Origin of the sequence: Fructilactobacillus fructivorans, from assembly GCF_001434095.1 — a bacterium.
In the GTDB taxonomy this organism is placed as follows: domain Bacteria; phylum Bacillota; class Bacilli; order Lactobacillales; family Lactobacillaceae; genus Fructilactobacillus; species Fructilactobacillus fructivorans.
The window spans coordinates 1-56588 of the sequence record NZ_AZDS01000001.1 but is presented as its reverse complement, the minus strand read 5'-3'; the positions used below and the strand labels follow the sequence as shown (position 1 = coordinate 56588).

The window sequence follows — 56588 nt, the reverse complement described above, 5'->3', positions numbered from 1 at the left end:
GCGGAGTTGTATAGCTAGTTACATTTACATCTGTATCAGTTAATAAATCTGGCACATCCATTAAATTCTTATAACTTGTTTGTGGATAGATGGCATCCCCAGTATTTTTGTTTCTTAAAATGATATCTTGAATTGCCATTTAATTTCCTCCTTTTAAACTTTGTACCAGTTTGAAGCCGTACCATTTTTAATTGTCCGATAATTAGCAGTATCAGAATAATAACAGAATTGAATATCTTTGTTTCCGGCAACTAAACAATTAACTTTTGTGGCTTCTACTGTTGGTGCATTTGCTACATTTTTACTAGTAAACGCTAAATATGGATCATCTCTATTAACTAAATCATCCATATTTTTAATTGAAGGCAAAAACTGTAATGAACCAAGATTACTAATATTGCTAACCGTATAATCCTTAGCATTGTTTAAGGAACGATCTATTTGTTTTTTATCAACTAGATTTTTTAAATCGCTCTTATGAACAACTGTACTTAAACGATTTTCTCCTAAATTAGTACCCATGATACTTTCCAAAGCATTTTGAACATTTAATTGCCATTCTGGGAGACCTATTACAGCATCTGGATGGGTTTGTGGGAATACTTGCTTTCTCTGATTACTCCCATCGTTTTTAGGGACTGTCATTTGCCTAATTTCATATTTGTTCATTAACTATCACCTCCTACTGGTTCAATACCAACATCTTGAACCTTGATGGTTTCAACTCCGTATGGAATACCTGATTCCTCATTCGTCGAAACAATGTCATAAGAAAAAGGACTAGTAGCATTATCTAGTCCTTCAAGATATAATGATCCACCAGCAATCTCTCCAGTGGCAATTACGTTACTTAACTCTCCATTTTTAAGTTGCGTTTCATCTAAACGCTTTTTTAGCGTCTCATAAACAACACCCTCAACATCAACACGAGCATTTTTTACTTCAGCGTCTTGGGTTAATCCTGAAAGTGTAGATTGCAATTCATTTTTTAAAGTATTTATTTCATTAGAAGTTCGATTATTTTCTGCTTGATATTGATTCAAAATAACGCCAATACGTTCACCTAAGCGTGCAATTCCTTCACGAACATCCAAACCATATGCCTTCGTGCGTACCCACTTTGCAAACTCTAATAGTAAATCATCAACCAACGTCAAATCATTATTATCAGCATTTTCAATATGCATATAATCATATTTATTACTCATACATCCTCCTTTCTACACAAATGCACGATTATATGAATAACTAGCGTCAATGTGCTGATTTTTCCAACTGCTAGTAAACTGCCAAGCATTAGCACCATTAGGAGAATTTTTAACTCCATAACTAGCGATCCATTTGTACTTACCGGCTTGATTAAACCGATAATCAAACCAACTTCCAGACGAATAATCACACGTATTGGTATAACCGGCATTAATTAGTACTTGATAAAACTGCTTCATTTGATTAGTTAAAGTGTCTCTATTAGTAGACAATCCACCTGCCTCAACATCCAAGATAACTAAAGTATCTTTGGAAATATTTCTATCCCGTAATTGCTGAAGGAAGTAGTTTGCTTCATTCACTGGATCACCGCGATAGAAATGATAAGCACCGATAAACTTCATCCCAACTTTTTCAGCATTAGCCTTATGGCTATCAAAGATTGAATTAACATAACCAGTTCCTTCAGTTAACTTACTGATAATACCCTGAGAACCTTGCTTTTTTAGGTCTTTCATCGTATCAACAGAAATATTTCCATTATTAGATGAAGTATCAATAAAAGTACTTCCAGCATTCCAATTATCAGCATTAGAATTATCAGAGCTGTCTGAACTACCTGAGCTATCATTATTGGAACTATCAGATTGACTAGGATTACTTGATGGCTCATTAGAACTTGAACCATCATTTGTATTCTGTGAGGTACCATTTTCATTACTGTTATTAGCAATATGATTAAATACATCTGAGTATACTTTATTTTGTAAATTACGTTGGTAGTCAAAAATAGTCTTGGCAGTATTATTCAAAGTTATTTGCGTGGGTTGAGACCGGTCTTGTGGATAATATTGATAAGAGACTACTTCAAGCTTGGTGGCCGGATTATCTTTTCGCACTTCCATATGGACCATGTCTCCAGCTGTCGGTTCATCGTGAGTAGTCAAAGTTGCGTCAATAGTTAAAGATGGCTCTAATGTTAATTGGCTTAAAGCATATTGCTTCATGCTATTTGCATCAGTAAAACGGTCATCAGAAATGTCCGATAATTGATGAACACCCCACTTATCAATACTGCTTTGGTCACTAACCTGAAATGGTTCGAAATAGTATTCTGTAGATGTATTGTCATCCGCGTCATCTGGTTTATCTTTAGCTTTACCAGTACACCAAACTTGATTAGTTATCGTAGTACTGTCATATGTAGGTTTAATCTCGCTGGCATTGTATAAATATCCTAAGCGGTGGCCAAGGTCTTGAATGAAACTATCGTGCTGATAAATCTTGATATGCCGATTATCCGGAAAGATGATCGCATCTGACCATGTTTCAATGATTTTGCTTAAGGCATCTTGCCCACTCATATTACCTAGGTTTTCAATTTGGTTACTAGGAAATTTACCAATGATTTCGTAAGTGAACCCCTGACTATTACCATCAAAAACAAAACTCATAACATCTTGCGGCGTATAAGTTAAAACACCATTTCTGACGTTTCTTTGACGAAACCACTGACATTCACTATAAACGTGAGTGGCTACAACGTCCTTAGTACTAGCTCCAGAGTTATAATCTGGCGCAATTTGCTTAATAATGAATTCTTGTCCTCGAAAAAATAAACTAGCTTCGGGTGTTAGCAATGAGTAGCCACTACTCCCATCATCGAAAGCAGTAAATTGAAGCTGATATGAGGAATTCTTTTCCCATTGTATATAAAAAGAGTCACGCTTAACGCAACTCAATTTTGCTTCATATCCACGTTCAGTGCCTTGACCTTGAACAATTAATCGATTATCCATCAAATCACCTCTGTTCCTAAAGAAGTATCTTTTTTAATGGTTGGAAAATAATCTTCTTGATTGGGGGTTAAATCTGGTTCAATGATTTTTACTGAATCAGTAAAGTTCAGCTTTAATTTTGCACCATAAATATTAATAATATGAGATCCTGTGTTTTTAGGAGCCCAATAAACAACCTTCACTGATTTTGTATCGTTTGCATAAACAAATACATATAGGTCTTCCATATAATTATCAGTATCAGTAGTCTTAACTTTATCAATTAAGGTATATCCACTTAGCTGATTAACCATGTCCATAATTGGCCTACCAACTTGATTTAAACCAATACAATTCTCGTTAAATAAATGATAAGTATGAACAGCTAAATCACAAAATAGTCCAATAATTGCATAACCTAAATAATCTTGTAAGATAATTTCACGCTGAGTTAATTTTATTGCATCTTCATCATTCCAAAATCCTTGCCAGTCGTCTCCCGTCTCGCCATATCTGGAATAGCCAAATTCGTTAGAAGCTAAGGGAAGTCTAATGCCCGGAAATGTCCCTTGTTGCATTAATATTTCTGGGGCACCTTTATTCCACTGTTGGTCGATATAATCATGAACTAATATAGCATCAGCATTACTAAATAATCCTTTAATTTTTTCACGGTCAATGATGTTTCGATATTGTCCAGGAATGTTTGCCAAGCCACTTACTGTATTTATTGATTTATTATCAATATATTTATTTTCATTAACGATCCACCGTTGCATTTCAATCCAAGAATCCATGCCGGCTACATTATTACCAAATAAATCATTAACCCAAGTGACATTTGGCTCATTCCAGTTATTCCAGATTATTCCTTCATCGGCAAAATTTTCAAAAATGATCGTTATACACTTCTTAATAGACTTTAACTGTTTATAAGAATAATAGCTTCCAGTTTCAGAATGATAAGTTGGCGTTGTATCAACTCCAAAATTAATCATTGGCTTTAAATGATATTTTTTACACAAGTCTAGTGCTCTAGTAATTCTATCTAATTCATCATTTAAAATAGTATATCCATCATCATTTCTGCCAAGCCATGTACCAATATTTATATATTTAAATCCGGAATCACTAGCTGTTTTCATGGTATTTTCAAGCATCCAATCTGGATAATATTTCCATGTACTTATTGCTAGCTTTTCAGATAATGGTTTACGCGAATTAAGATCATCCTTTGTACTAAAAACCAAATAATCACCTCCTAAATATAAATAAATGGAAATTCAAATTTTACATCAAAATTAGTACATCCACTGACTTCAATCTGGTTGAATCCCGGTTCTAGTTTAATATTGCCAAAATCAGTCTGATTATTTACTTGATTTCCATGGAGAAAACTATCAACACCATCTAGAAGAATCTCATAATTATTATTATTGCTTCCATTATATGTATAAGAACTACCATTCGTTCGATTATTTAAAGTGATCTTTGATCCAACCCATTTTAAATGAATTTTTAAATCATGGTGCTCAAAGTAAGGATCAATGGCAACTCCACTTGGATTAAGTAAATTAAAACTAAATTCATCGATAAAATGAAAGTCCTCTTTATCCATAGCAGGCAAATTAAAACCCAACGGGAAATCGTCCCAAAGGTCCGCTTGATTGAGCGAATCAAAACGAGAAAATTTATAACCAGTAGGATTTTCGAATGCAAGTGTGAATTGAGAATCATTAGTTCCATCACCGATTAAATTAATCTCTGATGTAACTGGTCGTAAAAATTGGACGAACATTGGTTCCGCATCCGTTCGAATTCGATAGATCCTTTTTTGCATAAATAATTGCAAAATTTGTTGCTTAACCGCTTTAAAATCATAATAATCTCGAAAATGAACGAAGAAATTTAAATTAACGGTATTTTTGTTAATAGCTGCTAAATTAAATTGGCTCCCATCCATCCCCGTAACATCTTGATAGTTATTAGTTAGAGCTGGATTAGATTGTGCACCTAAAAATTGCAACTGAGGAATCTTGTCAGTGACATTAAATTCTGGATTGCCATCAATACTTATAAATAATTTTGGCTTACCTACCATTAATATGCACCTCCTAATAGATTACCGTAGTCGCTAATAGACTGGTTACGAGCGTCCATCTTGTATCGTTCCTTAGGCGACTGTGAAGTCTGATAGATAGCTTGAATTTGTTTTTCACTCAAACCATTAGTAACCGCAATCAGTTTCAACAACTTATCAAATTTATTATTCATTTCTTGAATAACATTTGCTGATTGATTATTAGTTGAATGATTGTCTTGGGCTAGATTTGGATCATCTTTAGCAAATTTCGAAACTACTTCGCTCATTAATTGCAAACCTCGTGGCCTCTTTTCAGCTGACATCGGAATAACCATTTCCGGCTTATTATTTTCAGCAATTTCAGCTACTTGGTGATTCTGAGCAATACCACCATTAGCGTAAGCATGATGCCGAGTCCAGAAATCGTAGGCACCTTTAGCACCGCCATAACGTTTTACATAGCCCTTCATCCATTTTAATTGTGTAATTGGATTAGTGCGGTAGTCTTTTCCAGCACTAGCCATTTTGCTAGCTGGCAAGGACTGTGGTAATCCATATGCACCACCATTTGGATTGGTAGCACGTGGATTCCAGTTAGATTCATGGTTAATAATATAGTTATAGTAACCAAAATCACTAGGACTAATTCCGGCTTCACCTAACCAATCTTTGTGGCTTCCACTAGGTTGCTTAGTATTTCCACCACTTAACACAGGTTCCAAGTATTTTTTCATCCAGTTAAAGAATCCGTTACCTACTTGATTTTTAATACCCTGATTAGATTGATTAGTATTTTTCTTATCACTAGACTTATTACTTAATCCGGGAATTTTAGCGAAACCAGCTAATGGTTCACCAAATCCATGAATTGGACTATAGCCAATGTTAGGGTGAGCACTTGGTGATTGAGCAGACCACATGCGATTCTTCCCAGAAACAATTCCAACGTGAGAACTTCCACCATGGCCAAAGTAAGCTAAGTCACCCGGTTGAGCGTTCTTTTCGCTAACGTGAGGCAATGAGGAATATTGTGAGCCGGAAAAATGTGGTAAAGATTTACCAAATTGTTTTGCCACGTATGTAATCAATCCAGAACAGTCAAACGTATTAGAACCAGTAGCACCCCAAACATAGTGCTTACCTTTGGAATCTTTAATGGCTTTATTTAAGAAGTCACTTGCTGAGCCACTTCCAGTTACCTTATCAACAGTATTCCAAAGCTGACTCCACCAACTTTTAGCGGCGCCACTCATCTTGTTATACATACCTTTGGCAAAATTACTAAAAATAGCACCATTGCCATTTGGTTTCTTAAGTAAACCAGTCAATGCTTTCCCAGGTGACTTTAGAATGTTTTTGGCCATACTAACTTTTTGCTTAATAGAACTAGCCACATTGCCAACAAAATGGCTTACGGATTTACCAACACCGCTTGCAACGCTACTAGCTTTATTTACTGCATTATGAATGCCCTTAAATAAGCCAGTACCACTAGCAAAATGAGTAAATTGTTCCATAAGATTTGTTTCTTCAGCGTTGAGAATTTCTGTTCCAGCTGGAAGTAAACCAGTCCAATTTTTCTCTTTGGGTTGAAAGGCATTCCCATTAGGTAAAATAGCCGTTTCTTTATTACTACCGTTGACATTTTTACCATCATTTAACATGGCATAGGTCTGTTTGTTAATGGGACGACGCTTTGAAACACCAGTACCAGTAGCGTATTTAATTGGCTTGATAGTCTTACTCTTGCCACCGAAGGCATGAATAACCCAATCAATACCATTAATACCAGCATTTAAGCTACCTATAATGCCCTTCATACCACTGTGAGCATATTTTTTAATGTCATTCCAAATCTTTTTGAAGAAGTCACCAATACCGTTCCAAAAACTATGCCAACCTTTTCCAATGGAATGCCATGTACTACTAAACTGACTAGTTAACTTACCTAGACGACCACCACTTAGATCATTTATAAAGTCAAAACCACCTTTAAAGATGTTTCTAACTTCTTTCCACATATCTCTAACAATTCTTTTGATATCGCCGCCTAAATTACTCCAACGGCCGTGAATAAAATCAGAACCTAATTTGTTCTGATCTTTTTGCGTCTTCATAGCGCTCTTAGTGAGATTGTCGGCATCATTCCACATATTCCGATACTGCTTAGGCGTATCTTTGCGCATTTTATTTACAGTATCTCTAGTGCTTTTCTGTAAGGATTTAGTAGAATCTTTTGCAAAAGTAGAACCGCTTTTGAAGACATCTTTAACTTCTTTCCAAAGATCTTTAGCAATATTTTTAACATCTTTACCAAGATTGCTCCAACGACCATGAATAAAATCAGAACCTAATTTGTTCTGATCCTTTTGCGTTTTCATAGCACTTTTAGTAAGGTTGTTGGCTTCGTTCCACATATTTTTAAACTGCTTTGGCGTATTTTTACGCATTTTTTCTACAGTGCCATTAGTACTCTTTTGCAAGGATTGCATGGTATTTCTGGTATTCTTTGAAGCAGTCTTGAAACCTTTGGCAATATTGTTGCCCATTTCGCCAGCTCGCTTTTTAACTAAATTAACTGAGCCAGAAAAATCTTTTTTAATTCCGTTAAGGTCTTTATTAATTCCTTTAGTATCAATTTTTACTGGCTTTTGTTTGGGTTTCTTACTATTGTGATCCATCCAGTGTCCAAATCGCTTAAACTGATCATTGACCCACTTAAATGAACTACTTAACGGCTTTAATATGTATTTATTTACAAAATCACGAAATGGTTTAACTTTTTTATAGAGCAAAGCAAGCCCGGTGATTATAGCAGTAATTGCTACCGGTATAGCCATCCATGGACTCGAAAGCGCATCGAGTGTTGCTGTAACACCTTTCATAACTGTTTCTGAAGCAGTTAACTTACGAACAGCAGAAGAAATTCCAAGGACTTGGCTAGCTATTTTCATTCCCATTAATGGCTTGGTTAACTTAGTAATAACAGTCAATCCAGCGATCATAGGAGCAAATACTTTCGCATGTTTTGCCATAAAGTTAAGAAATGGTAGAAACACCGCGGATAAGTCTTTAATAGTACCTAAAAATAATTTAAAGCTACTAGTACCAGTAGACCTAACACTTCTAAAAAATTGTGTAATTGGTTTAGCATTTTTCGCAATATTATTACTTAAACGGTCAACGGTTTTAGTAACGCCATTAACCATACTATCTAAACCACTACTGATTGATTTAGTAGTAAAAACTTTTGAAAATGCTTTTGTGATAACGTCAAAACCACGACTTAATGAACTGCCTAATTTCTTAAACTCGTTATCGGTACGTTTATCTGATACCCATTTAGAAGCCGCCAAAAATAGTGGGTTCTTCATGTTCTGGATTGGTTTTTCAATATCACCCATTAATCTTGGTACTTGGGCTTTAATAGCACGAGTAGAACCAATTGCGGTTGATAGCATTCGATCAGCAGCTTTACCGTATTTCTTATTACCTAAGTTACTGAAGACTTGCTCAATATCATTGGCGGAAATTTTACCTTGTTTTGCCATTTGGTTTAAGTCAGAAACCGAAACATTTTTAGTTTTGGCCAATTGTTCTCTAAACATTGGGAAATACTGTGAAATTTGATTCAACATACCTGCATTGGCTTTCCCACGTGATAGACCGTTAACCATATCATTAGTAACTGAATTAATTTGCTGACCATTTAAGCCAACAGCATCCGCCATATTTAGCATGGACTTAGTCATGTCATCTGATTCGCCTTTATTAGAGTGAAGATGATAAAATCCCTGCTCTAAGTCATTAACAGTGTCTACAGATTGACCAGTTGCTGTAGATAAATCATTAATAGTGCCAACCATAGCATGACTTTTCTTGACGGTTCCAGATAAAGTTTGCCAAGTAGCGCCCATTTGTTGTTGCTGATTATTAAACTTTTGACCAGCAGCCAAAGCACTACCAATATGGTTAGTTATGCCATTCCATGCGGATCTAATAGTACTAGTAGCCAAATTAGCCTTAACAATTGAATGGAAAATTGATTCTGTTTTCTTACCCGTGCTGTTGGTCTCTTTTAATGAAGCGTTCCAACGAGTAAATGGATTCTGGCTATTCTTTTTCACGGCATTAGATAACTCACTAGCTTGGGTTTTACTTTTGGCCATCGAAGTGCCAAGTTCGTTGACTTTAACACGTTGCTTAGCTATTTCAGAACTATCAGCACCACGACTACTTTTGAGTCTTTCTAAGTAGTCTTTTTCTTTCTGGTATAAACTACTTTGCTTTTCCAGAGTACTTTGCATAGAACTGTATCGTTTTTTCGTAGCTTCAACCGTTTTACCTTCCGCATTGAGCCGATCAATTTGAGATTTATGTACTTTAGTGTCGTCTTCTAGGGCTTTTTTGCTCTGCTCAATTCCAGCTTTATAATACTGCTCGTATTTACGATCTTTTTCTAAGTAATTGCTATGTTTAGAAATTTGAATATTTAATTTTCTAATTTCTTTTTCATAATCCTGTCGAGCTTTAACATCTTGTTTAGATGAACCAGTCGTATTTTTGAGCGCGGTTTTATTTTGGTCTAATTCTTTACGCAAAATAATTAAGGCATCTTTTTGCTTACCTACTTTGGCCGCGCTTTTTTCGGATTGATTACCTGCTAGTTTGGCACGGTCTTCTGTATTTTTCCATTCGGCATTAGTTCGACGTAGTTCATTACGTAAACTGTATAAATCTGAGTCATCCACATCTAACGAAATTTTAGACGCTAGTGTGTTCACAACGTCTTTACTTGCCATTCATATCCTCCTTTCCCTAATAATTTTGATTTGGCGTAATACCAAGTCGATCTAATAAGCCCTTTGGATCTTCTGCTCGATCGTCAGGACTCTTAGCCTTCATAATGGTTTGCATTAAGAAGAAATCTTGTTGTTCAAAATCATCTGGCAATATATGAAAATATTCAAATGCCATTTGTTCTTCGTAATTGATGTCTTCGATGGCATTTTTTAATTCATTAATTACCGCATTTAGGCTTTTTTTGAGTCATCTGATTTTTCGGGTTCTGTTCCCGTTACTTTACTGGTAATAAAACTTACCAAGTCTAATAGTTCAGTTTGAGTTAAATCATCTAGCTTAGCTCGATATTTATCTGACAATCGCAAAATATCTAAAACAAATTGTTCAGCATTCGTTAACATTTCATTCATAGAATTCATCATCGTAATTTGATCACCAAGCAATTTATCACGTTGTTCGTCAGTTAATTCATCATCAGTTTTATCGTTTAGTTTTTGATTTTGACTATCAATTTTAGAAGTAGTACGTTGCATTTTCATTAAACGTAAATTCATTTGATAAACACGTCTAGTATTTTTTACGCTTCCTTTGACTTTAATTGGTGTTTTTAGTCCTAAATATTTCTCAACATTAATAGATACTGCCATTTTATGTAAAAATCCTTTCTTAAAACCGCCGAACATGTGAGAGTCCAATTATGCTTTTCTAAGGCGATTTTACTTATTTATGAATAACTATTCAGAAGTTTGAGTTTTGTTGCTTAGATTGGATTGTGTGTTGCCGTTATTATCTGAGCTCGGAAAAATATCGCTCAAAAAACTTATTAATATCAAAACTAGTATCACCAGTCCAACCGATTTCCATTCCATCATCATCGTCACCACTATTAATTGGTGTGTATGTCATGGAATCAGCTTGACGACTTTGGTTTTCATTGCTGGTTTGTAAATTAACGTCTCCAGTCGTTAAATGTCCCTTTTTAAATCCAAAATGAACATCATTATTTCCAGAATCACTGGAAACAACATCTAAAGCAACCAGAGTAGATTGAGGGTCACCTTCTAATGACCATGCTCCGTTATCTTGCTTTTTTCGTCCTAACAAGCGATTTTTAATATCTTTGCTTAGAAAGTTACTTCCAAGTGAAATAGAAGGTTGTGCTTTGCCATAAGAAGTCTCAACATTTTGGTTATTACCCCAAACACGTTGAACACTTTGCCCTAAACCAGAAATATTAGCCGTTGTCATACCACCATCTTTATCAGAGGTAACGGTATAAACTCCGTTATCACCGAAGGTAGGATCAATAGTACCATCATCTCTTAAAAGTGCGAACTTGGCTGTTTTAATACCAACTGTTCCGCCATCTTTTCTTGCCATTATAAAAAATCTCCTTTACATCATAATTTTATGAATTTTAATCGTTACACTCTCTTGCTTAGTATCTGGATCAATAAAATTACTAAATCCATTTGAGCGCCAATCGTTTTGTACAAAAAAATGAAGCAATGTTTTAATTACTTCATCAAAATTAAATTGAAATTGTTTAGAAAAAAATATTTGAACTTGAATACTTTTATCAACGCTAGTAAACGTATCATTGGCCCAATTAGCTAGCTCACTATTAATATCACTGATCAACATCGTTGTTTTTAGCGTCTCGTTTTCTAATTCTGTTGGAATACTATTGATATAAATATTATCCAACCAGCTAAATTGTTGAGAGCTTAAAATATCTTTTTTTAATTGTACTTTGGTATCAATCATCAGTAACATCCTTATAAGCATCTTTCATAGCTTCGGCAACTTTATCACTGGAATTCATACGAGTATTATCCACGAAATGATCTCCCACCATTTTTTTCGTACCATCATTGATAAAACGAGCGATATAAGCATGATTAACATCAAAACCGACCATGCTGTTGCCAATACGCATACCCTTTTCATCTTTTTTAGAAGTACGTACACTATCTTTTAAGTGACGATGTTGATTGGTTTCTTTATGACTGGTCACGTGACCACGATCAATGATTGATGCTTTTAGACCTTTACGAAGAACTTTTGCACCTGCTCCCGTAATTTTATATTTTTGCGAAGTATCTAAGTGAGCTTTACTGGCAACTTGATCGTAGACCGAATTTAATAAATTATTCATATTACTAAACTTATCCGCCATTTTTAGCCTCCAAAGTTAAATAATCGTAGTTCATAAAGCCGTTACCTTCATCAGGACTGTAATCAACTAACTTATATAAAGTATCTCCGTACTTAATTAATAAGTTACCAGTAATACGTTCATCATGCTTAACAATCAATGTAATAGTGTCTTGCCACTCGGTTCCTAGTAAATTATAACGAGTGGGCATGCTACGACGATAAGGACAAGCCCAGAGTTGAAATTTAGATTCAAAGCTTTCATACGTATTGCCGTTATTTTCGTTAGTCACTGTTTTAGGCACACCAACAGTAATCTTTTTATTGAAACTACTATACAGTAACTTTTTAGCCATTATCATCGTCCTCATTTTGTTCAGACTCAAGAACGTCGTACTTACTCCGCATAAAACCAATTAAACTTTTATAAGTAAAACTAACATCATACGTTGGTGTATCGCTTAGAGCAATTCGATAAGTGTAAAACGCTCCCGCTAATGAATAGACACAAATGTTATAAGCGTCCCTAATTTCATCCCGCTCGAAAAAACCGGGAACATTACTTCCTACCGCATTTTGTACGTTAGCTTCCGCAACATTTAAATAACCTTGTAATAAACTATCTTCATCGTTACCTAAAACTTTGATCGTGTCTTTAAAATCGTTTAATTCCGGCATAATTATTAATCTGCCTTACTATTGCTAGTAGTATTCTTAGTTCCTTGGTCAGGCAAATCAGTGAATGAATCGACCGTAAAGGCATCAAAATCAGTTAATTCAACATCAAATCGGTCAATAACCTTAACTTTAGTTGTATCAGACTCAAATCCCCCTGCACCATCATTAGTTGAATTAAGAGTCATTTGTTGACGGTCAAATAAAGTAATACCTTGCTTTAGATCACCATAAATAAATGGATGAGCTCCACCATTGTCTTGTAACCAGCGGTCAGAAATTACACAAATGGGTTTGCCATCAATTTCCTTTTGAGCCGGATTAGTAACATTATTCTGAACTAAATAATTACCATTAGCATCTTTAACAGTAGCTAATGCAGTAAAGCCAGATTGATTAGTAAAGATGGTAGAAGTATTAACAATAGCAGGATCTACCGCGGTTTCAATGGTTCTCTTAACGTCATCGAAACTATTAATGCCACTCTTTTTAGGTGCTGTTCCAATAACTTTTAGAATTTCGTTATTTCGAGTAATAACGTCTTTTTTAGCGATCCAATTATTAATGTATTGCATTAAGTTATCAGCACTATCTGCCATTACAGTATTAGTGAGACTGGAAATACCACCAAAACGTTGAATAGTGTATTCAATGCGGTTAACCTCTGGATCATCCATGCTAGGAATTTTGATATTTTCTTGACTCAGATTATTAAGAGGCTTAATAGCTGACATCTTTTCGTAAATACGTGATCCCTTTGAAGTACCAACATTTTCCACATTTACATATTGATCCAAAGCGTCATATTGGCGAGTGAGTTGATTGATTTGCTTTTGATCATCGCTAGGAACTGTTAAGCCTAATGAGCTATTGTCTGGACTACTAGGGTCCGTAACCGAGGTAACTTCATCAACCACTTTTGGATCCCCTCGTAGCATTCCTTTAAACTTATCGACAAAGTTAACTTTGTTCTTATCGTTAACTTTATGAGGTTTGCCATCATCATTTGACTTGCCTTCAGTGTTGCCACTAGGCTTATCATTTTCTCTAGCTTCATCTAGTTGAGACTTTAAAGCATCACGCTGAGACTTGGCATTGTTTCTATTTTCAGTGGTTTTTTTGTAATCATCTTCATTAAAAGAATCATTCATAACCATTTTATTAAGCTTGTCGTTTAGGTCAGATACTTCTTGACCTTTTTTAATCCATTTATTATTTAAATCATTAATATGCATTATGTATATTTTCTCCTTTAAATGTTTTGCATAAAAATAGCCCGCTTCTTATCTGTAAGAGTTTCGGACTTTTTATGTTTTTCTCTGTTCGTCTGGATTTCATCGTACTGTTTAGCCTTTTTATAAATTTTATAAAACTTATCAACTGACTTATCACTAAAAATATCATTAAGGGAATTAGTAAGTTGTGGTGCTTTGTTATTTTCAAACATCACCTCATCAGCAAAATGATTTTCAACGGCTTCATCAGCATTAAATTGAGTAGTTTGTGTCATCATCTTTGCAATTGCGGTCTTATCTTGTCCCGTACGGTCCCGATAAATATTAGCAATCGCTGAATCAGTCGAACTTAGCATATTAACTAAGCCCTGTAAGTCATCAGAATTACCTTGAACGTCACTTACTGAGGCTTTATGTATGATAATTCTGGCAGTGGGCGCAATGTTAATTTTATCTCCAGCCATCGCAATGATACTAGCAGAGCTACCTGCCATGCCTAAAATATTTACCGTGACAGGTTGACTAGCATTTTTCAGCTCCGAATAAATTTCACTCGCAGCATCCACATCACCACCACCTGAATTAATGTTAACTTCAACACTATCGTTATCTTTAGCAGTATCTAAAATCTGATTAACTCCAGCCGGATAAGTGGCAGGAAAATCTAAAATACTAGCCATCTTACCGTCCTTATCATTAATAACATCACTCTTAATAGGTACTTGTATAGTTGTCATTATTGTTCACCTCCTTTCATTATTTTTGTCGAGCTGGTAAATCATCGGGCAAAAAGCCACGATGTTGTAATTCGCTCACAGTTTGATTAGCGGTCAAAGTACCATCTTTTGTCATTCCTGACAGGGTTGAAGCATATTGATCGCCTAACGGGTCTACAGCTTTACGGACATCCATATGAACGTCTGTATTGAGTTTATTTTTGAGTTCACTTACGATCGGGTTCACGTAGTTAGCTAATGATTTGATAATGGATATGTTTTCCATTTGAATAGACGACTGTTGGTCACCTTTCCCGTTGATCATGGAATCTGGAATACCATAAACTTTAGCGATTTGCGAACCAGTCCAATTAGCTTGGTCCAGTAAGTTAGCTATATTACTCCTCATTTCTAATGGCTGGTAGTCTTCTAAATCATCAAGCACCAGCACACCATTTCGCAATTCTTGTGTAGCTTTTCTAGACCGTGCTTGTTTTTCCTTGCTATTCAACAAGCCACTATTTTTAACTTTTAGAATTCCCGAACTGGTTACGGCTTGTGCCAATGCTTTGAGAGTTAATTTATTAGATGAATTTTTAATATTGAGTTCGCTAGAAAGGGCGCTCAAAGGACTCACACCCGTCATACCTCCGTTTTTAGAAAGTAATCGAAAATGGATCATGTCACTTTGTGGAATGGCTTCAATGGTTCCGATATCAGGTTCGTCAAAGTTCGCGTTATAGATTAATCCACTACCATCGCTTAAAAGATATGTGCTGACTTGTGAGGGACGTAAATACTCTAAACGGCTGTCGGTCCCGTTAGCATTTCGAAAGCGATAGGCAAACGACTCACCACCAATGAGCAATTGTGCAAACATGCTTTGCCAAAAGGCATGAGTAGAAGCCGTCGCACTTGGATTATCAAGAATATTCTGAGCTCGTTGATTGTTGGCAGTTATTTCACCGCTGGCAAGAGCACCTGATAATTGAAAAATAATACTATAAATATCGGAATTTTGTAGTGCTTGGGACGCGCTCACATAACTTAGTTGATTACTTGTAGGGCTACTAAAGCCGAATGAGTCGTCAGACGCGCCTATAGTGCTTCCTAGATTAGAAATCTTATTATTAAAATTAAAAACTGGCATTAGTTATCACCTCCCTTACTTTGAGAACTGATAACTTCACTTAAAAAGCCAGTAATTAATAACACAATTGCAATGGCTAAAATGCCAAATCGATTTCCAAAACTAAATGCAAAAATAATTAGCAAAATAGTTGCAACTAGATAGCAAACTACATCCAAATACTTCCAAAATAATGCCAATAAGTTCTTAAAAATCATCTAATCACCTCCAATTTAAGTTAAGCCAGCGTCTGGATCATCAAAACGAGCTTTAACTTGTTCTGGTGTCATTCGTTTAACCGCTTCAGTTTTATCGTTTTCAATACCGTAATCTTCAAAGTGATACATCCCTTGGTAAAGAGCGTCGACAATCGCATCAACCACATCAATTTTTAATGTGGCTTTAGTCTTGTCGACTTGAATGCCAATACGATCTTCTTTTAGAGTTGCATTTAAGAGTGCTTTTTCCATAATTCGATCATCAAGGCGAGTAGCACTGCCTTCCACAAATATTCGTTGTAAGAATTTCGTTGGGTCTTTGAGCTCACTAGTCCGTTGTCTCACCGCGTCCAGTGGGAAGCTTGTATTATTATCCATAGCTTTAATAAAACTAGTAACACCCATCGCGTCATAGCCAAAAAAAATAACCTTCAAATTATGATCTTCTACATAATCTAAAAGCCATCTATAAATTTGGTCATCATCAATGAGACCTTGCTCATGATTAGTTATCGTGCAATATCCTAGTTTAGCTAATTCACGGTAGTTAATGCCGTCTTGTTTTTCCTTAGCTTCAATAGAACCAGCAGCATGCCATGGTATAAAACTATGTTGCTCAATATGCCATTTATTGTTGCCATCATCATCTACATATGGATAAACGAAGGCAAAAGATGTGTTATCGCTACTCATTGAGTAGTCGAAGCCTACATAGACTGTTCGTCCGTCAATATCAAAATTTGGTACTATGGATTTTTCTACATCTGCCAAATTGATGAACGTATCTTTACTTTGCTGTAACCACATGTTGAGTGATTTATTTTGAAATCCAGCCACATCAGCCGTAATAAGACTGTTATCACGCTCATCTTTTAAACTATCCATGAGTTTAACATTACCGCCTTTTAAACCAAGTAGTGGATTAGATTTGATCCACGTATCAGGTTTATAGGTTTCGTTAACGTTATCTTGCGACCAATCTAATAAGAGATAACTATCGCCATCACGTTTATAATCTTCTTCCATAGCTTGATAGATTCGTTTTTCATCTTGTCGAAACGGTACACTTGGATCATCGTAAGCTGTGGAAATTTGAATAAATTGGTGATTATCTACATCACCTTGTCCAGATGTAATTGAATTTAATTTGGTTTGGTCTTTAACCGTGCTACTACCAAATTCATCTCCGATAGCCGTTTGGAAATGATGAGAATCATATGTACCACTATTAAAAGTAACTTGAATAATTTCGTTATCGGTAGAACTCATAGTAATATGTTGAGACAGCGAGGTAAGACCTTTCATACTAATACCAACCGACTCGTTATAGTCCTTAAACAAGCCATTACTAAAAAGCTCTACTAACGTTCGTTTTACATATTTCATCAACTGTCGTGACTGTTTGGCATCCACTGAAGAAATTAAAAACTCTTGACCATTTTGCTTAACGGCTTGAATTAAAAAGCTATAAACAGTGATGATTGCCATCAAATAAGTTTTACCATTGTGACGAGCCACCGAAATAATGGCCCAAGTAAACCTCTTATCGTTAGTGTGATTTCGCCAGCCTTGTAGCATAGCCAAAATAAACTTTTGCCATGGCATTAACTTAACCGGTTTATGGCTCTTGATTTCCGGACAAAGTGACGCAAAAAATAAAATGTTATGTACTTGCTTGGTTGAATAATAGTAAGGAAATTTGCCAGTTTCTTGACGTTGTAAGTCTCGTAAATGTCGAAAACAAGCTAATTGAATATGATAGCCAGTTGTTATTTTTTGATCCAAAATATCAAAGGCATATTGCGTGCCAGCGTCTGGGTATTTTTTCCGAATACTATCAAAGTTAGTTTTTTGATAAGCCTTAAACACGTCATGAGATTTGGTTAAATCGATTTTCTTCATTTCTTAGTGCTTCCATTATCGGAATCAAAGGCTTTTGCAATTTGTTCTCGCTGGTCTTTCTTCGTACCACTATCAGTCTTCAAACTAAGTAATTCGGAACGCGATTGCGGTGTAAGCCCTAACTCGTTACCCAGCTTTTGTAGCTTTCCCGTTGCTGAATCAAGAATCTGAGTAGAAGGATTACGTTTATAACCTGTAAATTCGGTTTCCATTTCTTCACCAGTAACTGGATTAGTAGGCGTGTGATAGACAGCTCGCGATTGATCATTTTGATTGATATCATCGTAAGCCGCTCTCATAAGTTGGTAATTAATGCAAAATGCTTCCACGATAGTACGGTCCATATTATTAACATTCGGGTCTTTTTGAATTAGTGGGACTAAACGCCGCCACATATATCGTGCTGTACCTTTTAAATAAGTTGGCGGTGATTTAGACAATTTCCGCTTGTCCGTGGTGCTCTTTTTGCTAGCTTTAGTTTCTTTCCTTTTTCTCGTCATCGTCTCACTTCCTTTTAAAATTAGGGTATAAATACGGGGTACGGTTTTAAGCATTTTTTTTAAGTAAAATTCCTTCATATCAAGCGTTAGAACCACTAGACCCCCCTATCAAAAAGTTCAAAATTTTTGTGCGAAAACACGTGATTGTAATGTGTGCGCTCTACCGCTTGTGCGGCAAGGGGCGGGGGCATTTTTGTTGTTTATAAATTTCATCAATCAATTTACTTTTGTTTTCACATTTTATAATTTGTTTTTTGAATTTTTATAATTTAGTTCTTATTTTTTCGCTCTCATCATTAATGAGATAGCTTTCAAGTCTGTCACTTCAGTAGCTGAGGTTGGTTTTTGGTTCAAACCTGTACCGTAATAATCTTGTTTCCATTTGGTTTTTAGCCTATGGCAATTTCGACAAATTGTAGCTAAATTATCTAGATTACTCTTTTTGGAATCATCGAATTCAATCGGCACAATATGATCAACCGTTTTAGCATTCGTTGTGAGCTTTTCAATTGCTTTGCAATACTGACATACATAATGATCACGTTCGAGTGTTTGCTGACGAAGGTGAACCCAGTTACGTGTGCGATAAAACTTATACTGATTGCTCTTGTCTTCGTTACGATTACGAGTTACTTGGTTGTATTTATGTTCGTACTGCTTTGGTTTGTGTCCCCACTTTTCTCTACTCTTTAAGTAGGCAGCTTCGTACTTACGATGTTGCTCACAATAATAATGAGGGAATTGAGTTAACGTGTGACAGTTTGGATAACGACATCTTCTAACTCGTGGCATTAGTCAAACCAAATCCAAGCTACTAAAATTATGCAAACACTCATAAAAAATAAATTAAAAAACATATGTACTCCTCCAAATAAAAAAGCAACCTCAATGGATTGCTCTGATTTAATTACTGTTAAAGGATTCGAACCTCTAGCAGTAGATGATAGATAGATGATTATAATAATTATCTGTGTTATTTAAGTATATTGTTTAAAGAAAGGAAGCATAGGTTTTGTCTACGTAAGTATCTCTATCTATCAAACGAACAGACGATCACAACTTTATTTCATTATTTATTTTGTCTAGCTGTTCGTAATAACACGTTCGGGAATTGAACCCGAATATATGTACCAAACCGTGTTGCCTTTTGAAGAGGTATAAAACATAGGAACATATGCAAAGTAATTACTCTAGGCGTGGACGCTTTCCCAATTCGTCCACTCTATCAATATAACGCGCTTAGCTGCCATTTAACTGACAGATTACTGATAAAAATGTGACTTCACGAATTAGCATAATCTAATTGAATCATCGGACAAATCTCAGCAAAACATAACAGAGCTTCATTCTTTATGCGATACATTTGTCTAACATCCATTAACATTTGCCCAGCAATCTCCACATTGCTATCTAGTGGCTTTATATAAGAATAAGTAAGTACATCACGATAATTTTCATTAGTCATGTTATTGATAACCTTAGAGACTAACTCACAGAATTCACCAGCATACACGTAACTATCATACTGTTCAGCTTCAGAGTTTTTACCGCCTTTCCCACTTGGCATGCCATCTTGTTTGGGTGATGACAAGTCTGCTAATTTTCCTTTTACGTGTTCGTTGTGATAATGTTGATAGCTTTCCAGCACCTTTTTAGCGTCATTCTTGGCTTCATCGTAATTATAATTATTAAAACTTAGTTGCATAGAATAGTGCTCCTTTTTATAATTATGATAAAATATAACTGTTTACATAGTTGAACTACTGCCTTCTGCCTAGGTTGTAGTTCCTTTTTTATACGATATTATGATGCATTAAAGTTTCCAAAAGCTCATTCAATCCATCCATATCCACTTCAATATAGTTATTGTCGTTATCTGTCTCAACCGTTTTATGATAGCTTTCATCGTCATTAATTTGATAGTTAATTACTGTGCCTTTTGCTAATTTAATTTTAATAGGTCTACCTACTTTCTTTATTCACGTTATTGCTTATCATCCTTGACTATTTTAAATACTGGATTATTTTCATCAAATTCTTGTAACCCTTTCTCTTCGAACTCTACCAAAATTAGTTAAGCCTTGTTTCTTAGTCAAATGTGTTTGCAAGTAAGCCGAATGAATTTTTACACCATTATCAACCAAATTCTCCGCAAGATTTCTAATCGTTATCCCAGAGGTAATCCTGCGGTCGTGATGGTCAAAAGCATAGTACATATATTGCTGTTTATGCTCGTGTGAGTGCTGACTACCAAATAGCTTATGCGCTTTAATAATTCGACTATCTTTTTCTGGACAGTGCATAATCGAACCGTAATCATCTTCAATACCATGAACTAACTTTAAAATTCGATGAGCCTTTTTATCTCTTTGCTTTCTAATTTTTTTATTGGGTTTCATATTATTGAATTGTAATTGTGCGACTTCACTTTTTTCGTAATCCGTTAAATTCATTTTTAGCCCTTTCTATTTAACTTTTTCTTGAAATTGCTTAGTTCGATAGTTATAACGTGCCAAAACAACGGGAACTTGATAAAGATATTCAAATTCGTTAATCCTTAAACTGGCATCAGCCGTGACTTTACCACCTTTTACATCAACCACTTTAATCATCTGGCCGTGAGTGTCGTATTCAATAAAATCTGGACTATAAACTCGTTTGCGATGTGTTTTACCATTTAATTTAAATCGAGGAGTAATCTCAAAACTCTTATGATCGTCGAAACTTATGTATCTATTTTTGATAAATCTAATGTAATACATATATTCGACCCTGCTATCAAAAGTAATCCCGTCTGCTTGGATCTTTTTGGCGTGGTATTTATTCTTTGGCTTAATAGCTCGATACTGACTAATCTTAGGCATTAAGCTCATCTCTAACTTGGAGAAACTTATTAATAAAGTATTTTTGCCCTTTTCCAGTTACTTTAGTCGTTTTGTTAATACTTGAATGTCCGTCGCTATGAATTACTGTACTTTCTTTGATTTTAAATAACTGTAATCGCATAGCTTTTTGTGTAGGTGTATTGTAGCTACTACCAAAGCGACGAATTAAATAACCGTTGTTACGTAGCCAACTAAATAACTTATTTTGCCCGATATCAATACCATTTTGTTTCATCATCTTAGCTAATTCACCAATTAGAATAGTGGTGTTGCTAGTAGTAACCGCATCAGAAAAACGTGCTTTAGGTTCCAACTGGTCTATTTTCTTTTGCTGATCAGTAGCTAGCTGTAATGCTTCTGCTTTAGTTTTAGGAATGTTAAATCCACCAGTGTGCTTAATTTCATCTTCCATTTGATTGAAAGCTTTAATATATTCAGCTTTAAAATTCATTGCTTTACTACCAGTGAATCCCATAGCTAAAAAAGTAAAGCCATCACGATTCATATAATAGATATTCCTAGACCTACCATAAGTATCTAATGCCGTACCCTTAATAAACATCTCCTCAAAATTGTGAAGATCTTTTTTTAAATTACCGATTGCACGCATAACATTATCATGTCTTTTATCAAATTTACTTGCTACTTTTAAACTAGTTGTAACTGCTTGCTTATTTTTCATAATTACTAAATTATTCAATTTTACTAAACTCCTCTCAATTCTGTAGTGCTTTTAATCTCTTATTTATTCGATCTTTTTCTTGTGCTGATAATTGGTGTTCACTATTACTCTCAGCGTCAAGACGTTCTTTTTGCTTTTGTGCTTGTTTTCTTTCTTCTTTTTCTTGCTTTTTCGCCCAATCTGGCAATTCTTCTTTAATTTTCCCTTTATGATCAGGCTTTAGATCAAACTCATCTTGCCAGCTCCGTTGATTAAAGAACGTTGAACCTTGTTTAATAAACTTCTGTTCGGTGCCCTTAACTTCAATTTGTTTTTTATAACTAACGATACCCTTTTGAATCTCTTCGTTAGTTACGCCATCTTTAATTGCTTTCTTGTAAGCTTTAAAAGCAGGCTCTTTACCTTGCTTTTTGGGGTAAAGTTGCCATAATTTATTGAAGTTATTTTCTAGTTCTTTTGATTTTGGTTGATTAGTTGCTTTAGCTTTTTTCTTGGGTTGTTCTTCTTGAATTGTTGGTTGTTTAATTCGATAGTTGTTCCCCTTAGCGTTGTCATCATCACATAGATTAATTAAACGGTAAGCAGTCGCTTTGTTTCCATTAGTTTTAAAGTCTAGAAAACCTTTTTGTTTGAGCGTATTACGATCCTTATTTATTGCTTGACGACTTAATTGAGTAAGATTTTGTAGTGTTTGATTTGCCACAGTAAACCAATCCATCCAACGGGTCTTATTATTTATAAACATTAATTGATACCATAGCATCATTTGCCCGGTTGAGAGGTCTAAATTTATCTGTAGCGAATCGTTAAACGCTAAAATTTCTTTAATATAATTAGTTGTTTTACGCATAGCTCTAATGCTCCTTTGTATTAAAACGGAAGATCATCATCAGAAATCTCAGGTTCACCAGTATTATTAGTAGGTGCACTTGGATTTTCAAATGGATTACTGTTATTAGATTGGTTGTTATTATTTTTGGAATCTAGCAACGTGAAATTGTTAACCACAATCTCAGTAACATAAACTCGATTACCATTTTTATCTTCATAATTGCGGGTTTGTAGTCTACCTTCAATTCCGACTAATGAACCTTTACTCGTATATTTGGCAAAGTTATCTGCCATCTTTCCCCAGAATTGCAACATCGGAAAGTCAGCATCGTAATTGCCGTCTTGATTTTTAAAATTACGATTAACGGCTAAATTTACACTGCCAACGCTTTTCCCATTGCTAGTTTGTCTAACTTCTAGAGCTTTAGTAACTCTTCCTGTAAAAACCGTAGTATTAATCATTGCTGACTCTCTCGACCTTTCTCAATTACAAATTTAATAATTTTATCGGCACTATTATTAGTCATCTTGTCCCAACTAGTGGCAAAACTATTTAACAAAGTGACTAGCACCTTATGTGGTTCTTGATTCAAGAAATCTGCATAGCTAGTAATTAAACTAGTAACTCGTTCTTTTTTCTCTCTACCGGCTTTTTGATTACCACTATTTTGTTGGTTGGTTGCTGTAGCTCGTGAGTTTCTTTGTGTGCCATTTTTATTGTTATTATGGCCACTTGAATTACTCGACAAGTCTTCGCCTTTATAAACATCTAAGCCTAATCCTTGTAAAGCACATGCTTTAACAAAACATCGTTGTTTCGTTTTATTAATTTGCATAATATCTGGATTCTTTTCAGCATTATTAAAATAGTCCATTACTGGCAAAGTTTCTGATTCGCTATGTCCTTTTATGGTTACAGTGCATTCGACATAGGTACCTTCTGGGGTTTTCATGTAATCCACATTACGTCCCGTTAATTTGCCATTTTGTCGATCATATTCTGGAAACTGGGTAAATTCTTTTGTGGCATCAATGTCGATACCCTTTAAAATCTGCCAAGCCCACATCCATGAGAGATAATCATACCGATACTCTTTGTTAGTTCTTTTGCTTTTAAACCTTTTAGTATCTAGATGATCACTAACATCAATCTTATTTAATTGTTCAAACGTGCTTTCTGCTTTATCTGCCATCTTCATCACTACTCAATTCTGGTACGCTCGTTATTTTGTAAATCCATACCCTTAATTTTGTTGCCGGCTTTTAGGTCTTGGTAAGCTTTCTTTTTATCGGCCTTCTTTTCTACTTTTTCCGTAATATATTCCTCTGGAATTTCGTTAATATTAGGAATGATTACTGATTGCCGATAATTGCGTAACGACAACCGTTTATCATCAAAGTTCAAATGCTTAACGCCTTTAGCTTTCATACCACCCGTTAAATAAGCATTTAAATTTTTATTCAAGTTCTTTAAATGCTTCTTACGTTCTTGTCGTTGTTTTATAAGCTTGTCTAAGCCATTTATTTCTTCGTCATTGTTTTCGATCCAACCCGCAATATTGTTAGCCTTCTCATTAAAAGAATCGTCTATGGCTTCTAAAGTGTCTCTTACGGTGTCTTCGTCTAGATCGTCTCTATTTTGTAACTCGTTGTATTTTCCTGATAATTTATATAAATTCATTTTTATTTCCTCATTTTATTCAAAATATTTTTTAGGGTGTTTTAAAATGTCTTTAATCAGTGGTCCAACGGCCGTTCCTACAATAAAGGCCAATAATAAAAACAATGCTTGCCCAGTACTAAAAACCATAAAATCTCACTTTCTAATTTACTTTTTTAAAATGAGTTGGTAATATTATTTTTGTTGAATATCAACTCATTGAGTTACCAAATTTTCTTGGTGGCTCTTTTTTTATTACATAATGTCTTCATACGTTTGAGTATGATCATCAATCCACTCATCAACTTTTTTGCGTGGATAAACTAACTTATCTCCTTGTTTAATAACGGGGAAATCAGGTTCATAAATATAATATTTCTTCAACGTATTAGTGTTGGTATCTAAATATTTAGCAAGTTCTCGCTGATCAAAGATAGCTTGCTTATTTTTTGTATTTTCTTCAACACTGTTAGCAACGTGCAAAATAGCTTTATTAATAGTGTCTTCAATCAATTTCGTTAATTCCCTTCGCTTTGATATTATTATCACTAGAAAGGTGGTGATAATAATGAATTTTAATGAAGTCCAAGCGCTTCAATACATGGTTGATCGATTAGTGAAAATTAATTTTAAAGGCAAGAGATATGCACAAATAATTTTCAAATACGATAATCGTTTTGTAACGTTTAATTCTTACGAATGTTCAGATAATGTTCCAATTGAAACTAAGTTCTTAAACAATGGGAAAAATATCAACAAATACCCAGTAAATGTGATGGATAATAAGGCTAATAACCTTTTCTATAGAGCTTATGAAGCATTAACTAATGCTTTCCCTAATGCGGGTGATCCATTATTAGGAGAGGAACAAATCACAAACATGAAAAATGATACACACATTCCTTATTTATTAATTAAGCTTATTGATTTAGTTAAGTCATTGAAATTAGATGCCCCAACATCAACTCAAGTGGCTTATGACTTTAATTACTTAAATAATAAGAACGACAAATTACCTTATTTTTTAATTGATAAAAATGCCAATTTTGAACCGGTTTATTTAACTACTCTGAATCAAAACGAGGAGTAAATTCTTTAATACATTTTAAGGTGTAATCAAGCTCAGCACTTTGTTGCTGGGCTCTTTTTATTAATTGAGTTAACTCATCTCCATTATTTAAAACAAACTTAAATCCCATTTTTCTTTCTCCTTTTGTGTCACGAAGATCCTTGTAATTTCCTGTACCAACAAAAAAGTTTTCTTTATTCATTGTCATTACTCCTTTAAATTCAATATTTTATAAATATCTTGTTTTTAGATAATCTAGCCAATAATCCAATCATCAGCAGTCAAATCATTTAACGTCGGATTCCATCTAATCGAAGGACCATCTATGTCATCAGATTTATATGGAATCATTAAACAGCAAAGACTTGTATTAGTTGGAATAATTGACATTCCTCCGGGTTGCCATTTTCTACGAGTTATGAGTAGTCCTTTACTCATGGCTTTTTTACTTGCTTCTTGAATATTCATTGCTATCACTCCTTTTTTCGATTTATTAGTTTTGATAACATTGCCACCCGAAAGGTGGTGAAAATGTTGGATGAGAATAATAAGTTAATTTATGACGCATTACTAAAGATATCTAACGATAATGCGCCAACTTCTGTTGGTATGCTTGGTTCAAAAGCTTTTAAAAAATTAAGTAAACTGACAAAGCTCCCACAGGAAGATATTGCAACTTCCCTATCTCAGTTAGAGAAGCTCAATGCTATCCACTTCATCAGTGGTAACAACCAAATTGTAGATATTTCTATTAACCAAGTAGATCTTTAAATTTGGGTTTACCAGACAGTTCATCATATGGTGTGCTGTCTTTTTTTAGTTCCCAATCTTTAGAAACAAAATCACTATACTTTGGATTCCATAAAGCTTTATTTACCACATGAGACTTGGAACAAACGAAAAACGAGCCAAATTCTGATTCTTTAAACCAAATATCAGGATAAGAATCATTATAAAATCCATCATTTTCTTCATGTGCTAGTCGAATTACTTTGCTGAGTTCCATTGCTATCACTCCTTTTGTTTAACTTGTTAGTTCTGCTATCATGCCACTATGAAAGGTGGTAATTAGAATACTTATATATAAATGCTTAACTATATTGTCCTTAATATTGAGTTTGATATTATCTTTTTTAAAATTGAAAGAATATTTTTCAAAAATAAAATATATACAAAGCAAAATATCGTATACTAAAGGGTTTCATTTAATGCTTTTAACTTTAAAAAATAATGCTTCAACAAATAATGCTGTTATTGGTTTAAAAATTAATGGTCATAAAATTTCAAAAAGTTAAAACAAATCTAAAAGTTGTGGGAAAAACATTAACACCACTAGAACTAAGTCAACAATTGTAATTGCACAGCTTAAAATAAGCTCTAAAAGTTCATTATCCAAATTATTTAATACTCCTTAATTATTTACTGTTTTTCCTGTAACAGGATTTGTAATCTTCTTGTCCTTGGTGTTACCAGCAATAACATCAAGGTCTTTTTTAATTCCTGCTAAATTCTTTCCGATTTCTGCTAATTGCAAACTACTTTGCATATTCATTGATATCACTCCTTAATTCCTAAATACTTGTCTATTTCTTTTCTGATTCGCTTAAACCTAGGTTCTTGGTAAAAACTAATTGCTTTGCTAATTTCTACATAATCTTCACCTAAAATCTTTGCTAATCTTCTTTGTGTAATGCCTCTTTTTAAAAGCTCAATTTTGACATTTCGTTGATAATTTTCTATTTGCTTCAAAACGTGCTTTACAGGCATTGCAATCACCTCCCTATCAACTAAAGTCGTCAATACGTTGACGAATATTACACGTTTGTATAAACTAGAAACGTATAAAAAGTTAGCACAATCATTAATTCTTCCCCAAGAATCTTATATATAATGCGATTTCTTTTTGCCAAACAACCAATTGACGATTTAAATACTACACGTAATGTATGTTATTTTCAATGGTTTTCAATACATTCGTATGTTTTGTTTTTAAAAAAATAGGGAGATATACCATCATGACAACGTATGAAAATATCAAAAGAATTTCAAAAAAACGTGGATATAGTTTGCCTGAAACTGCAAAGAAAGCTGGGCTAAGTATAAACGCACTTTATAGATATAATCAGGGAATCGAGCCAAAATATGAAACACTGGAAAAAATAGCCGATGCATTAAACGTTCAATTATCTGATTTGTCAGATAGATATAAACCAAGCAATAAAAAAAAGATAGCTAATCTAGACGATGAAAATACATTAATGATGTATGGAGGTAAGCCAATTCCTAAAGATGAAATGGATACAGTTAGGAAAATTTTACGTGGCTTAAGAAATTCCGACGATTCAAAAAAGTAATACATATCTAAAAATGAAGTAGAGGAGAAAAATATCATGACAATGAAATCAAACGATGAACAACGATTTTCAGATGCAATGGATAGGTTTAATAATTATCAATTGAAGAGCAAGCAAATGAATGTTGGTGAAATTATTTTATATCAAGTATTATTGCTGAACAATTATAAAAATGAATGGATGGAATGGTTTACTCTTAAAATTAAAATTATTCAAAAATCAACCAGACTTTCATTTACTGAAATTATTAAATCACGAGACAAATTAAAAAAACTTGGATTAATTGATTTTGAAAAGTCTGATACTCAACCAACTAAATATAAAATAATTAAATTAAATCAAGATAACGAAAATTAAATAACAGAATCACTAAAGAACTTAGTTCTTTTCTATTTCTTATTTTGTTTATGTTTTGTTTTGTTTACTTAATGTGCAAGCACTGCGAAACGGTGCTGTAAACATAGGCGAAACGATGATATAAAGCATACCGAAACTGTGATGTAAATTATTTTACATACACATGGAATAATTATATATATCTATTATTTTATAGAATTAATTAGAAAGTCATTAATGAATTCTGGATCATCTTATCAAATTCGCACAAAAGAATAACATCAAAGTGGTTCAGACTTATGAATTAAAAAATGATACTCAATCCTTTGCGTCTATTGACGCTAACGCTGTGATTGTTAATATGAACTGGTGGAATCATAAACAATTACCATTTATTTTTGCTCATGAACTCGGTCATATCATGAATTGCGATCATGATGACGCTATTTTAAGCCAATACTCTTGTTTAAATCGTCTTTATGAAAAACAAGCGGATAATTACGCCATTGACTTATTAATTCCTACTTATGTAAAAGACAAAGGATCTGAACAGACAAATGTCGATGAATTCATGCAAAAATTTCAAATTCCTAAATCATTAAAAGACTTATGCTATGAGGAATTAAAAATATTTAATTAATAAATTTAAATAGTCCAAATACTTACGACGGTAAAAGATGATTTTTAGGAGGTATTATTTTGAAGACTACGAAACTGGCGTCAGGAATTGTAATGATTGTTTTAGGTGCTATAATCATTTTTCAATCGATGTTTGCTGGGGTAAGTAATGCATTTGAAAGTAACAATAGCGGTTCTGGAACTCTGGGATTCTTCTTAGCAGTTGTCTATATTATCACTGGAATCGTCTACATATGTACTAGAAAAGCACATAACTTAGCTGCTGATATAATTAATTTTGTTCTTTTAGCATTTATGTGGATCTTATCAATTTCTAATGCGTCAGATTACACCGACTTAATTGTTTGGGGTTGGATTGCTTTAATTATTGGAGCTGTATTTTTGGTTTGGCATTTAATCTTAAACCACATATCTAAAAAACATAGTCAAGCTTAAGTATTAATAATTATAATAAAGCTAAGTGCTTTACAAATTCATTTGATTTAAATTTAAGTACCCTACTCGGTAGCTAGAAACCGTTCGACTCGGCTTTAGGGCTTTTTTAATAGGTAGATTAATTAGAGAGGTATAAAACAATGGCAAACGTAATAAAAAAGCGCGGAAACAATTGGCGTGCTCGAGTTTTTTATTATGACGATGTTAAAAAGAGACACGCTAAAAGTGCTACATTTGGAACCAAAAGTAAAGCGCAAAAATGGACCATTGATCAAGAAAATAATTTAAATAAAAACCGATTTATAAAAAGTAGCACACAATCATTACCAGAATATTTTTTAGAATGGTACAAAACTTTTAAAGAACCTCATTTGGCTAATTCCACTAAGCGACGTTACATGGCAACTTCTAACGTCTTAAAAAAATATTGGAAAAATATTCCCTTACAAAATATAAACTACATTAAATATCAAAAATTTTTGAATTATTTAGGTGACAATTTTGCGTTAGAAACTGTTCGCAAAATCCATGGACAAACTCGCTATGCTATTAATAAAGCTGTTCAAATGCATAAGATCAGTGATAACTTTACTAATGGCGCCACTGTTTATGGTAAAGCTGGTAAAAAAGCCAACCTCAAATATTTGGAAATTTATGATATGAAAAAGCTACTAAATTATTGCATGGATATAAATTATATTACTGACATCTCTAAAGCTATGGTAGCTACTTCCTTATTAACTGGCTTACGCTACGAGGAAGTTATTGGATTAACGTGGGACAATATTAATCTGAAAAAACATACCTTAACGGTTAATAAATCTTATAGCCAAGTAGACAAACAATTTCAGAAAACTAAAAATCATGCTTCAAATCGAACTATTTCTATTAATAGAACCCTTGTAGAATTATTTAAAAAAGTTCAAATTATTCAAGGCAAATTTTTGTTAAAGCATGGATATCAAAATAATAATAATTTTGTCTTTTTAAATCGTTTTTGTAATATAATTTCTTCAGGGAGTATTAATAAGTCTTTAAAATACTACTGTAATCATTTAGGAATTAAACAAATAACTTTTCATGGATTACGTCACACTCACGCTAGTTATTTAATTTCTCAAAATGTCAATATTCAGTATGTTTCAAAAAGATTGGGTCACTCTAGTGTATCAATCACGCAAGATGTTTATGCTCATTTATTAAAAGATAAAGAAACAGAAGATTCTAACAAAACAATGCAAATTTTGGACAATATTAATTAATTGCGACCGAATTGCGACCATTAAAAATACAATTACTACTATACCAATGATTATGTGTGCTTTATAATGCTCATCTCGGGCATTTTATGTGTTTTGGCTTATGTGTGATTACTGTTATATCAGCATTCTTATATATATGATCTAATCAAACTTAATTAAATTGTGTCCTTTTTGTGTCCTTATAAAAGGCGTTACCAAATTAATTGGTAGCGCCTTTCTTGTTGTCTTCTTCAAACCTCTTTTTGATTATTTCAGAAAATCTATTCAAATCATCTTGAGTAGCCCATTCTTTCGATAAACTTTTAACCTAATTGATTAATGCTTGCACAAAAAAAGAGCAGACATAACGTCTGCCCTTCTTACATATCTTAATTAATATAATCACCTAAGTCAAATTAACTTATTCTTTGCTTGATAATAGTAATCACGCAACGGATGAAGGCGATTATTTTTAATAATCCATGGTTTCTCGAAATTAGTGTAATGAACAATTACAGGATTCTTAAGTGCCTTTGCTTCAGCTGCTCGACGTTCAGGGATCGGGTTTAATCCACTCTCACCCTTAACCAAGTGACTTTGCAAATTATACTTAGGATCAAGCTTCTTCCAATGGCCATTAAAAATGGCATTAAGAGCATCTTGATCTTGGTACTTCAACATTTCAGGCTTATCAAGTGCCAATTTTCTTACTTTTTCAGAAGTATCATTATCATTCCAAGCTTTGGTATCGATTAATAACAATCCAGCATTAAAATACTGGCCTGGTTCATCACTAACATGCATTTCTTTTAAACGATCAACGTATCCAGAATCTTCCACTGCTCCAACAATGTTTCCATCTAGATCAGTGTCCCAAAGATCTGAAATATTACCAACACACGTCATATCAGCATCCAGATAGAGAATTCTTGGCCTGTGAATTTCTTCAGGAAGCTCAATTCGATAATAAGTGTTTTCTTTAATAGCACTATCTGGAGATGTCACGTTAGCACCCTTATATGCTGCGGTGTTGGGTTTAAGAAAGTTAATCGACTTACAATTATCATAGACTTTGGCTAGTGATTTTAACAAATCAACGCTATCAGAACTTAAATGATCATCAACGACGTAAAATTCAAAGTCGGAATCTTTATTATTGTTCAATATTGACGAATAATTAACCGCAAGCGGAATCGCCATATTGTTATCAGTAGTAGATGCAATTGTAATCATACACATCATTCCCTTCAAAAAATTATTTGCAAACATTACTTAAAATGTTTTTGTATACCTAAACAAGCATTATCGATTAAAAATGCGCTTGATTTAGGTATTAAATCGTTTTACTCTATCTGTTTCTAACAACGACAACATTTACCATACTAACTGTATTTGGAGTTTTTAAGATTGTCTTATCACCTAACTTAATTTGGTGAAAGTTATGTTCACCATTCATGAAAGCGGACAATCTGTCCATTTTAGTAACGTGGGATTTGTCTAAATTGTTTAATCCATTCTGACCTATGTGCCATTATTGTACGATAATTTAGCTAATTCTGGTTTTGCTTGTGATGTCATAGACACCTTAGTGTTTACTGACGCCGCGTATGTAGTTTCCATATGATCAACTGAATAGCTAACTAACTGAAATCCAAGAAGTGCTGCTACTCCTACACCAATCATTATGGCTCTTTTAATCGCTTTTTCATTGAATCATCCCACTTTGATATATTTCGTTACACTTATAAAGTATACCATAAATGCCGCCAAGTCAACATTTATGCCTTGCTATGTGAAAAAAGTATCATAATTACACAAAAAGAGATAATAATTAACATTATTATCTCTTCATTTTTTGGTTCTCTTGAACCTATATTAGTGGATTTACATAATCTTAATTAGTCCACAGAAACTTTAATTAAATCATTACCACATCAATAAAAATTATCGGAGTCTATGTAAGAGACAGAAGAATAATCTTCTGTCTCCCCCATCATAACTAGTCGTTTAGACGAATAGTAGCATGATACGAACTACCATCTGTGGCTCTGCCAGAGTAGTCGTCTGTGATCGAGCGAAAAACAATATTACCATGAGGTAAATTCAAATACTCAGCATCATATGGAAAAACGACTGAGTAGTTGTTCTCATTTCCAATACTGTAATAGTAAATTGTTCTTCCATTAAGTTAAACACTACGATCTGTACTTGGAACTACTAGCTTAAACTCCTTCATTATGACTCACCTCCTTTCCCACAATAAAAAAAGAGGTCACACTACGAAGTAGCGTGACCTTAATGGTATTTCAGAGTATTCATCATATTGAAATATACGAATAAATTCGCATAATTGTTTTAAATTCAAATTTCTAACAAGACATAGTGCTCCCACTAAACGGTTATATTCACCATTAATGAGTTATAACATCTGATATAAAAGGCTTCTCACACCCCGTAATATCTTAGTTAGAGTTAGCTCCCTACACAAGCTCTAACTAAATTGTCTCGTTGTTTAATCTCAACATTCAATATTTCACTATGAAACTCTTACTGCTTACTTCTCGTTTTAGATTATAAACTTTATTAAAAGCAACGACAATAACGTCTTTAACTTTATAACTTATAATTATAAATCCTTTTATACCAGCATTTAAATTTATTTTTAATCTAATTTTTACTTATAATATAATAATTATTATCATGTATTCGAAGCAATCTAACTATTCAGTTTTTCCTGCATGGTGACGTAATTTTAAAAGATTCTTGGATAGTTTGCTATAATTAGTTCATGGAGGGAAAACTATGAAAACAAAAGCTTACGAAACATATAATTTAGTGGAATATGATAAAGACTTACCTTACGAAGTCGGTGATTTAGTTGAGGTTACCTTTGTTAACCCAACTGGAATGGGTGATAATCAGGATGACTGGTTAAAGGTGGTTAGACATGATGTTGGTGAGTCAACCAGTATTCATGATGAGTTTAGATTTGATTCCAAGTGCATCAAAGCCGTAAAAAAAGCAAAATAAAAAAAGATCCTCACCAAATAGTGAGGATCTTTTTTTAAGCATTATCATGTGCAATTTTGGCAGCGGCTGCTCCAGCAAGGGCTCCCACAATATCATCAATAAATGTATTAACCAACTGACCATTAGTATCCAATTCTTTTACAATCCCATTTTTATTGGTATCAATTTCACCATAGTTAGTCACACCAATTGTTCCATAAATAGAAGCAATCCCAAGTGCCAAAGTTTCGTCAACTCCAAACACTCCCAAGTCGTGTGAAACGATACTCTCTAGTGGTTCTTCTAACTCACCTGCTTGAGCTAATCGATCAAGCTCTAGTCCCACCATGGCATTATTTAAAACTTCCCTTTTATGCAGAATGTCATTGACAATTCCACATACATAATCTAAATCAGGAACATTTGAATATTTTCTTTGCAAATCCACCGCAATTTTTGCGATATCTTTAATTGTTACCCCATGCTCATTCAATCGTTTAACCACAAAATCATACGCTTGAGTATCAGGATATTTATAATCTCTTCGATCTACCATTAATTATCTTCCTCCGTATCTTCAATTCGGGTCATATCATATTCATTTGGATAGTTATCCTCGGAAATCATCATAGAAATAACTTCTTGCTTACGAAGATGATCCTTGATAATTTCATCGACATACAATTCTTTACTAAAAAACTCTTGAAAATGAGTAAAATTTGATAAAAAGTTAAAATGAAGAATCGTATCACTGCTATTTTTTGAACTTGATATTTCCGTAACTTCTACCATTTTACTCTTTTTCATCTTATCAATTATCGGAATAGCACTATTCTTATAAAATCTTTCAACTTCCGTCAATTCGTGATTAAGTTCTTGAACTTGTTCCCTTAAAGACTGACATTTCTGAAAATCGGTATTATTTAACATTTTCATATTACTCAATAAATAATTTTCATCATTGTTAAGTAAGGCATTCTTGATATCCTCAGTCTTCTGATCGTCATCACCATTGTTCAAGACACTGGCTAGTTCATCAATGGTATTAACATCATAATCATTTTTTAATTGATCTAAATCGGTGACCCAGCTTAAATAATGTTGCTTTCGCTCTTCTAATTCTTCACGGGTGTTGGCCAATTGATTTTTTAACTGATTAAAATAAGCAAATTCAGATATATTCATTTTTTACTCCATTACAGTACAGCAAGTAACATAAATCCAGTTGCGATCAGATTGTTTAAAAAATGAACTCCAATCGAAACTTCAATTTTCCCTGTTTTTTTGTATACGTAAGCTAAAATCATCCCTAAGATGGCATAAATCATGAAGCTAATGACGTTTGAACTCATGTGACCACAAGAAAAAAGTAGGCCACTAAAAACAATTGGTAGCCAGAAAGCATTCTGATTAAAAAAAGCATTGATGAAAAAGCCTCTAAATACTAATTCTTCTAAAACTGGTGATAAAAAAACCGCTGAAATGCTCATTAAAACAAGCACCGTGGTATTACTCTGAAAAAGACTCAGAATCGCATTATTATTTTTCGTACCAACTTGATTGAAAATCAATTTATTAAAAAATTGCAGCACAATTTCAATAATAAAGAAACTCAAAATTGCCATTAAAATAATTTTTAAATCATGAAAAGTAATCTTATGGCTATGCTGACGGTACACACTTCGATAAGCCCAGAATGCCAAACCAATGATCACTAAAAAAAGAGCAAGGTAAAAGGCACCCCAAAGAAATGCTTTTATCCCATGATAATTTTTAATCCCAATCAACTGAACCGGTATTTGAACGGCAAAAATAAATAGGATTAAGCCAATAAAGATGACTGCTCTTTTCAAAAAGTTAATTAGATTCATTTCCCATTTCATTAATTAAATTCATCTCCAAATTTTCTTACTTACATAGAATACCATAATACCAATCTCTCAGACAAAGGGGGTAATTTTGACTTCATATCCATCATTAACCTTAAAGATTCGAAATGATATACTAAAAGACGTTATTAAACTAAAAGAGGAGCTAAGCATGGTGATTATTACAGCTGGAATGATTGGTGTGGGGAAAACCACCTTAACGGGAAAAATCGCTGCACATTACGGAACAGAGCCCTTCTATGAGCCAGTAGGTGACAATCCTGTCTTGCCACTTTACTATAAGGATCCAAAGCAGTATGGCTTTTTACTTCAGATTTATTTCTTAAATAAACGGTTCTCGATGATTAAAAAGGCATTAAAACAAGATAATAATGTACTTGACCGTTCGATTTACGAAGATGCTTTATTTACCAAAGAAAACAACGCCGAGGGAAACATTTCAGACGTTGAACTTGAAGTGTACTTAAAATTATTAGATAACATGATGGCAGAATTAAAGGAACTTCCAAAAAAGAGTCCTGATCTGTTGGTCTATGCTTATAGTGATTTTGATACGATTCTATATCGCATTAAGAAACGTGGTCGTGATTACGAACAGTGGGATAACGATCCTGGCCTGGAAGAATATTACTACAAAATGTGGAAAGCATACCAAAAATGGTATGCAGACTATGACATTAGTCCTAAGATGAAAGTAGATCTGCAAAAATATGATCTAGAAGATCCCAAAAACGTAAAGATAATTTTGAATCAAATTGACGACAAATTAAAAACCATCAGATAAAAAGAACTTCGATCAAAATGATCGAAGTTCTTTTTTGTATCTTACTTAGATAATTCATAAATTGATTGACCATAAATGGACATTGCTAGAATCAAATCATTAACTGGCGAATACTCATTAGCCTGATGCATTGTATCTTCAGCTCCGGGGAAAAGTGCCCCAAATGCTACACCACGCTTCATCATTCGGGCATACGTTCCACCACCAACAACTTCTGGTTGAGCATCATCCAGATCGGTTTGTTCTCGATAGATTCCCATTAATTTCTTAACAATTGGATCGTTCTCATCAACAAAATGAGGATCCATTTGTGAAATTTGCTTAGTTGTTCCATTGAAACGATCTGCCGCATCTTGCATCTTAGCTAGGATCGTATCAGTAGTAATTCCCTTAGGATACCTGAAATTAGTGTTGACCATTCCTCCATCTTTGTGACTAAAGTTCATTAATCCAACATTCATGGTTAATTCACCCATTACATCATCCGTAAAATTAAGTCCAAGTTTGTGGGCCCGAGAATCATCATGAAGCTTTTCATCAATGAAGTTAATAATGTTGGCACCACTAGTATCAAAACTGTAATCCACCAGAAAATCTGCCAAATAAGTCCCGGCATTGATTCCATTCTTAGGTTCCATCCCATGAGCAGCTTTACCAACGATGGTAAGTTTAATGTTGTCACCTTCAATTTCATAACTTCCAGTAACTGGAACTTTATCTAAGTATTGCTCAAACTGATCCGCCATATTAGATACATTGGCCGCCGTAACCTCAGCTTCAGCATCTCGCGGAACCATGTTTTCACGTAATCCAGCTTTAAAGTTAATCAGAGTATTATCCCCATCACTTTGATTGGAATCAAAATGAGTTTCAATGGTAACATTCCCCTTTTCACCATTGATTAAAGGGAACTCTGCATCCGGTGAAAAGCCAAACGAAGGAGTTGGTTCAACTTCAAAGTAACGTTTCATACCTGTCCAATCACATTCTTCATCAGTTCCAATAATCAAACGAATCTTCACTTGGGGTTCAATTCCCTGGTCCTTAAGCATCTTAAGTCCATAGTAAGCGGCAAGTCCAGGCCCCTTATCGTCAGAGACACCTCGTCCAATAGCATTATCTCCATCGATTTTCAACTCAAATGGATTAGTATCCCAACCAGCTCCACCAGGCATTTCGTCTGCATGTGACAAAATTGCCATGGTTTCATCTCCAGAACCATATTCAATGTAACCAACTACATTATCAATGTTCTTGGTGGTAAAGCCATCTCGATCACCAAATTCAAGAAATTGTTGTAGTGCATGTGCTGGACCTGGTCCTAACGGGAACTCATCCGTTGCGTTGTCGAGATCTCTAGAACTATCAATTGAAACTAATTTTTTTAAATCATTTAAATAATCATTTTTATAATCTTGTGCTTTACTTTTCCAGTCAATTGCCATTTTAAAATCCTCCTACGTCATTATTTCTTATTTTAACATAATCAAGAAAGCAGCAACTCGTTTAACCAACATTCAATCTCTGAATGATATAATGCAAACGAGGTGAATAAAATGAAAAAAATTGACAAATCAATCTTAACTAAAACCATTCGAATCCGTCCTAAAAATAGTTTTAAGGGAACTTACGGCAAAATTGCTCTAATTGGTGGTAATGAAAACTTTGGTGGTGCAATTATCATGAGCTCGCTTGGAGCAGTTTACTCAGGAGCTGGACTCACTACCACTATCACAGATCCCACCAATCAAAGTTCTCTTCATGCTTGGCTACCAGAAGCCATGTTTGCAGATTATAATGACACTGATCAAATGGTTCAATTAATTAAATCAATGAAGGTCATTACGATTGGTTCTGGTCTTGGAACTGATGATCATAGTTGCGAAATTATGGAAACCGTCTTTGATACTGTCACCCCAGATCAAACTTTACTAATTGATGGGTCAGCCATTACCATGGTTGCTGAACGCGGCCTCAAACTTCCAGATGCTAAATTAATTTTTACGCCACATCAGATGGAATGGCAGCGTCTTTCAGGAATTAAAATGGCAGATCAAACCGAAGAACGTAATAAGGCCGCTCGTGACAAAATTGGTGGAATTGTTGTTCTTAAATCTGATCGAACTGAAGTTTACACTCCCAATGAAGTCTATCAAAATACGACTGGAACGCCTGCTCAAGCAACTGGAGGTATGGGTGATACCCTTGCTGGAATTATCGGTGGATTTGTAGCCCAATTCGATAACGAAGTTGATGCGGTTTTAGCCGCGGTTTATTCTCATAGTGCCATTGCTGATGAATTGGCAAATACACAGTATGTTGTCCTTCCCCATCAGATTTCAAAGAGACTTCCTAAATTTATGCATGAACACGAAGCATGAAATTAATGATAATAAAAAATGACAGGATTTAAATCCTGTCATTTTTTTAATTTTATCGAATGTGTAATAATCCTCTAACACTCTTCATTTTATTTCCTAAAACTCGATCCGCAACCCGGCTCCTTAGTACTAAGAATAAGTACACAAAACCACCAGCTGCTGTTGCTAAAATAGAAACAAACAAACTAATCAGTGAACTATTGTAATTAAATATCAATCCGAGTCCAAAGTTAGCTCCGTATACAACAATCAAAGCCACCAAATATGTGATTAGCGCAAACGTTAAAATTTTAACTGAGTTAGTTTTAATATCATCCATTTCCAATCCAAATTCACGTCTAAGAGAATGAATGATTAGATAATTAGCAATTGTAAATCCAACCGTAGTAGCCATCAAAGCACCAAACGCACCGAAAAAGTATACAAGTGGAACTTGAGTAACTAATTTAATGACGGTTCCTACCACAAAATATTTAACAGCCCGCTTGTTCTCCGAAATCCCTTGCATTAATGCAGTTACAACGGTAAATAGTCCCAGACTAATCGAAACAATGGCAGAAAAGGTTAAAACGTCTGCCCCAAGATCCATATTAGCCGTCCCGTAAAAAGTTCGGTTAATTGGTCCAGCAATGGCAGCCATTCCTAATGCTGCTGGAAACATCACAAATTCAAACAAAATCAACGCATTGCTAAGTTGTTTACTAATCGAGTGATTATCACCCTTAGTACGGGCCTCTGATAACAATGGCACTACAGTAATTGCTAAAGCCGATGCTAACGAAACCACAATCATAATTAATTTATTAGCATTAGCGGCAAAAATTGCATAGATATATTGAAGATTAGTATTAGTGTAATTAGTTGCCCAATGCATAATGTTAAAGAATGAGTATTGATCAATTAACTGAAAGATGGTAATGCCAGAACCTAGAATGATAAAAGGAACCGCTTGACTAATAATCTCCTTATAGAGGTCATTAGTCTTAACGTTGATGGCATTATCACTTGAAGCAATCAATCCTTGAAAATGATCACGTCGGCGCCAGTAGTACCAGCCAAGGGCCAGAAAACCAAAGATTGCACCAACAAAGGCCGCAAACGTCGATTGGGTAACGGCCGTTACCCAACTACCATGAATAATCACCATAATGAAAAAAGCAGAGGCCAACATATAAATGACACGTCCTAATTGCTCAACAAATTGAGACATGGCAGAAGGAGCCATCTGTTGGAATCCTTGAAAGTATCCACGGGTCAAACTCATGGCTGGAATGATTAAAATTGCCCATGCCAATGAACGAATAACTGGAATGGCATTTTTTCCACCACTACCAGCTAAGATAGGCGCACAAAAATAAATCAAAAGAGCACAAACAACTCCGGTCACAATTGAAAGCGTAATTCCCTTTTTATAAAGCTTGGCACTCACTCCATACTCATTTAGAGCATTGTAATGCGCCACTTCTTTGGCAACAGCTGAGGGAATTCCAGCAATAGCAATCGTCAGAAATTCACTATAAATATTGTAACCCATGGTATACAACGTATTAGCAAGCGGGAACAATGAAGCTCCAAAAATCAAACGCCAAGGAATAATATAAATGGCACCAAGGATTCGAGAAAGAATGCTACCAATGGTCATCCAAGCTGATCCTTTAACCATCTTACCTTGAGATTTTTCACTATCTTCAATTTCATCTTTTTCTAATTCATCTTGTTCAAACTCGTTGTTCACAAATTTTCCCCTACTTTCACGTTACAAATATAAATTTTAAACATTTCAAAAAATAATATCAAATTTTCCATGAATAACCTTTTTACTTTGCAACAATATTAACGATTTTCTTTGGAACAACGATCACTTTTCTAACCGTCTTCCCATCAAGGAATGATTTAACGTTCTCATCATCTAAAGCAATTTGTTCGGTCTCATCTTTGCCAGCATCGACGCTCACTTTAATATGACCACGCACTTTACCATTGACCTGAACAACTAGTTCAACTTGATCTTCTTGCAGTTTACTTTCATCAGCTTCTGGCCATTGTGAAAGTTCAATTGAGCGATCATGGCCTAATTGTTGCCACAATTCTTCAGCCACGTGAGGAGTAATTGGCGAAAGCAGTTTAATAAAGCCTTCCGCATACTTCTTGGGTAATTTGTTAGCTTTATACGCTTCATTAATGAAAACCATCATTTGTGAAATGGCAACGTTAAAACGCATGTTTTCAAAATCGTCAGTAACTTTCTTAACGGTTTGGTTATAAATCTTATCTAGGCTTCCATCATTATCATCAACAATCACATCACTAAGCGTATTATCATCATTCATGTAAAGACGCCAAATTCGTTTGATCCATCGATTAGCTCCAACAATTCCATCCGTATTCCATGGTTTAGATTCAGAGAGTGGGCCCATGAACATTTCATATAATCGCAGTGTGTCTGCCCCATACTGTTTAACAATGTCATCTGGGTTAACCACATTGCCCTTAGATTTAGACATCTTTTCGTGATTAGTCCCTAAAATCATTCCCTGATTAACTAGTTTCTGAAATGGTTCTTTAGTAGGAACAACCCCTAAATCATAAAGTACCTTATGCCAGAAGCGAGCATAGAGTAAGTGCAAAACTGCATGTTCAGCCCCACCAACGTATAAATCAATTGGAAGCCAGTACTTAAGTTTTTCTGGATCGGCAATCATCTTATCATTATGAGGATCAACGTATCTTAAGTAATACCAAGAACTTCCCGCCCATTGTGGCATCGTGTTAGTTTCTCGCCTTCCGTGACGTCCATTTTTATCGGTAACGTTAACCCAGTCTGTCAGGTTAGCAAGTGGACTTTCACCAGTTCCAGATGGTTGAATGTCAGCAGTCTTAGGTAATCTTAATGGAAGCTGATCTTCTGGGACAAGCGAAGTAGTTCCGTCATCCCAATGGATTACTGGAATGGGCTCACCCCAGTAACGTTGACGACTAAAGATCCAGTCACGTAAACGATAATTAACCTTCTTGTTTCCAGCATGATGGTCTTTTAACCATTCGATAATTTTGTCGATGGCTTGTTTTTTATTCATCCCGTCAAGAAAATCAGAATTAATGTGAACTCCATCACCAGTGTATGGTTCCTCACTAACGTCGCCACCTTCAATAACTGGAATGATTGGCAAATCAAATTTTTTAGCAAAATCAAAATCACGTTGATCGTGTGCCGGAACCGCCATTACTGCTCCAGTTCCATAGTTTGGCAGAACATAGTCTCCAATCCAGATTGGGATTCTTTTCCCGTTAACGGGATTAATAGCGTATGCACCAGTAAATACTCCTGATTTATCCCTATTTAAATCAGTCCGTTCCAAATCAGACTTAGAAGCAATCTTGGCCCGATAATTCTCAACTTCAGATTTCTGCTCTGGCGTCATGATCTGATCAACGATTGGATTTTCTGGGGACAGAACTAAATAGGATACCCCATAAATTGTGTCCGGTCGAGTGGTAAACACTTCGATCTTCTGATCTTCTTCATTGACATCAAATGAAATGCTGGCCCCTACCGAACGACCAATCCAGTTTCGCTGCATTTGTTTAATACTTTCAGGCCAGTCTAAATCATCAAGATCATCAAGTAAGCGATCGGCGTACGCGGTAATCTTTAAAACCCATTGCTTCATGGGCTTTCTGTAAACGTCATAGCCACCCCGTTCGGTTTTTCCGTTGACAACTTCTTCATTTGAAACGACAGTACCACCCATAAAGTCAGGTGCCCAATTAACTTCAATCTCGTCTTCATAGGCAAGTCCCATCTTATATAGTTGTTCAAAAATCCATTGAGTCCACTTATAATAGCTAGGGTCAGAAGTGTTTACTTCCCGGTCCCAATCATAAGAAAATCCTAATGATTTAATTTGTCGTTTAAAATTCTCAATGTTTTTCTTAGTGAAGTCTCGCGGATTATGTCCTGTCTTCAAAGCGTATTGCTCAGCTGGTAAGCCAAAAGCGTCCCAACCAATTGGATGCAACACATTTTTGCCCTGCATCCGTTTAAAACGGGCCATGATATCAGTTGCCGTATATCCCTCTGGGTGACCAACATGAAGTCCTTGACCAGATGGATAAGGGAACATATCTAAAACATAGTATTTATCTTTTTCTTGTTTATCACTGGTTTTAAAGGTTTGATGATCTTCCCAGTATTTTTGCCATTTCTTTTCAATCTTTGAATGATCGTAAGCCATTAAAGTTCACTCCTTAGTAAAAATTGCCATAAAAAAAGCCTATAGAAACACAATTCTATAGGACGAGGATTCCGCGGTACCACCTAAATTTCTCATAAGAGACTCTTGATTCCATAACGCGGAAAACGTTTAACTTTTAATTCGGTTAAAATTCGATGATAAGTTCAATTATTTCAAATCCAAGTTTACATCACCCACTTGGTTTCTGAAAAATGAAATCAATCTAATAGTTCATCTCAACAATATTAATATATGAATAAATAAACTCTACCAAATTTTCTATAAAAAAACAAGCCAATCTTGATTCCTGATATAATGATGATTGAGGTGTTTACAATGAAACTACAATCAGCATTAAATTTTAGTCATACCCTACTTAAAAAAACGGTTAAGCCTGGTGATAATGTCATTGACGGAACCGCCGGATTGGGACATGACACCCTCTTTTTAGCTCAACTTGTTGGTCAAAAGGGAAAAGTCTTTAGCTTTGACATTCAGCAAAGTGCCATTGATGCCACTAACCATCGAATAAACGAAAATGAGGTCCAACCTCAGTGTGAAGTTATTCATGACGGACACGAAAACGTAAAGAGGTACATTAATGATCAACCAATTTCCGCCGCTATCTTTAACCTGGGATACTTACCCACTGGAAATAAAACCATCATAACTAAACCGGCAACAACTCTAAAAGCCGTTTCGGCCATTCTAAATAATTTAACCCCAAATGGCATCATTATTTTAGTTTTGTACTATGGACATCCCGGTGGTAAAGAAGAAAAAAATCAGGTTTTAGACTTTGCAGGTAGCCTTGATCAACATCAATACAACGTCTTGAAATATCAGTTTATCAATCAAATTAATGATCCACCAATATTAATTGCAATTCAAAAACGAACTAAATCATCTTAGTTCGTTTTCTTTTGCATTTTTTTATGATCAAACCAGTTAACAACATACGATAAAATAACCAATAATAGGGCCAAAATAAAGATGTTATGAATCGCTGTATAAAGAATCTCATGAAGAACAGGCAGTACTTTTTCAGAAAGATTTACCGCCGTCTGAGGATTAATTAAAGTATTCATCATTTTTAAACTAGTTCCCGGATGGTTACTTACACCCTTCGCCATAGAAGTATTCATCACAATTCCAAAAATAGAGATCATGATAGTCTGGCCTAGTGTTCTACTCAACGTATTAAATGACGACGCTACCCCCACGTGCTCTGGTGGCACCTCATTTTGAACCGTAACGGTTGATGTCGTAATGGTAATTCCAAATCCAGTTCCTAGAACAGCCGATAGAACAAAGAAAATCCAGAATGGCGTAGTAATTGGTAAAAATACCATACAAATAGCCCCAACTAAAATAAAGGATAAACTAAAATTCATAATTTGTTGTGGCCGGTACTTCAAAATCATCTTCCCCGATACAAAAGAACCAATTAACCAGAGAACCGAACTTGGCGTGATGGCAAAGCCGGCCATGGTGGCTTTCAATCCTAAAATTCCTTGTGTCCAATCTGGAAGATAGACCTCATAACCAAAAATAAACCCACTAATCAACGCGGCAATTAAATTTTGCGTGACAAAAGTCCGACTTTTAAACATTTGAATTGGGATCAAGGGATCAGCAGCACGTTTTTCTTGTTTATAAAATAAGAAACCGCTTACCAGGGCAACAATTAGACATCCAATTACCATGGCCCAATTAATTGGGGCTTCACTTAAAACTTGGAACATATACATTATTGAAAATAAGAGCACGGCAATTAAAACCACTCCCGGGAGATCCATTTTACTTTCAATTTTCCGTTTTGGTTCATGCAAAAATAATGCAATTAAAACAATCGTTAAAATTCCGATGGGAACGTTAATGAAAAAGACCCAGTGCCATGATAGATTATCAACTAAAAAGCCACCAAGTAATGGTGCAACCACGGAAGCAATTCCCCATGCTGAACCATTCAGTCCAACGATCTGAGCTCGCTTTTCAAAAGAATACATGTCGGCAATAATGGTAAATGAAACCGGCATAATCACACCAGCACCAACTCCTTGAACCGCACGCCACAAAATCAAAGTTCCCATACTATTGGACATTCCCGACAGCATGGACCCAATAACAAAAACTACAAGTCCAAAGATAAAGACCGATTTACGGCCTAACTGATCAGCTAACTTGCCATAAATAGGAGTTGCAATTGAGTTTGTCAATAGAAAAATTGAAAAAACCCAGTTCATTAATGAAACTCCGTGAAGATCCCCAACAATCGTAGGCATAGCGGTCGATACAATGGTTCCCTCAACCGCACTCATAAACGTTGCAACAAATAGTGCAATTGTCACAACCTTAACATTTGTTTTACCCTTCATTTTTCATCATCTTTCTAATTGATCAAATAAAAAAGCGACCATTGAAGGTCGTCATTTAAAACTTTATTTAAAATAATCTTGCAGTGCTTTCACCTTGTCAGTATGCTCCCACGGAAGATCCACATCAGTTCTTCCGAAATGACCATAAGCAGCAGTTTGCTTATAAATTGGTCGTTTTAAATCAAGCATCTTAATGATGCCAGCTGGTCGCAAATCAAAGATTTTTCTAATTGCTTCCACTAGTTGATCATTGGAAACTTTCGAAGTCCCAAACGTGTTAACTGAGATAGATACAGGTTCGGCTACCCCGATTGCATATGCCAATTGAATTTCAATCTTTTTGGCAAGCCCAGCTGCTACGATGTTTTTAGCAATGTAACGAGCGGCATAACTTGCGGAACGATCTACCTTCGTGGCATCCTTTCCAGAAAAAGCGCCTCCACCATGATGAGCGGCACCACCATACGTATCAACGATGATTTTTCTTCCCGTCAATCCAGCATCACCTACTGGTCCTCCAACCACAAATTTTCCGGTTGGATTAATTAAATATTTGGTATGATCATCAAGGTATTTGGCAGGAATCGTAGTTTTAATGACCTTCTCAATGACATCTTTTCTAATTTGATCTTGTGTAACATCAGGATCATGTTGAGTACTTAAAACGACAGTATCAACTCGCTTAGGGTTGTCATCTTTATCATATTCGACGGTTACCTCAGCCTTAGCATCAGGACGCAAATAAGGAATTTCATTACTTTTACGCAATTTAGCTAACTTTTGCATTAAGTGATGACTCAATGAAATTGGAAGTGACATTAATTCTGGCGTCTCACTGTCAGCATAACCAAACATAATTCCTTGGTCACCGGCTCCAATCTTATCAAGTGGGTCAACATCCCCGCCACGTGTTTCAACGGACTCATCGACTCCCTGAGCAATATCAGGCGACTGTTCATCAAGTGATACTAAAACAGCAACACTGTCAGCATCAAACCCATATTTAGGGTCATTATATCCAATCTCACGAATGGTATCTCTGACCACTTTTTGAATGTTCACATATGCAGTAGTTGAAATTTCTCCAAATACTAAAACCAAACCCGTAGTAACAGATGTTTCACAGGCAACTCGAGCATCTGGATCTTTTTTTAAAATTGCATCCAAAATTGCATCACTAATCTGATCAGCAACCTTATCAGGATGACCTTCTGAAACTGATTCAGAAGTAAATAAACGCTTCTCTGACATTTTTATTCCCCCTATGATTGGTGGTTACAAGGCAACTTCACTTTCGTGAATCCTATCGGGAATCTGCTCATAACTGTATAATAATAATAACATATTTATAAGTAATTAAAAAGGCTCATAAAATCTCCATTGTACAAATTTCGATAATTGATTAACATAGATTTATCAATATAAAAAGGACACTATTATGAAAACTTTTATTGAAAAGAATCAAACCGCGGTTAAGGCGGTCATCTTATTCGTTTTTATCATTTTAAATACCTTAATCTGGCTATTTGCCTCCCAAGTAGATCTTTTATCAGTTCATTGGACCACTCGGCTAGTAGTTTTAGTGATTTCAGAATTTTTATGGTCCGCTTCTCTATTACTTTTTATCATCCATTATGATCCTCGAATTAATCTCTTATTAAATGTAATTCCAGTGGTGCTAGCATTAATTACGTTATTTCCAATTCTGTTAACCATTTTGTTTGCCATCCTCGGAATTACTAATATTATCGTGATGATTCCCAAATTTAAGTTGGAAAATTATTATGGTTTAGTTTGTTTTTCATTTCTCAATTCAATTGCACCCGTAATTTCTTTTTGTTATCTAGATAATCAATATCTAGAATCAAGTGTTCTAGTCAACGTTGGTATTCTATTCTGTCTATACTGCCTGTTCTTTGTACCCTTCTTTCATCATCGTCTTGAAAGTAAATTGAATTTTATTTTTATTTTGATTTTTGCTGGCTTTTTACTAGCTAATTTTTCAATCGTTAAATGTATTATTTTAATCGCCCTGGTCTTAATTTCATACGGAATTCAGATTTTTAGCGAAAAAGAAACTCCTGAAAATTGTTTGCTTTCATTTATAATCATTGGACTTGCTGCTTTTATATAAAAAATGGACTTCAGATTACTGAAGTCCATTTTTGTTTATTGTAATGAGATAGCATCCAAAAACTCTTTAATTCTTGGTGAAGGATTATTAAAGAATTCATCCTTAGAACCGTCAAAGATCTTTTCACCATTCTCAATAAAAAGCATTTTATCTGCTGATAATTTTGCAAATTCAATGTTATGGGTAATCATGACCATTGATTGACCTTGCTGAGCTAATTCTTCCAGCATTTCTAATACTTGCGTCTCGAGTTCTGGATCAAGTGCACTCGTTGGTTCGTCCAACAGAATGTATTTTGGCTTAACTGCCAGAGCTCTACAAATTGAGATCCGCTGTTGCATTCCACCCGATAACTCATCAGGATAAAAATCAGCGTATTTCTCAAGACCAACTCGCTTTAACAATTCATTTGCTTGTGCAATGGCCTCTTTCTTAGGAACCTTATGAACATGAATTGGAGCAGCTGTGATGTTATCAATCACACGCAAATTAGGAAAAAGATTCCAATTTTGAAACACCATGCTGGTTTGTGCACGGAGTTCTTTACTCTGCTTGCTGGTAATTTTATCAGCATAGTTCAGCGAAAAATTAGGGAAACTAATTATCCCAGAATCTGGATGAACCAACAAATCCAACGAACGAAGTAAAGTTGACTTTCCCGACCCAGAAGGACCAACGATCACGGTTGTTTTCCCCTCTGGAAATTCAGTACTAATATTATCAAGGACCGTCTTTCCGTCATATTTTTTTACGATATCTTTGATTTTAATCATTAGCCTTCATCCCCCTTTAAATATCTTGAAGAACGCTTCTCGAGATAATGTTGAAGGATCGTTAAAATACTGCACAAAATGGCATAGAGAGCAGCTACTTCGGTATACATAAGTAGTGGCTGATAGTTGTGAGCCGCAATCTGTTGACTAACCTGAAACATTTCAGTGATAGTAATTGTACTTGCCAAGGAAGTATCCTTAACTAATCCGATGAATTCATTAGATAGTGGTGGAAGTACAATTCGAGCTGCTTGTGGCAAAATGATATACCAAAGGGTCTGAGTAGTACTAAAACCAAGTGTATAAGCTGCATCCCATTGATCTTGGGGGACTGACATTAAAGCTGAACGAATTGTTTCTGAAGCATATGCACCCGTATTTAATGAAAATCCAATTACAGCAGCTGTAAACGCTGGAATTTCAAAATTAAAACCAGGGATGAAATTTTGCAAATTAGGTAATCCAAAATAAATGATAAACAACTGAACCAACAACGGAGTGGAACGAAAAGCCCACACATAAACATCCGCAATTACCCTTAAAATTCCCCAAATAGATCTAACAAATGCATTTCCATGAGGCTTCAAGAATTTTATTAAGGCAGTCACAATCGCAAGAATCAAACCAAAAAAGAAAGAAATGATGGTTAGCGGAATGGTGTATTTCATCATTGCTTCTAAAAGACTAGGCAATGATGAAATGATAATGTCCCACATAATTCTTTAATCTCCTAACTAAACTAAATATTATTTATCTGTAATATTTTCTCCAAAGTACTTCATTGATAGACGCTTCAAAGTCCCATCTTTTCGAAGTTCATTCAGCGCTTTGTCCATCTGTTTGTTCAATTTAGCGGACTTCTTATTCATCATTGGGGCAATTTCACCTTGAGGAATGATGTTCGTTGGAATTAGTTTAGCTTGTAGATCGGTATCCTTGTGACTAGCATACCAAGTTTGCCATGCTGGTTGAGCATTGATTGCTCCGCTAACTCGTCCTTGATCAATCATTTGCATTGAAGTATTAAATTCTGGTGATGAAACTGGTTTAGCATGAAGCTTTTCGGCGTTGTCCCAGTTGTCAGTTCCTGTTCCTTCGGCAACTTTCTTACCCTTAAAGTCCTGAGCATTCTTGATTGGTGAACCCTTCTTAGTAATCATGATCGACTTTGAGTAGATGTAAGGAGTTGCAAAACGATACTGCTTCTTACGTGAAGGATTAATTGCCATATTGTTAAAGATGACATCGTATGAATTAGAATTTAACCCTTGGATTAATGAGTCCCATCCAGTTAATTTGTATTGAACTTTCATGCCCATCTTCTTAGCAACATCCTTAGCAAGGTCAACTTCAAATCCAGTTAATTTACCGTTTTTATCCTTGTAGGAATAAGGAGCATAAGTTCCCTCCATTCCAACAGTTAACGTGCCAGGCTTCTTAGTTTCTGATTGTTTCCCACAAGCAGTAACAGTTAGTGCTAAAGCAGCAACACCTGTCAGTAAAAGTAACGGCCATCTTTTCTTCATAATTAAAATCCCCATTCATTAAAATATGTTGTACAAAATTAATTAATTCACTATGTTTATTTTACTCTAAAAATTTAAACAGTCAAGTAACTTTCTCATGACGCTACCTCCTAAATTGATCATAAATGAACACAAAAAAGAGGACTGGATCCACCAGTCCTCTCATAACTATAATTATTATAATAAAATAATATCATTTATAGAGAAGTCTTTGAGTGCATACCAAAATTGTCGTTAGATTGTTTTAAATCTTTTTTGCAACAACAAGGTTTACACATAATTACTTCCCCTTTCGTATTCATCAATATGAAATCATAATATTACTATTTCTTTACTGGGTCAATAGTTTGATCTTCAAGATCTGGATCATCATGTTCATCTTTTGGTAAAAGAAGGTTTAAAACAATTCCAATGACAGTAGCTAAAGCTACTCCCGTAAATTGAAAACTTCCGATTTGAATGTAAGCATTTCCAATTCCAATTACCAAAATAACCGACGCAATCATTAAATTACGCTTTTTATCCATGTCTAACTTGTTATCAATCATTACTTTGGCACCATTAGCGGCAATTGTTCCAAACAAGAGAAAACTAATCCCACCAATTACAGGCAATGGCATTTGCATGATAAGAACATTCAATTTGTTTACAAAGGCAAAAATCATTGCAAAAATTGCCGCACCAACAATTACCCAAACACTGTAAACTTTAGTAATTGCCATCACTCCAATGTTTTCACCATAACTAGTTACGGCTGGTCCACCAAGAATTCCAGCAGCAAGGGAGGCTGCTCCATCTCCTGCAAGGGTTCGATTAAGGCCCGGATCTTTGAAGAAATCCTTATGAGTCATTTCGCCTAATACCATTAAATGCCCCATGTGTTCAGTCATTGTTACAAAGGCAATTGGAGCCATAATTAGGATGGCATTCCAATCAAATTTAAAACCCCTTTCGGTTCCAATGAGGTGAAATGGCGGCATTTTAAACCATGGAGCAACCACGATGGCGTGAATATCTACCAATCCACAAGCCACTGAGATCAAATAACCACAAACAATGGCCAATAAAATGGGAATTAAGCCCAAAAAGCCCTTGAGTTTGACGTTAAAGAAAATAGCTAAGAACAGGGTTGCCATCGCGATTCCAAAAAAGACTAAGCTATACTTTCCATGATCCATCATCGCATTTTGGGCAGCACTTCCAGCAAGCGATAATCCAATTACCATCACAATGGGTCCTACTACGACCGGTGGTAAAATCTTATCAATCCAATCAGAACCAATAAATGAAATAATCGTAGCTACAATTACATAAACCAATCCCACCGCTACTACTCCTTGAGAAACTCCAGCAATTCCAGTCGTTTTCATTAGAGCCATCATTGGGGTTACAAATGCGAAACTTGATCCCATGTAGGCGGGAATTTTCCCCTTCGTAATTAAAACATGGAGCAAAGTGCCGATCCCTGATGCAAACAGAGCAATACTTGGACTTAACCCAACTAACAATGGAACGATCACAGTACTACCAAACATTGAAAACATGTGCTGTAAGGAAAGCCCAATCCATTTTAATGGTGTGGGTCGATCATGAATTCCTAATATATAGTCCTTTTTCTGATTCATTTTCTACTGACATCCCTTCTAATAAAAAACTGCCGTCCATTTGGGCAGCAGTTCTCGATTAGATAAAGTTATACAGTTTCACTTTAAAAGTCGAAATCTTGCTGCCTCACTGGACAAACTTAAAGATTCATTTAACTAAAACAATATCTTTTTTATTTTTATTTGTCAATAAAATTTCTAAATCAAAATGATAACGGATCACCTTATGACACCATATTTAACAGACTTTACTCACTATCTAATCCCACATTTAAAACACAAGCACCCTTTAGATCACCCTTAGCAACCCGTTTTAGTGCTTCATCTGCTTTAGCAAGTGGAAATTCAGTTACATCAGGTTCGATGTGTAAACGATCAGCTAAAGTTAAAAATTCTTCACCATCACTTCTCGTATTACTTTCAACACTGGTTAAGTTCTTTTCATGAAAGATATGATCCTCATAACTCATTTGCGGAATATCAGTCATGTGAATTCCAGCTAAAGCAAGGGTCCCACCAGGAGCTAAACTTTCTAGAGCATTAGGAACGGCTTCTCCAACTGGTGCAAAAATAATGGATGAATCTAGAGGAACCGGCGACATATCATAAGTGTTATTTACTGATTTAGCTCCAAGTGACAGCGCAAACTTTTTGGCATCCTCACCTCGAGTAAAAACGTGAACTTCAATTCCTTGATCAATTGCTAATTGAGCAGTGATATGGGCTGAACCACCAAATCCATAGATTCCGAGAGTACCTCCAGCTGGGATGTTGGCTCTCTCGAAAGCACGATAACCAATAATTCCCGCACAGAGAAGTGGGGCAGCTCTGAGTGAATTAAACCGTTCTGGAATTCGATATGCAAATCCCTCAGGAACGGTCGTATATTCTTCATATCCACCATCATGGTCCCATCCCGTGTACTTAGAATATGGGCATAAGTTTTCTCTGCCAGAACGACAATATTTACATACCCCACAGGTCTTTCTTAACCATGGAATTCCAATTCGTTCACCGATTTTAAATCTGCGAGTATGAGGACCATTTTTAACTACTTTGCCAATAATTTCATGACCAGGTGTTAAATTCTTCTTATGAACTGGAAGATCACCTTCGGTAACATGAAGGTCTGTGTGACAAACTCCACATGTCAATACTTTAACGAGGACCTCACCGTCACCCGGCGTTGGTACTTCTTTTCTTACGTACTTCAATGGTGATTTATCACCATTAATTGGGCCTGGTTTAACGATCTCCCATGCATTCATGATTTTAGGAATATTAATCTTAGTTTCTTCTACCATTACAATTCCCTCCTCAATTAATCTTCGCGTTCATCGTATCACAAGACAATTTAAAATAAAGTAATCTAACTAAGAACTAATCAAAATAAATCTGAATTTTTTCAGGTTGCTTTTGAACCAATATTTTCCCATTTCTAATTGAATATAAGAGTGTTTTTCTTTCATTAATTTCATTATAAAAATTATCAGTATCAAAAATTAAAAAGCTAGCTGGTTTCCCCTCATCGATCCCATAATGATCACTTACATGAAGTGTTTTAGAAGCATTAGTGGTAACTAACTTATATGAATCCATAATTTGATGATAACCCATCAATTGACTTGCTAGGATTCCAACGTAAAGTGCATCAAGCATATTACCATTTCCCATGGGATACCATGGATCTTTAATATCATCTTCACCAAATGATACGTTAATTCCATGCTCTAAAAGTTCTTTCACTCGGGTTAAACCACGTCGTTTCGGATATGTATCAAAACGTCCTCCTAAATGCATATTAACCAACGGATTAGCTACCATATTAATTTGAGACATCCTTAGTAACCGCATGAGTTTGTCGGCGTAAGCGTCATTATAAGATCCAAGAGCGGTGGTATGACTAGCAGTTACTCGATCCTTCATTCCAGATTCATAGGCTAAGGTAGCAAGAACCTCTAAATTTCTGGAATTGGGATCATCAATTTCATCACAATGAACATCAACCAATCGATCATATTTTTCAGCTAAATTCATTAAAAACTCTAATGAATCGCGCCCATAATACTGATTAAATTCATAATGAGGAATTCCACCCACAGCATCGACACCCATTTTAACGGCTTCTTCAAGTAATTCCTTCCCATTAGGAAAAGAGAGAATCCCCTCCTGAGGAAAAGCAACTAGTTGTAAGTCAATGAAGTCAGACACTTCTTCGCGTACTTCAAGTAACGCTTTAAGGGCGGTAAAATTGGGATCAGTCGTATCAACATGACTTCGGACAAATTGAATTCCATGTTTAGCTTGATTTTTTAGGGTTTGGATGGCACGACTTTTTACATCTTGTGCAGATAAACTCTTCTTTCGATCGGCCCAAATGGAAATTCCTTCAAATAATGTCCCACTTTCATTAAAACGTGGTTCCCCTGATGTCAGGGTTGAATCTAAATGAACATGTGAATCGACAAATGGCGGAATAATTAGTTTTCCATTGGCATCGATAACTTTTTCTTCTGGATCATCAATGTGATTAGCAATTCGTTTAATTTTTCCGTCCTTAATTAAAAGATCCTGCTTTTGCTTAGAATTTTCAATATAACCTTGTTTAATAATCATCTTAATTGCCTCGTCTTTCTGAAATACGACCAATCACATAGTAAAGAATTGCAATAACTCCCATCACAATAAATGTGGCTCCAATGGTATTTTTTATAATTGAAACGTTTTTTAAAGCTAAGTATAGCAAAACACCTAAAACCCAAAGTCCAAAAGCAAACCAATTTACACCATGACTATACCAAAATTCTCCCTTGGGATCACCAAATGAACTCAAATTATAATCACGATCATTAAGTAAGAAATAATCAACTAGCATAATTGAAATAATTGGACCTAAAAACATCCCAATATAATCTAGAAAAGCGGTAAAAGCTGATAGGAAACTGCCACTTAAAAGAGGAATGAAAGTTAAAGCCATCGCCACAATCGTTACAATTAATAAAGAATGTTTCAAAGTTATTTTATGATTCATATTGGTTAAAGCAGAACCAGCAGCCTGAAGATTAACGGCATTAGCAGTCATACTAGTCAAAACAATTACAATCATTGCAATTATTCCTAACCCTAGTTTATTTGCCACTGTACTTGGGTCAGAATTATTAGGATCATAAACCCCAGACGTAATGGCAATACTAATTGTGGTACATAATCCAATTGAAGCAAAACTCACGGCACCAAGTAAAGCACCCCAAAATGGTGCACTTGTTGAAACTTTTTTCTTATTGGTAAATCGTGTGAAATCAGCTCCACTAGTTACCCACGCCAAGTTAAATGCGGCTAAACTATCAATGGCAGCTCCAAATGGCATTTGATCTTTCTTAGGAACTACCCAATGAGATAATTGAGAAAGTGAGACGTCTTTAAAGACGGCTATTGCTTCCCATATTACAAAAATAATGACAAGAATGATTCCAACTCTTTCAATGATTCTAATGGATCGTTGTCCCGCGATAACACTTAGAATATGTAAAATACTCATAACTAAAATTCCAATTACCAATCCGAACGTGCCACCCGGTTTTCCGAAAATTGGCCACCCAAAGAACGTGTTAAAAATATATGATAATGACGTAGCCGCAATGAATGTATTAACAGCTGTCCATCCCATAAACATGACTAGATTAATGACAGAAGGAATGATACTTCCTCGGATTCCAAAGGTTGCTCGACTCAACGTAGTAGTTGATAAACCCGTTTGGTATCCTTCATATCCAATTAAACTAAGAAACAGATAAGAAACAACGGAGGCAAGCACTAGAGCACTAAATCCACCCCAAAGTCCACAGGCGGCAATAATTCCACCAATAAACCACGTTCCATTATTAGCATTGGCACCAAACCAGTTTGCAAACATATCCCAGTAACCCATATTCCGTTCACTCATGGGAATTGGATGAACCTCATATTTATTATCTTGCGCCATTCTTCTCCTCCTTAACTTATAATTAAAGTATTACATTGCTTTAATTATAGTAATCCACAAGATAATTGAAAAGGTAAAATTCATTGATGAAACAATAATTGGAATTCTAAAAGGAAGAGCGTATCATAAATAATAGTTTAATTAAGGAGTGATAATTATGCTTGGAAGCCGCGAAGCTAGAATTAAACGCGATAAATTAAGAATTAAAAAGCAAAAGCTTAAATTAAAGAAACAAAAGTTAAAACTTAAAAAGCTCAAAATAAAGTTAAAAAATAAAAGAAAATAGAGAGCACCATTTCTGGTGTTCTCTATTTTTATATACGAAACCATATATTATAATTTTGGACACAAAAACAGGTCTAAGCCCGGGCAGTTAAATAAATTAACAACAATGAAGGATCAACAGAACCTTAATGTACTCGGACTCATCCCTGCATCATTAGTATATGCTATATTCATCAAAATTAGCAAGCAAAACGACTGAAAGATAATTACTATTTCAACCTTAAACACTCCTATTTAAATAAAAACAAATTAAATTGAAGATAATAAAAAAGAACATTAGTTTTAAAAAACTAATGTTCTTCTATGTAACTATGTTTATACCGGAGGTGGGGTTCGAACCCACACGATCGCAATGATCACTGGATTTTGAGTCCAGCGCGTCTGCCAGTTCCGCCACTCCGGCATGCTAATGATTGCTAAAGCAGTAAAACAAAGGCGGTAACCGGATTTGAACCGGTGATGAAGGTTTTGCAGACCTCTGCCTTACCACTTGGCTATACCGCCATAAAGGCACTAAGCCTTAAATAACTGCCCTTCCCTACTGGAACCAAGCAATCAAAAGGGCGGTAGGTGGGAATCGAACCCACGCGTGTCGGTACCACAAACCGATGTGTTAACCACTTCACCACTACCGCCATAACATCATAAACAGGGATAGTAGGAATTGAACCCACATCAACGGTTTTGGAGACCGGTATACTACCGTTGTACGATATCCCTATAAATAAAATGGAAGGAAGTGGATTTGAACCACCGAACCCGAAGGAGCGGATTTACGGTCCGCCGCGTTTAGCCAGACTTCGCTATCCTTCCATATAATGGCGCGGGACAGAATCGAACTGCCGACACACGGAGCTTCAATCCGTTGCTCTACCAACTGAGCTACCGAGCCATTGTCTTTTATGACATTTACAATAATAAAACTATTTAATTAATGTTGCAAGGGTTTCTACAACAAACGGTCCGTACGAGACTCGAACTCGTGATCTCCTGCGTGACAGGCAGGCGTCCTGAACCAACTAGACCAACGGACCATATGTTATGGAGGATACAGGGATCGAACCTGTGACC

General features: G+C 35.2%; 64 protein-coding genes, 7 tRNA genes, 1 riboswitch and 1 other annotated feature (1 of these 73 running past the window's edge). Of the genes, 12 read left to right on the top strand and 59 right to left on the bottom strand.

Going from position 1 to position 56588, the window contains the following annotated elements; translation table 11 throughout:
* The 30 genes from FC73_RS00340 to FC73_RS00200 form a co-directional block, all read right to left on the bottom strand.
* Positions 1–139, bottom strand: partial view of a hypothetical protein gene (locus FC73_RS00340; RefSeq protein WP_010021636.1) — the beginning only. It extends 365 nt beyond the left edge of the window; 139 of the gene's 504 nt are visible here — the first part of the coding sequence; it begins with the start codon at positions 137–139; its stop codon lies beyond the left edge, outside the window.
* Positions 140–153: 14 nt separating this feature from the next.
* Positions 154–669 (bottom strand): hypothetical protein, encoded by a 516-nt coding sequence (locus FC73_RS00335; protein ID WP_010021638.1) that lies wholly within the window; start codon positions 667–669, stop codon positions 154–156.
* Positions 669–1208, bottom strand: coding sequence for a hypothetical protein (locus tag FC73_RS00330; RefSeq protein WP_010021639.1), 540 nt, complete (start codon positions 1206–1208; stop codon positions 669–671). Before FC73_RS00330 ends, FC73_RS00335 begins: the two co-directional genes overlap by 1 nt.
* A 12-nt stretch (positions 1209–1220) precedes the next feature.
* Positions 1221–3008 (bottom strand): phage tail protein, encoded by a 1788-nt coding sequence (locus FC73_RS00325; protein ID WP_010021641.1) that lies wholly within the window; start codon positions 3006–3008, stop codon positions 1221–1223.
* A complete protein-coding gene (locus FC73_RS00320; protein WP_010021643.1) occupies positions 3008–4237 on the bottom strand; it encodes a hypothetical protein in 1230 nt (409 codons plus the stop codon). Before FC73_RS00320 ends, FC73_RS00325 begins: the two co-directional genes overlap by 1 nt.
* Before the next feature lie 11 nt (positions 4238–4248).
* On the bottom strand, positions 4249–5088 hold the full coding sequence (locus tag FC73_RS00315; RefSeq protein WP_010021644.1) for a phage tail domain-containing protein: 840 nt from the start codon (positions 5086–5088) through the stop codon (positions 4249–4251).
* Positions 5088–9872, bottom strand: a complete 4785-nt coding sequence (locus FC73_RS00310) for an aggregation-promoting factor C-terminal-like domain-containing protein (RefSeq protein WP_010021647.1) — start codon at positions 9870–9872, stop codon at positions 5088–5090. The genes FC73_RS00315 and FC73_RS00310 overlap by 1 nt, the downstream gene beginning before the upstream one ends.
* Before the next feature lie 16 nt (positions 9873–9888).
* The gene (locus FC73_RS06950) at positions 9889–10047 is read right to left on the bottom strand and encodes a hypothetical protein (protein ID WP_010021648.1); all 159 of its coding nucleotides are present in this window, start codon (positions 10045–10047) and stop codon (positions 9889–9891) included.
* A gap of 56 nt (positions 10048–10103) precedes the next feature.
* Entirely contained in the window at positions 10104–10520 is a 417-nt protein-coding gene (locus FC73_RS00305; RefSeq protein ID WP_010021649.1) for a phage tail tube assembly chaperone, read from the bottom strand.
* A gap of 139 nt (positions 10521–10659) precedes the next feature.
* Positions 10660–11253 carry a major tail protein gene (locus tag FC73_RS00300; RefSeq protein WP_010021650.1) on the bottom strand — a complete coding sequence of 198 codons (594 nt, stop codon included), beginning with the start codon at positions 11251–11253 and terminating at the stop codon, positions 10660–10662.
* 15 nt (positions 11254–11268) lie between these two features.
* Positions 11269–11640: a DUF806 family protein gene (locus tag FC73_RS00295; protein WP_056936271.1), complete on the bottom strand. Its 372-nt coding sequence runs from the start codon at positions 11638–11640 to the stop codon at positions 11269–11271.
* Complete coding sequence (locus FC73_RS00290; RefSeq protein WP_010021652.1) at positions 11633–12052, bottom strand: HK97-gp10 family putative phage morphogenesis protein; 420 nt, start codon at positions 12050–12052, stop codon at positions 11633–11635. The genes FC73_RS00295 and FC73_RS00290 overlap by 8 nt, the downstream gene beginning before the upstream one ends.
* Positions 12042–12386, bottom strand: coding sequence for a phage head closure protein (locus tag FC73_RS00285; RefSeq protein WP_010021653.1), 345 nt, complete (start codon positions 12384–12386; stop codon positions 12042–12044). Before FC73_RS00285 ends, FC73_RS00290 begins: the two co-directional genes overlap by 11 nt.
* Positions 12379–12708, bottom strand: coding sequence for a head-tail connector protein (locus tag FC73_RS00280; RefSeq protein ID WP_010021655.1), 330 nt, complete (start codon positions 12706–12708; stop codon positions 12379–12381). Before FC73_RS00280 ends, FC73_RS00285 begins: the two co-directional genes overlap by 8 nt.
* 5 nt (positions 12709–12713) lie before the next feature.
* A complete protein-coding gene (locus FC73_RS00275) occupies positions 12714–13940 on the bottom strand; it encodes a phage major capsid protein (protein ID WP_010021657.1) in 1227 nt (408 codons plus the stop codon).
* Positions 13941–13957: 17 nt separating this feature from the next.
* Positions 13958–14677, bottom strand: coding sequence for a head maturation protease, ClpP-related (locus FC73_RS00270; RefSeq protein WP_010021658.1), 720 nt, complete (start codon positions 14675–14677; stop codon positions 13958–13960).
* 19 nt (positions 14678–14696) lie between these two features.
* Complete coding sequence (locus tag FC73_RS00265) at positions 14697–15806, bottom strand: phage portal protein (RefSeq protein ID WP_010021659.1); 1110 nt, start codon at positions 15804–15806, stop codon at positions 14697–14699.
* Positions 15806–16003 (bottom strand): DUF1056 family protein, encoded by a 198-nt coding sequence (locus tag FC73_RS00260; RefSeq protein ID WP_010021660.1) that lies wholly within the window; start codon positions 16001–16003, stop codon positions 15806–15808. The genes FC73_RS00265 and FC73_RS00260 overlap by 1 nt, the downstream gene beginning before the upstream one ends.
* Positions 16004–16018: 15 nt before the next feature.
* Positions 16019–17905: a terminase large subunit gene (locus FC73_RS00255; protein WP_010021662.1), complete on the bottom strand. Its 1887-nt coding sequence runs from the start codon at positions 17903–17905 to the stop codon at positions 16019–16021.
* A complete protein-coding gene (locus FC73_RS00250) occupies positions 17902–18405 on the bottom strand; it encodes a phage terminase small subunit P27 family (protein WP_081454149.1) in 504 nt (167 codons plus the stop codon). The genes FC73_RS00255 and FC73_RS00250 overlap by 4 nt, the downstream gene beginning before the upstream one ends.
* 276 nt (positions 18406–18681) lie before the next feature.
* Positions 18682–19197, bottom strand: coding sequence for an HNH endonuclease (locus tag FC73_RS00245; RefSeq protein ID WP_010021665.1), 516 nt, complete (start codon positions 19195–19197; stop codon positions 18682–18684).
* A 490-nt stretch (positions 19198–19687) separates the two neighbouring features.
* Positions 19688–20110, bottom strand: coding sequence for an ArpU family phage packaging/lysis transcriptional regulator (locus FC73_RS00240; protein WP_010021666.1), 423 nt, complete (start codon positions 20108–20110; stop codon positions 19688–19690).
* 325 nt (positions 20111–20435) lie between these two features.
* The gene (locus FC73_RS00235) at positions 20436–20858 is read right to left on the bottom strand and encodes a hypothetical protein (protein WP_010021667.1); all 423 of its coding nucleotides are present in this window, start codon (positions 20856–20858) and stop codon (positions 20436–20438) included.
* Positions 20859–20870: 12 nt separating this feature from the next.
* Complete coding sequence (locus FC73_RS00230) at positions 20871–21269, bottom strand: DUF1064 domain-containing protein (RefSeq protein WP_010021668.1); 399 nt, start codon at positions 21267–21269, stop codon at positions 20871–20873.
* A complete protein-coding gene (locus FC73_RS00225; protein WP_010021669.1) occupies positions 21262–21990 on the bottom strand; it encodes a phage regulatory protein/antirepressor Ant in 729 nt (242 codons plus the stop codon). Before FC73_RS00225 ends, FC73_RS00230 begins: the two co-directional genes overlap by 8 nt.
* 16 nt (positions 21991–22006) lie before the next feature.
* Positions 22007–22822, bottom strand: coding sequence for a replication initiation and membrane attachment family protein (locus tag FC73_RS00220; protein WP_010021671.1), 816 nt, complete (start codon positions 22820–22822; stop codon positions 22007–22009).
* 20 nt (positions 22823–22842) lie between these two features.
* On the bottom strand, positions 22843–23265 hold the full coding sequence (locus tag FC73_RS00215; RefSeq protein WP_010021672.1) for a single-stranded DNA-binding protein: 423 nt from the start codon (positions 23263–23265) through the stop codon (positions 22843–22845).
* Positions 23262–23996, bottom strand: a complete 735-nt coding sequence (locus FC73_RS00210) for a Sak single strand annealing protein (protein ID WP_010021673.1) — start codon at positions 23994–23996, stop codon at positions 23262–23264. The genes FC73_RS00215 and FC73_RS00210 overlap by 4 nt, the downstream gene beginning before the upstream one ends.
* An 8-nt stretch (positions 23997–24004) precedes the next feature.
* Positions 24005–24484 (bottom strand): siphovirus Gp157 family protein, encoded by a 480-nt coding sequence (locus FC73_RS00205; protein WP_010021674.1) that lies wholly within the window; start codon positions 24482–24484, stop codon positions 24005–24007.
* 234 nt (positions 24485–24718) lie between these two features.
* Positions 24719–24976 carry a MerR family transcriptional regulator gene (locus tag FC73_RS00200; RefSeq protein ID WP_010021677.1) on the bottom strand — a complete coding sequence of 86 codons (258 nt, stop codon included), beginning with the start codon at positions 24974–24976 and terminating at the stop codon, positions 24719–24721.
* Positions 24977–25031: 55 nt separating this feature from the next.
* On the opposite strand from FC73_RS00200, the gene FC73_RS00195 reads away from it, so the two are divergent.
* On the top strand, positions 25032–25553 hold the full coding sequence (locus FC73_RS00195) for a hypothetical protein (RefSeq protein ID WP_010021679.1): 522 nt from the start codon (positions 25032–25034) through the stop codon (positions 25551–25553).
* Here FC73_RS00195 and FC73_RS00190 read toward each other — a convergent pair.
* Both FC73_RS00190 and FC73_RS00185 read right to left on the bottom strand, forming a co-directional pair.
* Positions 25528–25734, bottom strand: coding sequence for a hypothetical protein (locus FC73_RS00190; protein WP_010021680.1), 207 nt, complete (start codon positions 25732–25734; stop codon positions 25528–25530). The two genes, FC73_RS00195 and FC73_RS00190, sit on opposite strands and share 26 nt — an antisense overlap.
* 53 nt (positions 25735–25787) lie before the next feature.
* Entirely contained in the window at positions 25788–26000 is a 213-nt protein-coding gene (locus tag FC73_RS00185) for a Thoeris anti-defense Tad2 family protein (protein WP_010021681.1), read from the bottom strand.
* A gap of 63 nt (positions 26001–26063) precedes the next feature.
* Between FC73_RS00185 and FC73_RS00180 the strand changes: the two genes are divergently transcribed.
* Positions 26064–26303 (top strand): hypothetical protein, encoded by a 240-nt coding sequence (locus FC73_RS00180; RefSeq protein WP_029327108.1) that lies wholly within the window; start codon positions 26064–26066, stop codon positions 26301–26303.
* Here the strand turns inward: FC73_RS00180 and FC73_RS00175 are convergent.
* From FC73_RS00175 to FC73_RS00170, 3 genes are all read right to left on the bottom strand, one after another.
* The gene (locus FC73_RS00175; RefSeq protein WP_010021683.1) at positions 26284–26538 is read right to left on the bottom strand and encodes a hypothetical protein; all 255 of its coding nucleotides are present in this window, start codon (positions 26536–26538) and stop codon (positions 26284–26286) included. The two genes, FC73_RS00180 and FC73_RS00175, sit on opposite strands and share 20 nt — an antisense overlap.
* Positions 26539–26943: 405 nt before the next feature.
* Positions 26944–27084 carry a hypothetical protein gene (locus FC73_RS06945; RefSeq protein ID WP_010021687.1) on the bottom strand — a complete coding sequence of 47 codons (141 nt, stop codon included), beginning with the start codon at positions 27082–27084 and terminating at the stop codon, positions 26944–26946.
* Between the two features lie 5 nt (positions 27085–27089).
* The gene (locus FC73_RS00170) at positions 27090–27299 is read right to left on the bottom strand and encodes a hypothetical protein (RefSeq protein WP_010021688.1); all 210 of its coding nucleotides are present in this window, start codon (positions 27297–27299) and stop codon (positions 27090–27092) included.
* A 248-nt stretch (positions 27300–27547) separates the two neighbouring features.
* On the opposite strand from FC73_RS00170, the gene FC73_RS00165 reads away from it, so the two are divergent.
* The 5 genes from FC73_RS00165 (at position 27548) to FC73_RS00145 (ending at position 30558) form a co-directional block, all read left to right on the top strand.
* Positions 27548–27886: a helix-turn-helix domain-containing protein gene (locus FC73_RS00165; protein WP_056936270.1), complete on the top strand. Its 339-nt coding sequence runs from the start codon at positions 27548–27550 to the stop codon at positions 27884–27886.
* 36 nt (positions 27887–27922) lie between these two features.
* On the top strand, positions 27923–28243 hold the full coding sequence (locus FC73_RS00160) for a hypothetical protein (RefSeq protein ID WP_010021696.1): 321 nt from the start codon (positions 27923–27925) through the stop codon (positions 28241–28243).
* A gap of 265 nt (positions 28244–28508) precedes the next feature.
* Positions 28509–28862 carry an ImmA/IrrE family metallo-endopeptidase gene (locus tag FC73_RS00155; protein WP_010021698.1) on the top strand — a complete coding sequence of 118 codons (354 nt, stop codon included), beginning with the start codon at positions 28509–28511 and terminating at the stop codon, positions 28860–28862.
* Between the two features lie 59 nt (positions 28863–28921).
* Positions 28922–29296 (top strand): hypothetical protein, encoded by a 375-nt coding sequence (locus tag FC73_RS00150; protein WP_010021699.1) that lies wholly within the window; start codon positions 28922–28924, stop codon positions 29294–29296.
* Between the two features lie 140 nt (positions 29297–29436).
* Positions 29437–30558 carry a tyrosine-type recombinase/integrase gene (locus tag FC73_RS00145; protein WP_010021700.1) on the top strand — a complete coding sequence of 374 codons (1122 nt, stop codon included), beginning with the start codon at positions 29437–29439 and terminating at the stop codon, positions 30556–30558.
* A 390-nt stretch (positions 30559–30948) separates the two neighbouring features.
* Here the strand turns inward: FC73_RS00145 and FC73_RS00140 are convergent, their stop codons facing one another.
* Both FC73_RS00140 and FC73_RS06940 read right to left on the bottom strand, forming a co-directional pair.
* Entirely contained in the window at positions 30949–31770 is an 822-nt protein-coding gene (locus FC73_RS00140) for a glycosyltransferase family 8 protein (RefSeq protein ID WP_010021701.1), read from the bottom strand.
* 288 nt (positions 31771–32058) lie between these two features.
* Positions 32059–32220 (bottom strand): hypothetical protein, encoded by a 162-nt coding sequence (locus tag FC73_RS06940; protein ID WP_010021703.1) that lies wholly within the window; start codon positions 32218–32220, stop codon positions 32059–32061.
* 1119 nt (positions 32221–33339) lie between these two features.
* Between FC73_RS06940 and FC73_RS00135 the strand changes: the two genes are divergently transcribed.
* Entirely contained in the window at positions 33340–33567 is a 228-nt protein-coding gene (locus tag FC73_RS00135) for an SH3 domain-containing protein (RefSeq protein ID WP_010021705.1), read from the top strand.
* A gap of 34 nt (positions 33568–33601) precedes the next feature.
* Here the strand turns inward: FC73_RS00135 and FC73_RS00130 are convergent, their stop codons facing one another.
* Genes FC73_RS00130 through FC73_RS00120 form a run of 3 tightly spaced genes read right to left on the bottom strand, consistent with a single transcriptional unit; the run spans position 33602 to position 35429 of the window.
* Entirely contained in the window at positions 33602–34102 is a 501-nt protein-coding gene (locus tag FC73_RS00130; protein WP_010021706.1) for a phosphatidylglycerophosphatase A family protein, read from the bottom strand.
* Positions 34102–34731, bottom strand: coding sequence for a miniconductance mechanosensitive channel MscM (locus FC73_RS00125; protein ID WP_010021707.1), 630 nt, complete (start codon positions 34729–34731; stop codon positions 34102–34104). Before FC73_RS00125 ends, FC73_RS00130 begins: the two co-directional genes overlap by 1 nt.
* Before the next feature lie 11 nt (positions 34732–34742).
* Positions 34743–35429: a type II CAAX endopeptidase family protein gene (locus FC73_RS00120; protein ID WP_010021709.1), complete on the bottom strand. Its 687-nt coding sequence runs from the start codon at positions 35427–35429 to the stop codon at positions 34743–34745.
* Positions 35430–35586: 157 nt separating this feature from the next.
* Here FC73_RS00120 and FC73_RS00115 point away from each other — a divergent pair, with 157 nt between their 5' ends.
* Entirely contained in the window at positions 35587–36219 is a 633-nt protein-coding gene (locus FC73_RS00115; RefSeq protein WP_010021710.1) for a deoxynucleoside kinase, read from the top strand.
* 41 nt (positions 36220–36260) lie between these two features.
* On the opposite strand, the gene pepV is transcribed toward FC73_RS00115, so the two are convergent.
* Complete coding sequence (pepV, locus tag FC73_RS00110; RefSeq protein ID WP_010021712.1) at positions 36261–37664, bottom strand: dipeptidase PepV; 1404 nt, start codon at positions 37662–37664, stop codon at positions 36261–36263.
* Positions 37665–37775: 111 nt separating this feature from the next.
* On the opposite strand from pepV, the gene FC73_RS00105 reads away from it, so the two are divergent.
* Complete coding sequence (locus tag FC73_RS00105; RefSeq protein ID WP_010021714.1) at positions 37776–38600, top strand: NAD(P)H-hydrate dehydratase; 825 nt, start codon at positions 37776–37778, stop codon at positions 38598–38600.
* Positions 38601–38652: 52 nt separating this feature from the next.
* On the opposite strand, the gene FC73_RS00100 is transcribed toward FC73_RS00105, so the two are convergent.
* Together FC73_RS00100 and leuS are read right to left on the bottom strand one after the other, a co-directional pair.
* Complete coding sequence (locus FC73_RS00100; protein WP_010021715.1) at positions 38653–40335, bottom strand: putative polysaccharide biosynthesis protein; 1683 nt, start codon at positions 40333–40335, stop codon at positions 38653–38655.
* Between the two features lie 82 nt (positions 40336–40417).
* A complete protein-coding gene (leuS, locus tag FC73_RS00095; protein WP_010021716.1) occupies positions 40418–42835 on the bottom strand; it encodes a leucine--tRNA ligase in 2418 nt (805 codons plus the stop codon).
* Between the two features lie 55 nt (positions 42836–42890).
* Positions 42891–43084 (bottom strand) — a binding site (T-box leader).
* A gap of 87 nt (positions 43085–43171) precedes the next feature.
* Between leuS and mnmM the strand changes: the two genes are divergently transcribed.
* Positions 43172–43747 carry a tRNA 5-(aminomethyl)-2-thiouridylate-methyltransferase MnmM gene (gene mnmM / locus FC73_RS00090; RefSeq protein WP_010021717.1) on the top strand — a complete coding sequence of 192 codons (576 nt, stop codon included), beginning with the start codon at positions 43172–43174 and terminating at the stop codon, positions 43745–43747.
* On the opposite strand, the gene FC73_RS00085 is transcribed toward mnmM, so the two are convergent.
* Both FC73_RS00085 and metK read right to left on the bottom strand, forming a co-directional pair.
* Complete coding sequence (locus FC73_RS00085; protein ID WP_010021719.1) at positions 43744–45213, bottom strand: MDR family MFS transporter; 1470 nt, start codon at positions 45211–45213, stop codon at positions 43744–43746. The two genes, mnmM and FC73_RS00085, sit on opposite strands and share 4 nt — an antisense overlap.
* Positions 45214–45276: 63 nt before the next feature.
* Positions 45277–46464 (bottom strand): methionine adenosyltransferase, encoded by a 1188-nt coding sequence (gene metK / locus FC73_RS00080; protein WP_010021721.1) that lies wholly within the window; start codon positions 46462–46464, stop codon positions 45277–45279.
* Positions 46462–46542, bottom strand: a riboswitch (SMK box riboswitch). It overlaps the preceding gene by 3 nt.
* A gap of 109 nt (positions 46543–46651) precedes the next feature.
* Between metK and FC73_RS00075 the strand changes: the two genes are divergently transcribed.
* Positions 46652–47347 (top strand): hypothetical protein, encoded by a 696-nt coding sequence (locus FC73_RS00075; protein ID WP_010021722.1) that lies wholly within the window; start codon positions 46652–46654, stop codon positions 47345–47347.
* A gap of 35 nt (positions 47348–47382) precedes the next feature.
* Here the strand turns inward: FC73_RS00075 and FC73_RS00070 are convergent, their stop codons facing one another.
* From FC73_RS00070 to FC73_RS00005, 14 genes are all read right to left on the bottom strand, one after another.
* Positions 47383–48120 carry an amino acid ABC transporter ATP-binding protein gene (locus tag FC73_RS00070; protein ID WP_010021723.1) on the bottom strand — a complete coding sequence of 246 codons (738 nt, stop codon included), beginning with the start codon at positions 48118–48120 and terminating at the stop codon, positions 47383–47385.
* Positions 48120–48836, bottom strand: a complete 717-nt coding sequence (locus tag FC73_RS00065; protein WP_010021724.1) for an amino acid ABC transporter permease — start codon at positions 48834–48836, stop codon at positions 48120–48122. Before FC73_RS00065 ends, FC73_RS00070 begins: the two co-directional genes overlap by 1 nt.
* 30 nt (positions 48837–48866) lie before the next feature.
* Positions 48867–49646, bottom strand: coding sequence for a transporter substrate-binding domain-containing protein (locus FC73_RS00060; protein ID WP_010021726.1), 780 nt, complete (start codon positions 49644–49646; stop codon positions 48867–48869).
* A gap of 323 nt (positions 49647–49969) precedes the next feature.
* Positions 49970–51271 carry a uracil-xanthine permease family protein gene (locus FC73_RS00055; protein ID WP_010021728.1) on the bottom strand — a complete coding sequence of 434 codons (1302 nt, stop codon included), beginning with the start codon at positions 51269–51271 and terminating at the stop codon, positions 49970–49972.
* 227 nt (positions 51272–51498) lie between these two features.
* On the bottom strand, positions 51499–52554 hold the full coding sequence (locus tag FC73_RS00050; RefSeq protein WP_010021729.1) for a zinc-dependent alcohol dehydrogenase family protein: 1056 nt from the start codon (positions 52552–52554) through the stop codon (positions 51499–51501).
* 76 nt (positions 52555–52630) lie between these two features.
* Positions 52631–53866: a cytosine deaminase gene (codA, locus tag FC73_RS00045; RefSeq protein ID WP_010021730.1), complete on the bottom strand. Its 1236-nt coding sequence runs from the start codon at positions 53864–53866 to the stop codon at positions 52631–52633.
* A 1-nt stretch (position 53867) separates the two neighbouring features.
* Positions 53868–55232, bottom strand: a complete 1365-nt coding sequence (locus FC73_RS00040) for a purine-cytosine permease family protein (protein WP_010021731.1) — start codon at positions 55230–55232, stop codon at positions 53868–53870.
* Positions 55233–55835: 603 nt separating this feature from the next.
* Positions 55836–55920: transfer RNA gene (locus FC73_RS00035), tRNA-Leu, on the bottom strand.
* A gap of 30 nt (positions 55921–55950) precedes the next feature.
* Positions 55951–56021: transfer RNA gene (locus tag FC73_RS00030), tRNA-Cys, on the bottom strand.
* Positions 56022–56079: 58 nt separating this feature from the next.
* Positions 56080–56152 (bottom strand) — tRNA-His (locus FC73_RS00025).
* Positions 56153–56166: 14 nt separating this feature from the next.
* A tRNA-Trp gene (locus FC73_RS00020) sits at positions 56167–56237 on the bottom strand.
* Between the two features lie 10 nt (positions 56238–56247).
* Positions 56248–56330: transfer RNA gene (locus FC73_RS00015), tRNA-Tyr, on the bottom strand.
* Between the two features lie 6 nt (positions 56331–56336).
* Positions 56337–56409 (bottom strand) — tRNA-Phe (locus FC73_RS00010).
* Positions 56410–56476: 67 nt separating this feature from the next.
* Positions 56477–56551: transfer RNA gene (locus tag FC73_RS00005), tRNA-Asp, on the bottom strand.
* Positions 56552–56588: the final 37 nt, after the last annotated feature.

What these genes read in the sequence shown, in the direction of transcription:
- FC73_RS00335 (WP_010021638.1), bottom strand. Translation starts at nt 669, where the DNA reads ATGAACAAATATGAAATTAGGCAAATGACAGTCCCTAAAAACGATGGG.
- FC73_RS00330 (WP_010021639.1), bottom strand. Translation starts at nt 1,208, where the DNA reads ATGAGTAATAAATATGATTATATGCATATTGAAAATGCTGATAATAAT.
- FC73_RS00325 (WP_010021641.1), bottom strand. Translation starts at nt 3,008, where the DNA reads ATGGATAATCGATTAATTGTTCAAGGTCAAGGCACTGAACGTGGATAT.
- FC73_RS00315 (WP_010021644.1), bottom strand. Translation starts at nt 5,088, where the DNA reads ATGGTAGGTAAGCCAAAATTATTTATAAGTATTGATGGCAATCCAGAA.
- FC73_RS00310 (WP_010021647.1), bottom strand. Translation starts at nt 9,872, where the DNA reads ATGGCAAGTAAAGACGTTGTGAACACACTAGCGTCTAAAATTTCGTTA.
- FC73_RS06950 (WP_010021648.1), bottom strand. Translation starts at nt 10,047, where the DNA reads ATGGCATTTGAATATTTTCATATATTGCCAGATGATTTTGAACAACAA.
- FC73_RS00305 (WP_010021649.1), bottom strand. Translation starts at nt 10,520, where the DNA reads ATGGCAGTATCTATTAATGTTGAGAAATATTTAGGACTAAAAACACCA.
- FC73_RS00300 (WP_010021650.1), bottom strand. Translation starts at nt 11,253, where the DNA reads ATGGCAAGAAAAGATGGCGGAACAGTTGGTATTAAAACAGCCAAGTTC.
- FC73_RS00295 (WP_056936271.1), bottom strand. Translation starts at nt 11,640, where the DNA reads ATGATTGATACCAAAGTACAATTAAAAAAAGATATTTTAAGCTCTCAA.
- FC73_RS00290 (WP_010021652.1), bottom strand. Translation starts at nt 12,052, where the DNA reads ATGGCGGATAAGTTTAGTAATATGAATAATTTATTAAATTCGGTCTAC.
- FC73_RS00285 (WP_010021653.1), bottom strand. Translation starts at nt 12,386, where the DNA reads ATGGCTAAAAAGTTACTGTATAGTAGTTTCAATAAAAAGATTACTGTT.
- FC73_RS00280 (WP_010021655.1), bottom strand. Translation starts at nt 12,708, where the DNA reads ATGCCGGAATTAAACGATTTTAAAGACACGATCAAAGTTTTAGGTAAC.
- FC73_RS00275 (WP_010021657.1), bottom strand. Translation starts at nt 13,940, where the DNA reads ATGCATATTAATGATTTAAATAATAAATGGATTAAAAAAGGTCAAGAA.
- FC73_RS00270 (WP_010021658.1), bottom strand. Translation starts at nt 14,677, where the DNA reads ATGACAACTATACAAGTACCTATTAAGAGTGATGTTATTAATGATAAG.
- FC73_RS00265 (WP_010021659.1), bottom strand. Translation starts at nt 15,806, where the DNA reads ATGCCAGTTTTTAATTTTAATAATAAGATTTCTAATCTAGGAAGCACT.
- FC73_RS00260 (WP_010021660.1), bottom strand. Translation starts at nt 16,003, where the DNA reads ATGATTTTTAAGAACTTATTGGCATTATTTTGGAAGTATTTGGATGTA.
- FC73_RS00255 (WP_010021662.1), bottom strand. Translation starts at nt 17,905, where the DNA reads ATGAAGAAAATCGATTTAACCAAATCTCATGACGTGTTTAAGGCTTAT.
- FC73_RS00250 (WP_081454149.1), bottom strand. Translation starts at nt 18,405, where the DNA reads ATGACGAGAAAAAGGAAAGAAACTAAAGCTAGCAAAAAGAGCACCACG.
- FC73_RS00245 (WP_010021665.1), bottom strand. Translation starts at nt 19,197, where the DNA reads ATGCCACGAGTTAGAAGATGTCGTTATCCAAACTGTCACACGTTAACT.
- FC73_RS00240 (WP_010021666.1), bottom strand. Translation starts at nt 20,110, where the DNA reads ATGCAACTAAGTTTTAATAATTATAATTACGATGAAGCCAAGAATGAC.
- FC73_RS00235 (WP_010021667.1), bottom strand. Translation starts at nt 20,858, where the DNA reads ATGAATTTAACGGATTACGAAAAAAGTGAAGTCGCACAATTACAATTC.
- FC73_RS00230 (WP_010021668.1), bottom strand. Translation starts at nt 21,269, where the DNA reads ATGCCTAAGATTAGTCAGTATCGAGCTATTAAGCCAAAGAATAAATAC.
- FC73_RS00220 (WP_010021671.1), bottom strand. Translation starts at nt 22,822, where the DNA reads ATGCGTAAAACAACTAATTATATTAAAGAAATTTTAGCGTTTAACGAT.
- FC73_RS00215 (WP_010021672.1), bottom strand. Translation starts at nt 23,265, where the DNA reads ATGATTAATACTACGGTTTTTACAGGAAGAGTTACTAAAGCTCTAGAA.
- FC73_RS00210 (WP_010021673.1), bottom strand. Translation starts at nt 23,996, where the DNA reads ATGGCAGATAAAGCAGAAAGCACGTTTGAACAATTAAATAAGATTGAT.
- FC73_RS00205 (WP_010021674.1), bottom strand. Translation starts at nt 24,484, where the DNA reads ATGAATTTATATAAATTATCAGGAAAATACAACGAGTTACAAAATAGA.
- FC73_RS00195 (WP_010021679.1), top strand. Translation starts at nt 25,032, where the DNA reads ATGAATTTTAATGAAGTCCAAGCGCTTCAATACATGGTTGATCGATTA.
- FC73_RS00190 (WP_010021680.1), bottom strand. Translation starts at nt 25,734, where the DNA reads ATGAATAAAGAAAACTTTTTTGTTGGTACAGGAAATTACAAGGATCTT.
- FC73_RS00185 (WP_010021681.1), bottom strand. Translation starts at nt 26,000, where the DNA reads ATGAATATTCAAGAAGCAAGTAAAAAAGCCATGAGTAAAGGACTACTC.
- FC73_RS00180 (WP_029327108.1), top strand. Translation starts at nt 26,064, where the DNA reads ATGTTGGATGAGAATAATAAGTTAATTTATGACGCATTACTAAAGATA.
- FC73_RS00175 (WP_010021683.1), bottom strand. Translation starts at nt 26,538, where the DNA reads ATGGAACTCAGCAAAGTAATTCGACTAGCACATGAAGAAAATGATGGA.
- FC73_RS06945 (WP_010021687.1), bottom strand. Translation starts at nt 27,084, where the DNA reads ATGAATATGCAAAGTAGTTTGCAATTAGCAGAAATCGGAAAGAATTTA.
- FC73_RS00170 (WP_010021688.1), bottom strand. Translation starts at nt 27,299, where the DNA reads ATGCCTGTAAAGCACGTTTTGAAGCAAATAGAAAATTATCAACGAAAT.
- FC73_RS00165 (WP_056936270.1), top strand. Translation starts at nt 27,548, where the DNA reads ATGACAACGTATGAAAATATCAAAAGAATTTCAAAAAAACGTGGATAT.
- FC73_RS00160 (WP_010021696.1), top strand. Translation starts at nt 27,923, where the DNA reads ATGACAATGAAATCAAACGATGAACAACGATTTTCAGATGCAATGGAT.
- FC73_RS00145 (WP_010021700.1), top strand. Translation starts at nt 29,437, where the DNA reads ATGGCAAACGTAATAAAAAAGCGCGGAAACAATTGGCGTGCTCGAGTT.
- FC73_RS00140 (WP_010021701.1), bottom strand. Translation starts at nt 31,770, where the DNA reads ATGATTACAATTGCATCTACTACTGATAACAATATGGCGATTCCGCTT.
- FC73_RS06940 (WP_010021703.1), bottom strand. Translation starts at nt 32,220, where the DNA reads ATGATTGGTGTAGGAGTAGCAGCACTTCTTGGATTTCAGTTAGTTAGC.
- FC73_RS00135 (WP_010021705.1), top strand. Translation starts at nt 33,340, where the DNA reads ATGAAAACAAAAGCTTACGAAACATATAATTTAGTGGAATATGATAAA.
- FC73_RS00130 (WP_010021706.1), bottom strand. Translation starts at nt 34,102, where the DNA reads ATGGTAGATCGAAGAGATTATAAATATCCTGATACTCAAGCGTATGAT.
- FC73_RS00125 (WP_010021707.1), bottom strand. Translation starts at nt 34,731, where the DNA reads ATGAATATATCTGAATTTGCTTATTTTAATCAGTTAAAAAATCAATTG.
- FC73_RS00120 (WP_010021709.1), bottom strand. Translation starts at nt 35,429, where the DNA reads ATGAAATGGGAAATGAATCTAATTAACTTTTTGAAAAGAGCAGTCATC.
- FC73_RS00115 (WP_010021710.1), top strand. Translation starts at nt 35,587, where the DNA reads ATGGTGATTATTACAGCTGGAATGATTGGTGTGGGGAAAACCACCTTA.
- pepV (WP_010021712.1), bottom strand. Translation starts at nt 37,664, where the DNA reads ATGGCAATTGACTGGAAAAGTAAAGCACAAGATTATAAAAATGATTAT.
- FC73_RS00105 (WP_010021714.1), top strand. Translation starts at nt 37,776, where the DNA reads ATGAAAAAAATTGACAAATCAATCTTAACTAAAACCATTCGAATCCGT.
- leuS (WP_010021716.1), bottom strand. Translation starts at nt 42,835, where the DNA reads ATGGCTTACGATCATTCAAAGATTGAAAAGAAATGGCAAAAATACTGG.
- mnmM (WP_010021717.1), top strand. Translation starts at nt 43,172, where the DNA reads ATGAAACTACAATCAGCATTAAATTTTAGTCATACCCTACTTAAAAAA.
- FC73_RS00085 (WP_010021719.1), bottom strand. Translation starts at nt 45,213, where the DNA reads ATGAAGGGTAAAACAAATGTTAAGGTTGTGACAATTGCACTATTTGTT.
- metK (WP_010021721.1), bottom strand. Translation starts at nt 46,464, where the DNA reads ATGTCAGAGAAGCGTTTATTTACTTCTGAATCAGTTTCAGAAGGTCAT.
- FC73_RS00075 (WP_010021722.1), top strand. Translation starts at nt 46,652, where the DNA reads ATGAAAACTTTTATTGAAAAGAATCAAACCGCGGTTAAGGCGGTCATC.
- FC73_RS00070 (WP_010021723.1), bottom strand. Translation starts at nt 48,120, where the DNA reads ATGATTAAAATCAAAGATATCGTAAAAAAATATGACGGAAAGACGGTC.
- FC73_RS00065 (WP_010021724.1), bottom strand. Translation starts at nt 48,836, where the DNA reads ATGTGGGACATTATCATTTCATCATTGCCTAGTCTTTTAGAAGCAATG.
- FC73_RS00060 (WP_010021726.1), bottom strand. Translation starts at nt 49,646, where the DNA reads ATGAAGAAAAGATGGCCGTTACTTTTACTGACAGGTGTTGCTGCTTTA.
- FC73_RS00055 (WP_010021728.1), bottom strand. Translation starts at nt 51,271, where the DNA reads ATGAATCAGAAAAAGGACTATATATTAGGAATTCATGATCGACCCACA.
- FC73_RS00050 (WP_010021729.1), bottom strand. Translation starts at nt 52,554, where the DNA reads ATGGTAGAAGAAACTAAGATTAATATTCCTAAAATCATGAATGCATGG.
- codA (WP_010021730.1), bottom strand. Translation starts at nt 53,866, where the DNA reads ATGATTATTAAACAAGGTTATATTGAAAATTCTAAGCAAAAGCAGGAT.
- FC73_RS00040 (WP_010021731.1), bottom strand. Translation starts at nt 55,232, where the DNA reads ATGGCGCAAGATAATAAATATGAGGTTCATCCAATTCCCATGAGTGAA.